Annotated in this window: 38 protein-coding genes and 2 pseudogenes; 10 read left to right on the top strand and 30 right to left on the bottom strand. The window is 70.0% G+C overall.

Features of this window, described 5'->3' with window-relative positions:
• Window positions 1–11: 11 nt before the first annotated feature.
• From A5714_RS12645 to A5714_RS12655, 3 genes are all read left to right on the top strand, one after another.
• Window positions 12–806 carry a SigB/SigF/SigG family RNA polymerase sigma factor gene (locus A5714_RS12645; protein ID WP_068285648.1) on the top strand — a complete coding sequence of 265 codons (795 nt, stop codon included), beginning with the start codon at window positions 12–14 and terminating at the stop codon, window positions 804–806.
• Window positions 807–939: 133 nt separating this feature from the next.
• Window positions 940–1,575 carry a hypothetical protein gene (locus A5714_RS12650; RefSeq protein WP_068285590.1) on the top strand — a complete coding sequence of 212 codons (636 nt, stop codon included), beginning with the start codon at window positions 940–942 and terminating at the stop codon, window positions 1,573–1,575.
• A gap of 28 nt (window positions 1,576–1,603) precedes the next feature.
• Entirely contained in the window at window positions 1,604–2,074 is a 471-nt protein-coding gene (locus A5714_RS12655; RefSeq protein ID WP_068285592.1) for a DUF2231 domain-containing protein, read from the top strand.
• A 54-nt stretch (window positions 2,075–2,128) separates the two neighbouring features.
• Here A5714_RS12655 and A5714_RS12660 read toward each other — a convergent pair whose 3' ends face one another.
• The gene (locus tag A5714_RS12660) at window positions 2,129–2,605 is read right to left on the bottom strand and encodes a nitroreductase family deazaflavin-dependent oxidoreductase (RefSeq protein WP_068285594.1); all 477 of its coding nucleotides are present in this window, start codon (window positions 2,603–2,605) and stop codon (window positions 2,129–2,131) included.
• A 189-nt stretch (window positions 2,606–2,794) separates the two neighbouring features.
• Between A5714_RS12660 and A5714_RS12665 the strand changes: the two genes are divergently transcribed.
• The 3 genes from A5714_RS12665 (at window position 2,795) to A5714_RS12675 (ending at window position 6,215) form a co-directional block, all read left to right on the top strand.
• The gene (locus tag A5714_RS12665; protein ID WP_068285596.1) at window positions 2,795–3,514 is read left to right on the top strand and encodes a TetR family transcriptional regulator; all 720 of its coding nucleotides are present in this window, start codon (window positions 2,795–2,797) and stop codon (window positions 3,512–3,514) included.
• The gene (locus A5714_RS12670) at window positions 3,511–4,734 is read left to right on the top strand and encodes a cytochrome P450 (protein WP_068285598.1); all 1,224 of its coding nucleotides are present in this window, start codon (window positions 3,511–3,513) and stop codon (window positions 4,732–4,734) included. The genes A5714_RS12665 and A5714_RS12670 overlap by 4 nt, the downstream gene beginning before the upstream one ends.
• Before the next feature lie 167 nt (window positions 4,735–4,901).
• A complete protein-coding gene (locus tag A5714_RS12675; RefSeq protein ID WP_082959714.1) occupies window positions 4,902–6,215 on the top strand; it encodes an HNH endonuclease signature motif containing protein in 1,314 nt (437 codons plus the stop codon).
• Between the two features lie 10 nt (window positions 6,216–6,225).
• On the opposite strand, the gene A5714_RS12680 is transcribed toward A5714_RS12675, so the two are convergent.
• The 7 genes from A5714_RS12680 to A5714_RS12710 form a co-directional block, all read right to left on the bottom strand.
• Window positions 6,226–7,518, bottom strand: coding sequence for a hypothetical protein (locus tag A5714_RS12680; RefSeq protein WP_068285602.1), 1,293 nt, complete (start codon window positions 7,516–7,518; stop codon window positions 6,226–6,228).
• Window positions 7,518–8,282: an SDR family NAD(P)-dependent oxidoreductase gene (locus tag A5714_RS12685; protein WP_068285604.1), complete on the bottom strand. Its 765-nt coding sequence runs from the start codon at window positions 8,280–8,282 to the stop codon at window positions 7,518–7,520. The genes A5714_RS12680 and A5714_RS12685 overlap by 1 nt, the downstream gene beginning before the upstream one ends.
• Window positions 8,279–10,657 carry a CaiB/BaiF CoA-transferase family protein gene (locus A5714_RS12690; RefSeq protein WP_068285606.1) on the bottom strand — a complete coding sequence of 793 codons (2,379 nt, stop codon included), beginning with the start codon at window positions 10,655–10,657 and terminating at the stop codon, window positions 8,279–8,281. Before A5714_RS12690 ends, A5714_RS12685 begins: the two co-directional genes overlap by 4 nt.
• A gap of 19 nt (window positions 10,658–10,676) precedes the next feature.
• Window positions 10,677–11,645 (bottom strand): enoyl-CoA hydratase/isomerase family protein, encoded by a 969-nt coding sequence (locus A5714_RS12695; protein ID WP_068285608.1) that lies wholly within the window; start codon window positions 11,643–11,645, stop codon window positions 10,677–10,679.
• 32 nt (window positions 11,646–11,677) lie between these two features.
• Complete coding sequence (locus tag A5714_RS12700) at window positions 11,678–12,526, bottom strand: mycofactocin-coupled SDR family oxidoreductase (protein WP_068285610.1); 849 nt, start codon at window positions 12,524–12,526, stop codon at window positions 11,678–11,680.
• On the bottom strand, window positions 12,526–13,728 hold the full coding sequence (locus A5714_RS12705) for a cytochrome P450 (protein ID WP_068285612.1): 1,203 nt from the start codon (window positions 13,726–13,728) through the stop codon (window positions 12,526–12,528). Before A5714_RS12705 ends, A5714_RS12700 begins: the two co-directional genes overlap by 1 nt.
• 245 nt (window positions 13,729–13,973) lie before the next feature.
• Window positions 13,974–14,660, bottom strand: a complete 687-nt coding sequence (locus A5714_RS12710; RefSeq protein WP_068069286.1) for a TetR/AcrR family transcriptional regulator — start codon at window positions 14,658–14,660, stop codon at window positions 13,974–13,976.
• Between the two features lie 219 nt (window positions 14,661–14,879).
• On the opposite strand from A5714_RS12710, the gene A5714_RS12715 reads away from it, so the two are divergent.
• On the top strand, window positions 14,880–15,440 hold the full coding sequence (locus A5714_RS12715; protein ID WP_068285650.1) for a preprotein translocase subunit SecD: 561 nt from the start codon (window positions 14,880–14,882) through the stop codon (window positions 15,438–15,440).
• A 21-nt stretch (window positions 15,441–15,461) separates the two neighbouring features.
• On the opposite strand, the gene A5714_RS12720 is transcribed toward A5714_RS12715, so the two are convergent.
• On the bottom strand, window positions 15,462–16,685 hold the full coding sequence (locus tag A5714_RS12720) for an FAD-dependent oxidoreductase (RefSeq protein WP_068285614.1): 1,224 nt from the start codon (window positions 16,683–16,685) through the stop codon (window positions 15,462–15,464).
• 31 nt (window positions 16,686–16,716) lie between these two features.
• Complete coding sequence (locus tag A5714_RS12725) at window positions 16,717–18,318, bottom strand: arylsulfatase (protein WP_068069280.1); 1,602 nt, start codon at window positions 18,316–18,318, stop codon at window positions 16,717–16,719.
• Window positions 18,319–18,430: 112 nt separating this feature from the next.
• On the opposite strand from A5714_RS12725, the gene A5714_RS12730 reads away from it, so the two are divergent.
• Window positions 18,431–19,450 (top strand): nitronate monooxygenase, encoded by a 1,020-nt coding sequence (locus A5714_RS12730; protein ID WP_068285617.1) that lies wholly within the window; start codon window positions 18,431–18,433, stop codon window positions 19,448–19,450.
• 5 nt (window positions 19,451–19,455) lie between these two features.
• Here A5714_RS12730 and A5714_RS12735 read toward each other — a convergent pair whose 3' ends face one another.
• From A5714_RS12735 to A5714_RS12770, 10 genes and pseudogenes are all read right to left on the bottom strand, one after another.
• Window positions 19,456–20,268 carry a class I SAM-dependent methyltransferase gene (locus A5714_RS12735; protein ID WP_197513675.1) on the bottom strand — a complete coding sequence of 271 codons (813 nt, stop codon included), beginning with the start codon at window positions 20,266–20,268 and terminating at the stop codon, window positions 19,456–19,458.
• Window positions 20,265–21,533, bottom strand: a complete 1,269-nt coding sequence (locus A5714_RS12740; RefSeq protein WP_068285621.1) for an amidohydrolase family protein — start codon at window positions 21,531–21,533, stop codon at window positions 20,265–20,267. The genes A5714_RS12735 and A5714_RS12740 overlap by 4 nt, the downstream gene beginning before the upstream one ends.
• A 421-nt stretch (window positions 21,534–21,954) precedes the next feature.
• Window positions 21,955–22,728, bottom strand: coding sequence for a class II aldolase/adducin family protein (locus A5714_RS12745; protein WP_068285623.1), 774 nt, complete (start codon window positions 22,726–22,728; stop codon window positions 21,955–21,957).
• Window positions 22,715–24,334, bottom strand: coding sequence for a class I adenylate-forming enzyme family protein (locus tag A5714_RS12750; RefSeq protein ID WP_068285625.1), 1,620 nt, complete (start codon window positions 24,332–24,334; stop codon window positions 22,715–22,717). The genes A5714_RS12745 and A5714_RS12750 overlap by 14 nt, the downstream gene beginning before the upstream one ends.
• Before the next feature lie 86 nt (window positions 24,335–24,420).
• The gene (locus tag A5714_RS26130) at window positions 24,421–24,738 is read right to left on the bottom strand and encodes a hypothetical protein (RefSeq protein WP_156671080.1); all 318 of its coding nucleotides are present in this window, start codon (window positions 24,736–24,738) and stop codon (window positions 24,421–24,423) included.
• A gap of 74 nt (window positions 24,739–24,812) precedes the next feature.
• Entirely contained in the window at window positions 24,813–25,325 is a 513-nt protein-coding gene (locus A5714_RS12755) for a hypothetical protein (RefSeq protein WP_068285627.1), read from the bottom strand.
• Window positions 25,318–26,676, bottom strand: coding sequence for a molybdopterin-dependent oxidoreductase (locus A5714_RS12760; protein WP_156747293.1), 1,359 nt, complete (start codon window positions 26,674–26,676; stop codon window positions 25,318–25,320). Before A5714_RS12760 ends, A5714_RS12755 begins: the two co-directional genes overlap by 8 nt.
• Before the next feature lie 101 nt (window positions 26,677–26,777).
• Window positions 26,778–26,888: pseudogene (locus A5714_RS25370) on the bottom strand (oxidoreductase); the annotation flags it as partial.
• 93 nt (window positions 26,889–26,981) lie between these two features.
• Window positions 26,982–28,394, bottom strand: a complete 1,413-nt coding sequence (locus A5714_RS12765) for an acyl-CoA desaturase (protein ID WP_068069258.1) — start codon at window positions 28,392–28,394, stop codon at window positions 26,982–26,984.
• Window positions 28,395–28,411: 17 nt separating this feature from the next.
• Window positions 28,412–29,509, bottom strand: a complete 1,098-nt coding sequence (locus A5714_RS12770; RefSeq protein ID WP_068285629.1) for a ferredoxin reductase — start codon at window positions 29,507–29,509, stop codon at window positions 28,412–28,414.
• A 275-nt stretch (window positions 29,510–29,784) separates the two neighbouring features.
• On the opposite strand from A5714_RS12770, the gene A5714_RS12775 reads away from it, so the two are divergent.
• Window positions 29,785–30,636, top strand: a complete 852-nt coding sequence (locus A5714_RS12775) for a DMT family transporter (RefSeq protein ID WP_068285631.1) — start codon at window positions 29,785–29,787, stop codon at window positions 30,634–30,636.
• 5 nt (window positions 30,637–30,641) lie between these two features.
• On the opposite strand, the gene fadD1 is transcribed toward A5714_RS12775, so the two are convergent.
• The 9 genes and pseudogenes from fadD1 to A5714_RS12820 form a co-directional block, all read right to left on the bottom strand.
• Complete coding sequence (gene fadD1 / locus A5714_RS12780) at window positions 30,642–32,240, bottom strand: fatty-acid--CoA ligase FadD1 (protein WP_068285633.1); 1,599 nt, start codon at window positions 32,238–32,240, stop codon at window positions 30,642–30,644.
• A gap of 4 nt (window positions 32,241–32,244) precedes the next feature.
• The gene (locus tag A5714_RS12785) at window positions 32,245–33,855 is read right to left on the bottom strand and encodes an NAD(P)/FAD-dependent oxidoreductase (RefSeq protein WP_231975881.1); all 1,611 of its coding nucleotides are present in this window, start codon (window positions 33,853–33,855) and stop codon (window positions 32,245–32,247) included.
• The gene (locus tag A5714_RS12790) at window positions 33,852–34,772 is read right to left on the bottom strand and encodes an alpha/beta hydrolase (protein WP_068285657.1); all 921 of its coding nucleotides are present in this window, start codon (window positions 34,770–34,772) and stop codon (window positions 33,852–33,854) included. The genes A5714_RS12785 and A5714_RS12790 overlap by 4 nt, the downstream gene beginning before the upstream one ends.
• Window positions 34,773–34,840: 68 nt before the next feature.
• A complete protein-coding gene (locus tag A5714_RS12795; protein ID WP_082959716.1) occupies window positions 34,841–35,242 on the bottom strand; it encodes a Zn-ribbon domain-containing OB-fold protein in 402 nt (133 codons plus the stop codon).
• 5 nt (window positions 35,243–35,247) lie between these two features.
• Window positions 35,248–36,450, bottom strand: a complete 1,203-nt coding sequence (locus A5714_RS12800) for a thiolase family protein (protein WP_068285635.1) — start codon at window positions 36,448–36,450, stop codon at window positions 35,248–35,250.
• Window positions 36,447–36,890 (bottom strand): MaoC/PaaZ C-terminal domain-containing protein, encoded by a 444-nt coding sequence (locus tag A5714_RS12805; protein ID WP_068285638.1) that lies wholly within the window; start codon window positions 36,888–36,890, stop codon window positions 36,447–36,449. Before A5714_RS12805 ends, A5714_RS12800 begins: the two co-directional genes overlap by 4 nt.
• A gap of 7 nt (window positions 36,891–36,897) precedes the next feature.
• Window positions 36,898–37,397 (bottom strand): annotated as a pseudogene (locus A5714_RS12810) (MaoC family dehydratase N-terminal domain-containing protein).
• On the bottom strand, window positions 37,394–38,491 hold the full coding sequence (locus tag A5714_RS12815) for an acyl-CoA dehydrogenase family protein (protein WP_068285640.1): 1,098 nt from the start codon (window positions 38,489–38,491) through the stop codon (window positions 37,394–37,396). The pseudogene A5714_RS12810 and the gene A5714_RS12815 overlap by 4 nt, the downstream one beginning before the upstream one ends.
• A gap of 19 nt (window positions 38,492–38,510) precedes the next feature.
• Window positions 38,511–39,689: an acyl-CoA dehydrogenase family protein gene (locus A5714_RS12820; protein WP_068285642.1), complete on the bottom strand. Its 1,179-nt coding sequence runs from the start codon at window positions 39,687–39,689 to the stop codon at window positions 38,511–38,513.
• Between the two features lie 231 nt (window positions 39,690–39,920).
• Between A5714_RS12820 and A5714_RS26630 the strand changes: the two genes are divergently transcribed.
• Window positions 39,921–40,085 (top strand): hypothetical protein, encoded by a 165-nt coding sequence (locus A5714_RS26630; RefSeq protein WP_197502805.1) that lies wholly within the window; start codon window positions 39,921–39,923, stop codon window positions 40,083–40,085.
• Between the two features lie 12 nt (window positions 40,086–40,097).
• On the opposite strand, the gene A5714_RS12830 is transcribed toward A5714_RS26630, so the two are convergent.
• On the bottom strand, window positions 40,098–42,315 hold a 2,218-nt coding region (locus A5714_RS12830), incomplete at its 5' end, for an ATP-binding cassette domain-containing protein (protein WP_068285646.1).

Raw genomic sequence — 42,315 nt, forward strand, 5'->3', positions numbered from 1 at the left:
AGACACCCGAGGTGCGGACCCGGCCCGCCCGATCCCAAAGCAGCCGCGCCGACGACTCCTATGACGACGTTGTCGAGATGTTCATGGCATTGCAGCAGCTTCCTGGGGAGTCCCACGAGTATCGGCGGCAGCGCGAACGCATCGTGGCACGCTGCCTACCGTTGGCCGACCACGTGGCCAGCCACTTCGCCCGCCGCGGCGAAGGTCTCGACGACCTGATCCAGGTGGCACGGCTCGGCCTGATGAATGCGATCAATCGTTTCGATCCGGCCAAGGGACCCAGCTTCATCGGCTTCGCGGTGCCCACCATGATGGGCGAAGTTCGACGGTATTTCCGCGACTACAGCTGGGGCATGCGCGTCCCGCGACGGTTGCGCGAGCTGCACGTGCAGATCAGCCGCACGACGGCGGATCTCTCGCAGCAGCTGGGGCGCGCCCCCACGGCTGCCGAGCTGTCACAGGTGCTCGAAGTGCCGCACGAGGAGATCGTGGAATGCCTCGTGGCGCGCGACGCCTACCGGCTCGATTCGCTGGACGCGCCCATCGGCGCCGACAGTTCGGGCACGCCCCGCCTGGTGGCCGACTCGGTCGGCGGCATCGACCCGCAGATCGATCACATCACCAACCGCGAGGCGCTGCGGGCCCTGATCGGTTCCCTGCCGCGGCGCGAGCGCGAGGTGCTGCGGATGCGGTTCTTCGAATCCATGACGCAGAGCCAGATCGCGGAGCGCATCGGGGTGTCGCAAATGCAGGTCTCGCGCATCCTGGCCAGTACGTTGCGCTGCCTGCGCGACCAATTGGAGTAGTCGCTCGAGTCCGATCCGGACGCTCCCTCGACCTGCCGACGTGGCGCGGCCGGGTACTGTGCGTTGCGAAGCGCGGATCCGGCCCCGTCGCGCCGACGGCGTCGAGGGACGACCGAGAAGGGAGCTCGAGGCGATGAGGATGTCACGGACGGTGACCGCCGGCGTGGCGGCGACGACGGCGCTGGCGGTGTCGTTGGCGGGCTGCTCGAAGCAGTCGTCTTCGACGTCGACGTCGCCCTCGAAGTCGGGAACTGCCACCTCATCGGCCGCGGGCGCGGCGCCGACCTCGGCCGCGCCCGGCGGCGCGGCGGGACAGCCCGGGGACTACACCAAGTTGCTCATCCAGGCGGGCGACATCAGCGCGCCCGTGCCCTTCACCGCCGCTCCGCCGACCAACAACCCCAACGGTCAACCGGGCGTCGCCACCACATTCAAGGACGACGACGGCAGCCACGCCATCAAGGACACCATCCTGGTGTTCACCGACCCGGCGGCCGCGACGGACGCGTTGAACGCCGCGAAGGGCCAGCAGGGCGCAGCGGTGAAGGACCCCTCGTCGCAACCCGCCACCGTCGGAACCGGCGGCACGTCGCTGATGGGTAACTCCCCGGACCACTCGAAGGGCGTGGTGATTCTGCTCTTCACCGAGGGCAAGGCGCTTGTCACCCTCGAATTCGACGGGCCGCCCGACACGTTGGCGCCTCCGGACTTCGTCAACGACGTCGGCCAGAAGCAGGATGCCGTCGTCAAGAAGGGGCTTGGCGGCTAGCGGTACGCTGCGGGCGGCGGGAGACCCCATGGACGTCATCAACGGCATGCCGGCTCACGCCCTGCTGCTGCACTTCGCCCTGGTTCTGGTGCCGTTGACGGCGGCGCTGGAGATCGTGTGCGCTGTATGGCCGGCGGCCCGGCGAGGCCAAACGCTGTGGCTCACGGCGCTGTTCGCCGTCGCGACCTTGGTGCTGACGTTGCTGACCGTCAACGCGGGCCAGTGGTTGTATGACCGCAGCCCGCAGCACAGTCCCATCGTGCGCGAACACGCGTCGTTGGGCAGCACGATGAACTACGTCGCCGCCGCGCTGCTGGCGGTCGCGGTGGCGCTGGTGGCGCTGCGCGTGGTCGAACGACGATCGGACAAGCGCCGGGTTGCCGCCCGCCTCGTGGTGGCGATCCTCGCCCTCGCCGTGGGGATTCCGTCGATGGTGCAGATCTACCGTGTCGGCGACGCGGGCGCGCACGCGGTGTGGGGCGACAACCAGTCGGGTTGAGCGCAGTCGGGTTGAGCGCAGTCGGGTTGAGCGCAGTCGGGTTGAGCGCCAGAATCAGCCGGTCGGCGTGAGCGAGAACACGCGGAATCGCCGTGCCCCCGCCATGTCCTGGGTGAGCTGGTAATTGGGCCACTGCGCAACCACCTTCGCCCACGCTTGGTCGCGCTCCTCGCCGGTGAGCAGGCGCGCCGTCGCGACGAACCGGTGGCCATGCTTGCGCAGCGTGATGCGTTGCGCCGCTTTGATATTCGCCGACCACGACGGGTGCCGCTCGCGGCCCCAGTTGGATCCCACCAGCAGCAGCCGGTCGCCGTCCGGGACGTACTGCACCGTCGCGGTGCGAGCCAGCCCGGTCTTGCGCCCGGATACGGTGATTCGCACGTTGGGCAGGCCGACGACGTCCAGGGCGCCGAAACGCCCGCCCGTGACGAATCGAAGGAAGGACTCGAGCGCTTCGGTGAGCCGCGCGCCTCTGAGCAACAGCCAGCGGTACACGGTCGGGTTGCGAGCCACCCGCTGCAGCGGATTCATGGGCACGACTGTATTGCGCGTGGTGGTGGCCGCGGGCGTCAGGCCGACGAAATCCTGGCGAAATTGCGCCCGCCGCGCACAATTTCGTGGCGATCGCGGGGGCGCGCCCGCGCGTTGGGCGGCCGAGCGCGGCCATCGGCACACCGGTCACCTTAATTAAATAAATTTCTTGATTTAATCCAGGCGACGGTGTTCACTGAGGCGGTGACCGCCCCGCGGATGGCTCGTACCGATCGATCGCTCGGCACGCGGGAGACGATCCTGTCCGCCGCCGAGGTGCTGTTCGCCGAGCGGGGCATGTACGCCGTGTCGAACCGGCAGATCAGTGAAGCGGCCGGGCAGGGCAACAACGCCGCGGCGTGCTACCACTTCGGAACCCGCACCGATCTGCTGCGGGCCATCGAGAGCAAACACCGCGAACCGATCGAGAAGCTGCGCGCGCAGATGCTGGCCACCGTCGTCGACTCGACCGACCTGCGCGACTGGGTCGGGACGCTGGTTCGCCCGCTGACCGATCACCTCGCGGCGCTGGGGACCCCCAGCTGGTATGCGCGCTTCGCCGCCCAAGCCATGGCGGATCCGGCATACCGGCAGGTGGTGACCAGGGACGCGCTGGCGTCACCGTTGCTGGTGCAGACGATCGACGGCATCAACCGCTGCCTGCCCGAGCTGCCCCGGCGGGTGCGCTCGGAGCGGATGGTGATGGTGCGAAACCTGTTGATGCACACGTGTGCCGAACACGAGGGTGCGCTGGCCGAGCACGGGCCGCGATCCCGCTCCGCGTGGCCGGTTGCCGGTGAAGGCCTCATCGACGCCATCGTCGGGCTGTGGCGCGCGCCGGTGCACTTGGGCCCGGCGGGCGCCCCGCCATCGACGACCACAGCGGGCGATCAACGAGGAGCGCGATGACCGACATCTCCACCAGCACGACGATTCCCGAGTTCCCGATGACGCGCGCGCCCGGCTGCCCCTTCGCGCCGCCTCCGGGAGCGTTGCGGCTCAACGCCGATCGACAGCTGAGCCGGGTGCGCATCTGGGATGGCAGCACGCCCTGGCTGATTCACGGTTACGAGGCGATCCGATCCTTGTTCACCGACTCGCGCACCAGCGTCGACGACCGGTTGCCCGGCTACCCGCACTGGAACGAAGGGATGCTGGCGACCGTGCACGCCCGGCCGCGCTCGGTGTTCACGTCGGACGCCGAGGAGCACACCCGGTTCCGCCGAATGTTGTCAAAGCCATTCACGTTCAAGCGCGTCGAGGCGCTACGGCCGGCGGTGCAGCACATCACCGACGACCACATCGACGCGGTGCTGGCCGGGCCGAAGCCGGGTGACCTGGTCAGCGGCTTGGCGTTGCCCGTACCGTCGCTGGTAATCAGCCAGTTGCTCGGCGTGCCGTACGAGGATGCCGACTTCTTCCAGGCTCAGGCCCACCGCGGCATGGGCCGCTACGCCACCGCGGAGGACACCGCGCAGGGCGCCGCCTCGCTGGCCAAGTACCTCGCCAACCTGGTGCGGGCCAAGCGAGACGACCCCTCCGAGGACTTGGTGTCCGACCTCGCCGAGCGGGTCAACGCCGAGGAGATCAGCGTGCGCGAGGCCGCCCAACTGGCCACCGGCGTGCTCATCGCCGGCCACGAGACGACCGCGAACATGATCAGCCTCAGCATCGCCGCGCTGCTCGAGCACCCGGATCAGCTGGCGCTGCTGCGCGACACCGACGATCCCAAGGCCATCGCCGTCGCGGTCGAGGAATTGATGCGCTACCTGAGCATCATTCAGACCGGGCAGCGGCGCATCGCCGTCGAGGACATCGAGGTGGGGGGTGAGACGATCCGCGCCGGCGAGGGCATCATCCTCGACGTTGCCCCGGCCAACTGGGACGTCCGGCAGTTCACCGACCCGGACCGGCTGGACCTGACCCGTGAACAGGGACCGCACGTCGGCTTCGGCTACGGCCGCCACCAGTGCGTGGGCCAGCAATTGGCGCGCATGGAGTTGCAGATCGTGCTGCCCACGCTGCTGCGCCGCGTCCCGACGCTGCGGCTGGCGGTGCCGCTGGTCGACCTTCCGTTCAAGCACGACGCGCTGGCCTACGGCCTGTACGAGCTACCCGTGACATGGTGAGGGCCGACGGGTGCTCGTCGCTTACTCGGTAGAAGCCAAACCACTTGCGCCACACCAGCTTCAGGGGCATCAGCGCGGCATTTCTTGTCGGTGGCCTCCGCTAGCTTCGAGGTGTGAGTCTAGACCGTGAAGCCTTATCGGCGGCGCTCGACACCATCGACGCCGCGATGGTGCAGTTGGTCGACCACGACTCGGACGCCTTGGCCACCCGCGAATACCTGGCGTTGTTGCGGCGCTGCGAGAAAATCCGCCGCCGGCTGCCGGCCATCGAACACCCGCTGATCAACAGCCTGGCCCGCCAAGGCACGCCGGAGGAGCTCGGCGGCACCCTGTCGCACGCGCTCGCCGAGGCGGCGTTGATCAGCCGCGCCGAAGCCTCGCGGCGCATTCGGGAGGCCGCCGACCTGGGCCCGCGGCGCGGCCTGACCGGTGAACCGTTGCCGCCGGCGTTGGCCGCGACGGCCACTCGGCAGCGCGACGGCTCGCTCGGGCCCGCGCAGGTGGCGGTAATCCGCAACTTCTGTCACCGGCTGCCCGGCTGGATCGACGCGCCCACGCGTGACGAGGTCGAACGCAAGCTCGCCACCGAGGGCACCCGATTTCGGCCCGAGCAGTTGGCCGAATTGGCTACCGTCCTGACCGATTGCCTCAATCCCGACGGCAGCTTCACCGACGAGGACCGGGCACGCCGCCGCGGTGTGAACCTGGGCAAGCAGGGTCGCGATGGCATGTCGGAGCTGCGCGGCTGGCTGACCCCGGAGGCGCGCGCCACGCTCGAGGCCGTGCTGGCGAAGCTGGCGACCCCCGGGATGTGCAATCCGGACGACGAGACGCCGTGCGTCAGTGGCACTCCCAGCGAACAGGCAGTCGAGCGGGATGCCCGCAACGTCGGCCAGCGTCAGCACGACGCCGTAAACGCGGCGCTGCGAGCGCTGCTCGCGTCCGGTGAGCTCGGCCGCCACAATGGGCTGCCGACATCGATCGTGGTCAGCACGACGCTGAGCGAATTGGAGGCGGCGGCCGGCCGCGGCCTCACCGGCGGCGGGACCATCCTTCCGATGAGCGACGTGATCCGGTTGGCGCGGCACGCGCGACACTACTTGGCGATCTTCGACAAGGGCAAGGCCCTGGCGCTGTATCACACCAAGCGACTCGCCTCCCCTGCGCAGCGAATCGTGTTGTACGCGAAGGATCGCGGCTGCTCGGCTCCGGGCTGCACCGCGCCCGGTTACTACTGCGAAGTCCACCACGTCACCGACTGGGCCACATGTCACACCACCGACGTCGACGACCTGACCTTCGCCTGCGGACCCCAGCACCGCCTGTTGCGCCCGGGTGGTTGGACCACCCGCAAGAACGCCAACGGCGACACCGAATGGATTCCGCCGCCGCACTTGGACTATGGGCAGCGGCGTATCAACACGTTCCATCACCCGGAGAGGTTGCTCCAAGACGCGGGCAGGGACGAAGACGAGCCTTAGCCGACGAGCCCTAACGGCAGGCGCGTTCTGCCAGAGCGGCGTCGAGCAGATCGCCCACGTCGTAGCGCTCCCACGCACACAACAGGTTTGACAGCATCTGCAGCGGCGCGCGCACGCCCTCGTGCGCCCTGATCCGAGGATCGGTGCGCGAGCGCGGCATCGGGTCGAAGCGCTTGCGCAGCAGTGCGGGCACGTCCAGCAACCAGGCGGTGCCCATCGCGGCTGCGTAGAGCAGCGTGTGACGGCGCAGGCGGCCCGGGTCGAGGCCGGGTCCGCCGCATCGGTGAACCTCCGCGACGAACAGGCCCAGCAGGTCGTCGAAATGCGTTGTCCACAAATCGGTTTCCGCGGCGGACATGGCCCCCCATATCGCCATGCCCATGTTCATCTGGCCGACGCAGCCCCAGTCCAACAGCCCGCAGCGCAACTGGCCGCCCGCGTCGCGCCAGAACCAGGCGTTATCCACGTTGGCATTCCAATGGCACAGCGCGACGTAGTCGTCGTCGGCGGCGAGGCCGTGCAGCAGCGCGTCGGCGTGGCGCACGACGCGCGGCACCTCCTCGCGCAGCCTGGCGATGAAGTTCGGTGCGCCGACCTCACTCGGCAGCAGCCCGGGGTGGTCCTGGGCCAGTTCGGCGACCTGGTCCACCCGCCGCCGCACCGTGTCCGCGGGCATCGGTGCCCGCTGCCCCACCGTCGCCGCCCGCACATCGACGGGAAAGTGCGCCAACAGGTCGGCGGGCAAGCCCCCGGCGCGATGCGCGCCGGCCAGCCTCGCCAGCGCCGTCAGCAGCGCCCGGTAGTGCGCGAGGGCGTCGGGCATCTCGTAATCGAGGCACTTGTGATACTGGCGTTCGATACCGTTCGTGCCGAAAGGGATTCGCTCGGTGATGAGGATGCCGGTGCCGGTATCGCGGTGATAGTCCGCGAACTGCGCGGTGGGCACCGCAATGGGAAACCCCGGCGTGCGGGTCAACACGGCGAACCGGACCTCCGGTTGCATCTGGGCTTTCCCCACGTCCCGCAGGGGGCTGTCCAGGTCGCGCGAGAACTTGACGAATAGCTCGGTGGACAATGATGTTGTGTGGCCACAATATTCGACGTCCAACGCGACCTTGCGGCCCGTGCTGCCGCCGGGGAATTCCTCGAACCCGACGATGCGCGAGACGGCGTCGGCGTCCCCGAGCACCCCGAAGGCCCGGAAGGCGTCGGTGAGGAACGCCGCGCCACCGTCGCGCAGCGTCACGGGATCGGCGGGTATCGGCAGGCCGAACTGGTCGCCGACCACCCAGTGATCCGGCATTACCAGGTCTGCTCGGCGGCCCGCACGAGCATGTGGTTTACCGCGACCCGGCGGTCGCGCGTCACCATGAACAGCACCGCGTCCGCGATGTCCTCCGGACGCAGCTTGACCATCCCGGCGGTCTGCTTGGCGATCGCCTCGCGCGACGATTCCGCCAGGTGATCGAAGATCTCGGTGTCGACGGTTCCGGGACCCACCACGCCGACGCGGACCCGCTTGCCCAACACCTCCTGGCGGAGGCCCTCGCTGAACGCGTTGACGCCGAACTTGGTGAGCGAATAGACCGCCGTGTTCGGGCGGGCGGCCCAGCCGGCGGTGGAACTGATGGTGACCACGTCAGCGACCCCGCGGGGTGAGTCCGCGGCGGCGTCGATCAGGTGGGGCAGCGCGGCTCGGGTCGCGTAAAGGACACCTTGCACGTTCACCGCGATCATGGTGTCCCAGTCCTGCAGCGGCGCCTCCGCCGCGGGGCCGGATCGCATGGTGCCCGCGTTGTTGACCAGCGTGTCCAGGCGGCCCCATTCGGCGACGGTGCGCTGCACCGCGGCGGCCATCTGGTCGGCGTCGGTAACGTCGGCCGGTAATACCAGCGCCGTCCCGCCGGAAGACTCGATCTCGGAACGGAGTTCAGAGAGCCGGTCGGTCCGTCGCGCCACCAGCGCGACCGCAGCCCCCTGCTCGGCCAGCGCCCGCGCCGTCGCCGCGCCGATGCCGCTGCTGGCGCCGGTGACCAGCGCCACGGTGTTCGCCAGAGTTTGCCTCACGTGTTGCCCTCCCCTGCGGCCACCCGGGGCGGTGCCGACTCACCCACTATGCCGTGTAGAAGCCCGTGTAGAACGTAGTCCGTGTGCTCGCCGATGTCGGGGGCGCCGCGCGAGATGCGCGCCGGGTCGCGCGTCATCCGCCAGGACGGCCCCAGGACCGGGCGCTGACCCTCCCGGTGGTCGCTGACGAACCGATACAGTTCGCGGTCCCAAAGCCGTTGATCCGCAATGACATCGAGCGCGGTGGCACTCTTTTCGGCCGGCACGCCCACCGCGCGCAGTTGTGCGGCGAGCCGGTCGGCGTCCTGGGCGGCGGTCAGTCGCGCCAGTTCGGCGTCGAGCGCGTCGGCAGCGCGCCGCCGGTCGGCCCTCGTGGCAAAACGCGGATCGCCGGCCAGCGCCGCAGCGCCAAGTACCGCGCAGAGCCGCCGCCACTCGGCGTCGTCGGCCACGGCGATGGTGATCCAGCAACCGTCGGTGCAGGGGTAGCAGCCGTGCGGGGCCATGTCCGGGTGGCTGTTGCCGCCCGGCTCCATGCGGTTGCCGGTCAGATCCTGTTCCAGCAGGCTGTCGCCGATCATCGAGGACAGGGTCTCCACGGCCGAGACGTCGACGAATTGCCCCGCCCCCGTGCGCTCCCGATGTAGTAACGCGACCACCGCGGCGTACGCGGCGGCGGCGCCCACAGTGGAGTCCCCGTAGCGCATGCTCGCGCCGAGCGGCGGGCCGCCGCGGTACCCGACCAGCGACGCCAACCCCGAAAGCGCGGAAAAGCAGGGCGCGTAACCGGTTTGGTGGCCCAGTGGCCCGTCGTTGCCCCACATCTTGATCGACACCGAGATGATGTCCGATTTGAGCCGGGCCAGCTCCCGGTATCCGAGCCCCTGGCGCTCCATCGCGCCGGGCCGCAGATTGTTGATCACGATGTCGCTGCGGGCGATCAGGCCGTGCAACGCCGCCATGCCCTCGGGGGATTTGATGTCGAGGTCGACGCTGAGTATCTCGGGGTTGATGCTCAGGAAGAACGGCGCGTGGTTGACGTCGGTGCCGCCGTAGGCGCGCATCTCCTCGGGCATGGTCGCTGTCTCGACCTTGATCACCTCGGCGCCCAGCAGCGCCAGCAGCTTGCCCGCGTAGGGGCCCGCCCACACCTTGGTGAGCTCGACGACCCGCACGCCCTGCAGCGGGCCGCCACGCGCCTCGAGCGCGGGCTTGAGTTGCGGCGAGTGCACCGAGGGGGCCGCGTGCGGCACGCCCAGCCGCTGCAGCACGGTCGCGGTGTGCTGACCGAGAGTCGGCGCCGCCGAGTGCAGGCGCGCCGGGGAGGCGCTGAGGGCGTACGGGACGGTGGGGTACGCCGCCTCGCCGAGCACCGGGTGGCACGCGGCGCGGAAGAATCCCCGGTGCCGGTACTGGGGAGACCGGCGCAGGTCGGCGGCGCCGTTGACGGCAACCAGCGGCACGCCCAGCCGCTGGGCCCGTTCGGCGGCGGAGTCTTTGCGCTGCACGGCCACCCAGCGCGCGAACCCCCGCCGGAAGGCCGCGACCTTGCGCGGCGTGACCGCGAATTCCAGCCAGTCATCGTCGAATTCGTCCAACCACGCGGGGTGGTCCAGCAACGCCTTGACGCCAAGCCAGTGCGCGCGGCTGGTCATGTAAAGGTAGACGAATCCGTCGGTACACGCGAAGAAGGACGCGGGCCCCGCCTGGTCGTAGTCGTCGCGGGTGCCCGCGGCCGGGACCTCGCCCGTGACGAACCGGCCCAGGATACAGTCCGCACGCGAGGCCAGGACGGCCTGCTGCGAGACGTCGATCTGCTCGCCGTGACCGCGGTGCATGCGTCCGAACAACGCCGCCGTGATGCACAGCGCGGCGTCCAGCCCGCCCTCGTAGTCGGCAAGGAAGCGACCCGGCCCCTGTAGCGGCGGCAGCGTCGGGTCGGCGTGGCTGGGCGTGTGATAGCCCCAGCCGCTGGCGTGAAAAACGTTGATGCTGCGTGCGTTTCGGTACTCCTCGGGCGCGTCGACCCCGAACGGGGTGATCGTGCAGAAGACCACGTCCGGGTGCGCGCCGGCCAGCGACGACGCTTGATCGTCGATGACCGCGTCCGCCGTCCCGATGAGCTGTTGACGGCGCGGGTCGCCGGCATCGAGTTCGACGGACTGCTTGTTGGTGTTGAGGTAGGCGAACACGACGCTCGCGTCGGGCCCGCGGCCCTCGCCGACGATGGGAGCAAGCGCCCGGGTGGGGCTGCCACACCCGGGCGCCTCGATTTTGATGACCTCGGCGCCGAAGTCGGCCAGCAGCTTTCCGCAGAACTCCCCCGCGACCGAGCCCGCCAGCTCGACGACCCGGAAGCCCGTCAGCGCCGACATGCGCGCTGTCCTGACGCGGTCAGGGCTTCGCGCGCCCCGAGCGGCTCAGGCGCCACTCCGGCGGGAAGTTCAGGTCGTTGTCCTTCACCACGTTGTTGAGGCCCTTTTCGAAGGTGCCGCCGGTGAGGTCGACCTCCTCGGCGTCGTTTTGAATCATCGGCAGCATGCCCTCGACCATGCCGGTCAGCAGGCTGCCGAAGTACTCGCCCTTGTGCTGCTTATAGAGCTCCAGGAAGGTCTTCTGCACCGCGACCGTGTCGGTCGGGCGGGACTTCGAGCACGCCAGCGCGTACTTCTGCGTCTCCGCCTCCAGCTGGTCGCGCGGCACGACGCTGTTGACGAAGCCGCAGTCGTACATTTCCTTCGCGCTGAACGGTCGTCCGGTGAACAACATTTCGGAGAACTTGCGCAGGCCCATCGTCTCGGCCCACCACCACAGCCGCGGTCCCCAGCCCACGTAGCGGAAGGCCGGGTGCCCGAACAGCGCGTCGTCGCTCGCCACCACCAGGTCGGCGTCGCCGGCCTGATAGAAGTGCCACCCGTAGCAGTAACCCTTGGCCTCGATGATGCTGATCTTGCGCAGCTCCTGCAGCGGGCGGTTGCCGGCGCGCGCCTTGGCGTAGAAGTCGGTGACGGTGGACAGGTACCGGTAGGAGCCGCCGGGCGGGTACTTGACGTCGTCGTCGTTGATCGCGAGCTCGTGGTGCAGCGGCAGGCCGGGGTTTTCCAGCATCGGCCGCTGCTCGGGCAGGTCACCCCCGCTGCCGAAATCCTGCCCCTCGCCGCGGATCACGACCACCTTGACTTCGTCGTCCACGTTGCACTTGTGGATCAGGTCGGCGTAGTTCTGCCGCATGCCCAGGCTGGCGGCGTTCTGGGCGTCGGGACGGTCGAACGTGATGTAGGCGATCCGGTTCTTCTTGTCCTTCTCGAACCTGATGTACTGCTCGGCTTCCTTCTTCAACTTCTCGTAGTCGAATTCAGGCATGGGCTTTCTCCACTTCGTTGTGATGAGTTCAGTTATTTGAGCAAGCTGCCCGCGTCGACGGGAAGCGAAACGCCTGTGACATAGCGTGATTCGTCGGAGGCAAGAAACAGTACGGCATTGCTGATGTCGATGGGTTCGACCCACGGCACCGGCAGCGTGTGCATCATCTGGGAGAAGGGCGCGAAGTCGTCGGGCCCGGGGTTGGCAAGGTCTGGGCGGAACAGCCGAAACGTGTTGTCGTTCATGACCATCGTGGTGCTGACCTGCGTGGGCAGCACGGAGTTGACCCGGATCATGTGCTGACCGAGCTCGACGGCGAAGGCCCGCATGAGCCCGATGACGCCGTGCTTGGCGGCCACGTAGTGGCCGGTGTTCTGGTAGGCCTTGCGGCCGCCGACCGAGCTGGTGAGCACGATCGAACCACCGCGTCCGCCCGACAGGATGTACGGAACGCCGGCCTTCACGGTGTGCCACACACCGGTCAGGTTGATGTCGATCATGTCCTGCCAGACGTTCTCGCGAATCTTGTGCAACCTGCGGCCGTCGGTGCCCACGCCCGCATTGGCGACGATGATGTCGAGCCGGCCGAGCTGTTCGACCCCGTCGTCCACCGCGGCCTGCAACGCGTCGTAATCGCGCACGTCGACCTGCGCGGTGACGATGCGCCGGTCCAATCCCTTGACGAGGTCGGCGGTTTCGGCGAGGTCCTCCGGGGTTGAATGCGGGTAGGCCAGGTTCTCGATGGGTCCGCACACGTCGATCGCGATGATGTCGGCGCCTTCTTGGGCCAAGCGCACCGCGTGGCTGCGGCCCTGGCCCCGGGCGGCGCCGGTGATGAAGGCGACCTTGCCGGCGACGCGGCCGTCGACCCCACCGGTCATCAGGGCACCAACGTGGGCAGGGTCTCCCAACCCCGCACCGACGAGGTCGGGCTCAGGGTGGCGTTGGCCAGGTCGAGTTCCCACTCCGGGAAGCGTTTGAGGATTTCCTCCAGCGCGACGCGGCCTTCCAACCGCGCCAGCGCCGAACCGAGACAGAAGTGGGCGCCGACGCTGAAGGTCAAGTGTGGCCGGGCGGCACGATGGATGTTGAATTCGCCTGCGTCGGAGCCGAATTGGCGCTCGTCGCGGCACGCCGCTCCGAGCAGCATCAGCATCACGCTGCCTTGTGGCACCGTTTGGTCGTAGATGGTGACGTCGCGGGTGACGTAACGGGCCATGTGCGGCGCCGGCGGTTCGAAACGGAGCAGCTCCTCGATCGCCTGGGGGATCAGCGCGGGGTTCGCCACGAGGTCGCGGCGCTGGTCCGGGTGCTCGGCGAGAACCTTTCCGGCCCAGCCGATCAAGCGGGTCGTGGTTTCGTTGCCCGCCCCGGCCACCACGTTGAGGTAGACGAGAATCTCTTCGCGCCGCAACCGCCGGGTGTTGCCCGTCTCGTCGACGAATTCGACGTTGAGCAGCTCGGTCATGATGTCATCGGACGGGTTGTCGGCGCGCCAGTCGATGTAGGCCTCGAACTGTTCGCCCACCGACAGGCCGTGCTCGGCGGCGCTCATCGGCCGACCCGGCTCGGTGCGCAGTTGAGCGTTGCCGCGATCCCGGATGTACTCCTGGTCGGCTTCGGGTATCCCCAGCAGCGCGCTGATGACCTTCATCGGCATGATGGCCCCGAGATCGGTGACGAAGTCGAACCGCCCCGAACCCACCAGCGGATCCAGCGATTGCGCGCAGAAGTCGCGGATCATCGGTTCCAGCGCGGCGATCTTGCGGGGGGTGAACATCCGCGACAACAGTTTGCGGTGCACGTCGTGGATCGGCGGGTCTTCGAAGATCAGCATGCCCGACGGGATCTCGAGGTTCGCCTTGATCAGTTCCATGATCACGCCCCGGGCGGAGCTGTAGGTCTGGTGGTCGATGATCCCCTTGTTGACGTCGGCATAACGGCTCAGCGCATAGAAGTCGTATTCGTCGTTGTAGTACAGCGGCGCCTCGTCGCGAAGGCGCTTGAACATCGGATAGGGGTCCGCAATGAGTTCGACGTCGTAGGGATCGAACCGGACGTGGCTGTCGGTGCTCGTTGTCACGAAATATCTCCTCGCGCTGCCGTTTCCGGGCGCCCGCGCTACCTACACCAGGGCTGACGCTGCCAGTGTGGCAGCGCTGGATTCGGTTCGGGCAATTTGTACACTCCGCTTAATTGCGGCGCCCCGCCAATGCGCACCGGCTTCGCAGAAAAGCGGTCGAGAACATGGAGTAACTCTATTCTCGTAGAGAACCATACAGCGGACTGCCATGGCAAGACCCGAGGCACCGCGTGTCGAAACCGCGGTCAGCCGCGACGCGCCGCCCGCGGGCCGGGCCCCGTCGTGGGGCCGGCGGCCCGGGTCAGCCGCCCCTTGTCACGGCTCTTGAGAACCCCGGTCGCGATGGCCGCCAGGGTTGCGTCGAGTTGTTCGGGGCTGTCGATGACGCGGTCGCCGTGCGCAAAGCGTTGCAGCAGCCCGTTGATGAAGGTCAGCGTGACGTTGCTGAGGTCTTCGACCACCGCCGGGTCCAGCTGCGCGCCGTGCGGCATCAGGTGCACCAGGATTTCCTGGTGCAGTTTGGTGAAGGCATCCGTGGCTTGCTGCAGGATCGCGGCCAGCGCCGGGTCGCGGGTGGCCTGCATGGTCAGCTCGTAGCGCGCCCGGGTCCGCAGCAGTTGCGGCCCGTTGCCGGCCTGGATCACCACCTGAGACAGCCGCGAGGGCGCGGGATCGCCGGCGGCCGGATCGGGACTGTCGGCCACCGCCTGCAGCTCCGCAAGGTCGAGTTCGGCGAGCCGTTCGGCGACCGCCCGCAGCAACGCCGATCGGGTACGGAAGTAGAAAGACGTCGTCCCGTCGGGCACGCCGGCGCTGCGGTCGACCTTCAGATGGCTCAGCCCTTTGGCCCCGTCGTCGGCCAATAACTGAATCGCCGCATCGCATAGGTCGCGTCGGCGCTCCGCGGGGTTAGGCTTTCGTCGCTTGTCCACGTTGAATCTCAGACCGAGACACTACTCTATATTCGTAGTGTCGGCAAAGGGCTGCCGCTCGATGAATCCGCACGCCGAACAGAACAGATGACTTCCTCGGAAATGCCGGCAGCGGCGCGGCGAAAGCTTTTTCGCGTGAATACCGACTCCAGGTACCGGCGACCCGCGACGGAAGTTCACAGCGCGCGGGCCCCACGCCGGGGATTTGCCTGCGCCGGCCTGGTCGTCGCGGCGGTCTGCGGTTGCGCGCCCGCGCATCAGCCCCCGCACCCGTCCACGTCCACGTCGCCCAGCCCGCCGACGACGACCCACGCCACGACGGCCGCGACCGCCCCCGCACCGCCGCCGGCGCACATCGCGCCGCTGCCGGTCCGACCCGTCATCAAGTCGCAGCCGACGATCGGCGGCAAATGCCCCGCGACGAACCCGGCCGCCCCGGTGGCGCCCACGGCCGCCCTGACCACCTGCGATCTCGACAAGACCACCGTCTACACGCTCGGCCCCGAAACCTTGCAGCTCGGGCTGATCCACGTCGACCCACCGAAGTCGCTGACCTCCGACTTCTATGAGGTCACGCTGATCCTGGACGCGCCGTCGGCCACCGCGTGGGCGGCCTTCACCGCGGAGCACCTGAAGGACCACGTCGCCTTCATCCGCGACAACCTCGTGGTGGAGGCTCCGATCATCGAGGAGCCGGTCTCCTCGGGGCGGATAGCGCTGACCACCCAGACGGCGCGGGACGCGGACCGGCTGGCGCAGCTTGCCGGCCGCACCGCATGAGATTCCCTGGGCCGCAACCGGTCAGCGGGGCGGCCGGCGGGCGAAGGCCGGCGCATGCTCGGGGCGGACGCCCACCCCGACGAAGTACGCGGGGACCGCGGACAGCCACGGCAGCCGTCGCAGCGCGGTGAACAGGACGGCCGGGGGCACCGGGGCGGATCCGCGGAACAACCGCCTGAGCAGGGCGGCCTGCAGCACCCGCTGCACCGCCTGCGTCACCGCGGCCGGGAAGGCCCGGCGGCGGCGGACGGCCGCCAGATCGCGGTTGGTGACCCGCCCGCGCAGCAGCGGCTCGGCGAGGATCGTGGCCGCGGCGACGGCGTCCTGGATGGCCAGGTTGATGCCGACACCGCCCAGCGGTGACATGGCGTGGGCGGCGTCGCCGATGCACAGCAGGCCGTCGGTGTGCCAGCGGCGCAACCGATTCACGCGGACGTCGAGGTGTTTGACGTCGTCCATGGACTGCAGCGCGGCCACCGAGGCCGGCATGTCGGGCAGCAACGCGGCGAGGTCCCGGCGGAACGCCTCGAGGCCCCGCGCGCGCAGCTCGGCGTCGGTGCCCTTCGGCCCGATGTAGGCGATCTGGTTGTAGTCCTCGCGGGGTATCACTCCCAACGCCTTGCCCCGGCCGAGGCGCGGCAGAAAGGAGTGCTCGGTGGTGCCCTCCCTCGGTAGCTTGAACCACCAGACGTCGAACCCGACCGGGTACTCGCGGGCGCGCAGGCCGGCCTCGCGGCGCACGACCGACCACCGGCCGTCGCACCCCACCGTCAGGTCGGCCCGCAACTCGCCGGGTCCGTCGTCGCCCACATAACGCACGCCGGTCACCCGGTCGCCTTCGCGCAGCAGGCCGGTCACCTCGGTCCGCATCCGTAAGCTGAAAGACGGCTCGGCTCGGGCGGTTTCGGCGAGCAGATTGAGTAGATCCCATTGGGGCACCATCGCGATGTACCGGTGCGGTAGGTGGAGACGCTCGAAGTCCAGATAGGTCACCGAACGCCCACCCGATTCGAAGGTGCCCCTACGCAACGGGCTGTAGGGCAGTGCGGCGAACCGCTCCCCCAGGCCCAGTTCGTCGAGGAGCCGCAGCGTCGTCGGATGCACGGTGTCACCGCGGAAGTCCCGCAGGAAGTCGCCGTGCTTTTCCAGCAGGGTGACAGCGACGCCCGCCCGGGCCAGCAGCAACCCGAGGACCATTCCGGCCGGGCCGCCGCCGACGACCGCGCAGGTGGTTGTCTCGCTCATCAGGCTCCCAGCTTAAGCGGTGGACCGGCCGTTAACGTTCGGCCTCGAACACCGACACCGGCTCCAGCAGCACGCCGGTGTCTTCGACGTACCGGTCCCACAGCTCCAACAGCTCGGCCAGCTTGTCGGGCCGAGCCTCGGCCAGGTCGTGCACCTCGCCACGGTCGGCCGACAGGTCGTAGAGCTGCCAGGCGCCGGTCCCGTGCGGCACGGGCAGGTACAGCGCCTTCCAGTCACCCTGTCGAATAGCGCGGCGCCCGAACAACTCCCAGCCGGTGCCGGTGTCGGCGTCGTGCACCGTGTCGACGCTCCCCGACAGATAGTCCACTAGCGATCGACCGCGCATCGGCGCCACCTCGCGCCCCCGGTAGGACGTGCCGGGGTGCGCGGCGCCGGCCAGTTGCAGGATCGTCGGGGCGATGTCCATGACGGTGCTGAACGCGGTGCCGATCTCTTGCTGCCGGGCGAAACCCGGCCAGGTGACGAAGCCGGTCACCCGGATTCCGCCTTCGGTGGTGAAGGCCTTGTGCAACCGCGACGGCGCCGTGGCGGCTTGGGCCCACCGCGGCCCGTACCAGATGAACGAGGAGGGCTTGCCGAGGTTGTCGAGGCTGTTGTCGCAATGCTTTTCGATCTGAGCGGCGATCTGCGCCCCGCGCAGTGGCATCGCCTCGACGATAGCGCCTTCGGCACCGTTGTCCGACAGGAAGATGACCACGGTGTTGTCGAGCTCGCCGGTCCGTTCCAGGTAGTCGACGACGCGGCCGACGTTGTAGTCCATCCGGTCGACCATGCCGGCGTAGACCTCCATGCTGCGGGCCGACACCGCGCGCTGCTCGTCGGTCATGTCGGCCCATTCCGGGGCGCCGTCCGCGACCACCGGATGCGGCTCGACGTCGGGCGGGCACAGGCCCAGTCGCTTGAGCGCGGCCAACCGTTCGTCGCGCAGCGCGTCCGGGCCCTCGTCGTAGCGGCCCCGGTATTTCGCGATCGACTCCTCCGGCGCCTGCAGTGGCCAGTGCGGCGCCTGGAAGGGCAGGTAGGCGAAGAAGGGGCGGTCGTCGTCGGGGGACCGCTCGTCGAAATACCGCAACAGGGTGTCGGCGTAGGAGTCCGACGAGTAGAAGTCGTCACCGACGGTGACGAAGTGATCGTCCTCGGTGTACAGAGTCGGCACCGGCGAGAAGCCCCGCGCCGCCGAGCCGCCGTAGTGACTGGCGCCGGCGGGCAGCAACGCGAACGAACGCTCGAAACCCCTTGCCCACGGGGAGGTTTCGAGGGTGTGGCCCAGATGCCACTTGCCCGACATCAGCGTCAGGTAGCCGGCGTCGCGCAACAGTTCCGGCAACGCGACGACTCGGTCGTTGAGATAACCCTCGTAGCCCGGCGCGCCGCGGAACGCCGGCCCGGCGACTTCGAGCATCGTGCCGATGCCGGCGATGTGGTGGTCGGTCCCCGTCAACAGCATGGCCCGGGTGGGCGAGCAAGCCGGTGCGGAATGGAAGTCGGTGAACCGCACCCCCGCGTAGGCCAGCCGGTCCAGATTGGGCGTCTGGATCTCGGCGCCGAACGCGCCTAGGTCGGAATACCCGAGGTCATCGGCGACGATCACGAGGAAGTTGGGTCGTTTCACGGTCAAGCATCCTGCCAGGTCCGGGTGCCGGGTGGAATGCTGGCGCGGCGGCGCGCCGTTATGGTCAAGGCGGCGCCGCCCGCGCCGCCTCCAGCGTCGAGAGGACGACCAGATGTTGGCACAGTTCGGCATGTCCATGCCGCTGATCGCCGCCCCGATGTCGGGCGGCCCAACCACGCCCGCGATGGTGTCCGCCGCCCATCGCGCGGGCGGCCTGGGCCTGCTCGCCGCCGGGTACAAGACCGTGGAGGCGGTCGAGACGGAACTCAAAGCCGTTCGCGCCGAGGGAATCCCGTACGGAATCAACGTGTTCGCGCCGAACCCGCTGCCGGTCGACCCTGGTGCGTACCGGGACTACGCCGCGATCATTCAACGCGAGGCCGAGCAGTTCGGCTTGACGCTGCCCGCCGACCCGGTCGAGGACAACGACTTCTTCGACGAGAAGATCGCGCTGTTGCTCGACGACCCGGTGCCGCTGGTGTCGTTCACCTTCGGCATTCCGCCGGGCACGGTGATCGCCTCGCTGCGCCGGGCCGGCAGCGTGGTGGCCCAAACCGTCACCACGGCCGAGGAGGCTGCGCTGGCGCACGAAGCCGGCGCCGACATGCTCGTCGTGCAGGCCGCGACCGCGGGCGGGCACTCGGGGACGCTGTCGCCGCGGACACCGCTCATGCCGGTGCCGATCGCCGAGCTCGTACGGCGCGTGACCGCGGCCGTGCCGTTGCCCGTCCAGGCCGCGGGCGGCCTGGCGACGCCGCAGGCGGTGGCCGAGGTGATCGACGCCGGCGCCAGCGCCGCCGTCGTCGGCACGGTGCTGCTGCGCGCCGACGAGAGCGGCGCCTCCGCAACGCACCAGGCGGCGCTCACCGACCCGGCCCGCACCGAAACGGTGCTGACGCGGGCGTTCACCGGCCGTCCCGCCCGCGGGCTGCGCAACGCGTTCATTGACGCCCACGAGGCGCAGGCCCCGTTCGGGTACCCCGCGCTGCATCACCTGACCAGCCCGCTGCGCAAGGCCGCGGCCGCCGCGGGGCAGCCCGACCTGGTGCACCTGTGGGCGGGCACCGGGTACCGGCACGCCACCGCGGAACCAGCCGCCGACATTTTGCGTAGGTTGGCGTCCGCACTCTGACGGCTCTAGAAGCGAAAACGGTTGAGTACGTCGTAGTGGCGGGCCGTCGCCCACATCGAACGGTAGATCAATCGCACGGGCGCTGACGGGATGCGTTGCCAGCCGGCCAGCGCCGGCGACCGCTGCACCAGGCGTAGCCGCGGGTCCCACGCCTCGATCGCCCGCGCGTCGGCGAGGCCCCATTTGACGATGCCCCGGGTGAAGAGCCTCGACAGTCGCGGGGCCCACGGCGAGAGGGTGTCGAACAGCATTTCCCCGCCGCCGAACCGATCGGCCAGGCGACACAGCAGCCGGCGCACCTGATCCTCGGCGAGGTACATCAACAGGCCCTCGGCGACCACGAGGGTGGGCCGTCCGGTCGGCACCGCGTCCAGCCAGGCCCTGTCGGTCACCGACGAGCCGATCATCCGGTAGCTGTCCGTGTCGTCGTAGAGCCGGCGGCGCAGCGCGACGACGCCCGGCTGGTCGACGTCGAACCACAGGACCGAGGCCGGCACGTCGAGCCGGAAGGCGCGGCTGTCGAGTCCACAGCCCAGGTGCAAGACCACCGCGTCGTGATGACGACCGAGGAAGGCGGCCGACCAGTCGTCGAGTTGTCTGGCCCGCAGGGCGACCAGATACTGATTCGACACCGGCAAGGTCGTGCGCCGGATCCGCGCGAAGTCGTAGTCGATCCGATCCACGGCCGCGGCGGCCGCCGTATCCCCTAAAATGGGCTTTCTCGAACGACTTTCGTATGCTCGCAGGTACAGCGTCACCAGGTTGGTCCACTCCACCGAACCCCACGCAACGGAGCTGAAGTCGACGGTGCCCATCAGAAGGCGTCGGGATCGCGCTGCACGGCGACCGGCACGGGGTGTTGGTAGAGCCGAGAGGCGTTCTCCCACGCAAACTTCCGGATCACGTCGGCCGGCAGGTCACCGATCTGTTCGTGCAGTGACTCTTGGGTATGCGGCCAGGTGGAATCGCAGTGCGGGTAGTCCGACTCGAGCATGATGTTGTCCACGCCGATGCGGTCGCGCTGCACGAACGACGACTTGTCCTCGACCGCGCAGAACCAGAAGTTGCGCGTCAACACCTCGGCGGGCGAGAGGGATTCGCCGAGGCGTTGCCAGGTGCCGTACATGGCGTGGTAGCTGAGCATGTGGTCGAGACGATCGAGAAGTCCTGCCACCCAACCGATTCCGCCCTCTGACAGGCAGATCCTGAGGTCCGGGAATCGGCTGGGCAGCCCGGAGTACAGCCAGTCGACCGCCGCGGAGATCGCGTAGGCGAAGAACAGGACGCCCTGGACGTCGGGCGGTGCGTCTTCGGTCGTGGCCGGGGACGAGCCGGACGACCCGATGTGCAGATTCACCACAGTGCCGGTCTCGGCGCACGCCGCCATCATCGGATCCCAGTGACCGGTGTGGATGCTCGGCAGACCGAGCATCGCGGGGTTTTCGCTGAACGAGACGGCGCGAAAACCGCGTTCGGCGTTCTCGTAGATGAGCCGCGCGCCGATCTCGGGATCGAGCAGCCACGGCAGCTGGCACGGGATAATGCGCTCGGGATAGGGCCCGGCCCACGCCTCGAGGTGCCAGTCGTTCCACGCGCGGACACAGGCCAACGCCAGGTCGCGGTCGTGGGTGACCTGCTGTAGGCGCTGGCCCGCGAATCCAGGCAGGAAGGACGGGAAGTTGAGCGAGGCGTAGACCCCGTTGAGGTCCATGTCCTTGACGCGTTCGTGAATATCCCAGGCGCCCCTGCGCATCTCGTCGAACCGGACCGGTTCGAAGCCGTACTCCGCGACCGGCCGTCCGACCACCGCATTGAAGCCCACGTTGGGCAGTTCATGGCCGTCGTACACCCAGGTCTGGCCGCCGGACTCGGTGTCGACGACGCGCGGGGCGCGGTCGGCGAAGCGCCGCGGCAGGCGCCCGGCAAAGGTGTCCGGGGGTTCGACGATGTGGTCGTCCACCGAGATCACCGTGTAGCGGCGCTGCGCCCGGGGTGGGTCGGGCAGGAAGCTGACCGAGCGGTCCGCACCGGTCTTGGCGGTGGTGAAGTTGAGATTCGCGGCCAGGTCGTCGATGGATTTCATACGTCACTTTCCTCGCCGGGCGGCGCCACTGCCTCGGCCCTCTCTCGGGGCCCCACGCGAAGTGCCCGCCTCACAGCGACAACCGCTCGGGTCGCGCGGAGCGCCGGTCCGGCCTCGGGCGGCCTGGCCGGTGCAGATTCCCCCGCGCCGGTCCGGCCTTGAGTGGCCGGTCCGGCCTTGGCTGGCCGGTCGACCCCGCCCGGTCCGATCGGCCCTGCCTCGGCCAACGCCTGCTTGCGCAACCATCGGCCCTCTCCGGGGGCACGACGCAAAGTGCCCGCCTCACAGCGACGACCGGGGCCGGGTCGCGCGGAGCCGCGTCGTTGTCGCTGTGAGGCGGGCGAAAAGCCAAATGGTCCCGGCCCGGTGTCCGAGCCCGGCAGGCCCGGTGGCCGAGCCCACGCGGCGCGGGACCCAGCGCTCACGTCAGCACCTCGGGGTCGCCCTTGATGGTCATTCTGGCCGCACCCGCCCAGTACACGTCGGCGGCGCGTTCGATCAGGGACCGCTGCACACCGACCAGGTCCGCCCAGTTCATCGGCACCGGCTCCCGGCCGGTCAACAGCACGTCGTAGGCCAGCTTGCAGACCCGTTCGATCGAAGCCGCGCGGTACACGGCCTCGGGCAGGCTGCGGCCCGTGGCGATGACGCCGTGGTTGGCCAGGATCGTCACGTTCGCGCCGCCGATGCGAGCCGCGAGCTCGGCGGCGCGGGCGGGGCTGTCGATCTCGCCGTCGTAGCTGTCGACCAGGCACAGGTCGTCGAGGAACAGGGCACCGGTCTGGTGCACCAGTTCGGGCAGCCTGCCCAGGGCGGCGAGCACACAGACGTAGTACGGATGGTTGTGGATGACGACCCGGGCGTCGTCGCGGACGCGGTGCAACTCGGTGTGGATGTGGATGGCCGGGGTGACGTCCCACCGCCCGCGCACCACCCGGGCTTCGCTGTCCACCTCGCAGATGTCGGAGGCGGTGAGTTCCTGCCACCACAGGCCCCACGGATTGACCAACAGGTGCGACTGGCCGTCGCGCTGCCAGGTGATGTGCCCGGCCATGTTCTCGGCGAACCCGATGGCGGCCAGGTGCCGGAAGGCCACTGCAAGCGCCTGCTCGTTGGACAGCTCGACCCCGATGGGGGGCACCACCGACGGCGCCCACACCTGCAGGCCGCCCCGTCGCACCTCACGAGCGCTCATTACTACCCTCCGCCCTGGACCGAACATCTTCCCGCAGAACGCCTTTGGCGATCTTGCCGCCGGATGACCGGGGCAGTTCGTCGAGCACGACCAGCCGTTCCGGCAGCAGTTCCTTCGAAACACCCAGGGCCAACAGGTGTTCCACGAGACCGGGTAGCTCGAGCCGGCGGCCGTCCAGGAGTTCGGCGTACAGACACACTCTTTCGCCGAAGACCGGGTCGGGCATCGCGACCGCCGCCGCGAGTGCGACGTCGGGATGCGTCATGACGGCGTCTTCCACCTCGGACGCGCTGATGTTCTTGCCGCCCCGCACGATGAAGTCCGAGGTGCGCCCGGTGACGCGCAGGTAGCCCTCGGCGTCGATCTCGCACAGATCGCCCATGCGCATCCACCCATCCCGGGTGAACAACTTGTCGTGGTCGGCGCCGCCGAGATACCCGAGGCTGGTCGCCGGACCGCGGCACGCCGGCTGCCCCCGGCCCGTGTCCGTGACGTCGCGCTCCCCCTCGAAGAGCCGCACCGCCATCTCGGGGACGATCCGCCCGCCGGTGCGCAACCGGCGATCGCGCGGATCGGTCACGGTGGTCGCGCTGAGCATCCCGGTCTCGTTGGAACCGTAGAACTGCAAGATGGTCGAACCGGTAAGCTCTTCGAACTCGGCGGCCGGCCGGTACGGCAGGGCCTCGCCGCCGGTGAGCACCACCCGCAGCGAGCTGAGGTCGAAGTCCCGCGTAGCGGGATCGGCCATCAACATCGTCAATTGGGTGCTCACACAACACAACACGCTCACCTTGTGTTCGGCGATGGCCTCGCACGCGGCGCGCGTGCCGAACCGCTCCAACAGCACGGCGGTGGCACCGAGGTGGATCGGGGTGGTGTGGCTGGTCCAGATGCCGAAGCCGAAGGGCGTGGGGATGACGGGCAGGAACACGTCGTCGGACGTCAACTCGCCGTTGGCGACGGCCTTTTGGTGGAAGTAATACCAACGGTTCTGGGTGTGTACGACGCATTTCGGCAACCCGGTGGTGCCGGAGGTGGAATTGATGAGGAAGACGTCGTCGGGCCCCAACCGCGCCGCGCCGCGCACTGCCGCGGGCCGCGCCTCGACGCTCAGCCGCAACCCCGCGCCGTCGCGGTGCAGCACCAGCGGCCGCGGCCCGTCGTCGCCGGCCGCGGCCGCGGCCGCGTCGCGGCGCGCGGGATCGCTGATCAGCAGCGCGGGCCGCGATCCCCGCAGGATGGCGCCCACTTCGCGGGTGCCGGCCCGCGCGCCGACGCCGACGACCACCGCACCGCACCGCTCGACGGCGACGAACAGCACGTGAATGGCCGCGGCGTCGCCGTGCCATACCGCCACCCGGTCACCGCGGCGGACACCGAGCCCCGCCAATTGCTCCGCCAACGACGTTGCGGCGCGGTCGAATTCGAGCCAGGTCAGCGAGTGGGCGGGATGGTCGACGTACGCGGGGCGCTGCGGAGACAGTTCGGCGTTGCGGTGCACCGCATCGGAGAGCGTCGCGTCACTCCACCACCCCGCGGCGCGGAAGCGGGTGACATCCTCGTCGGAGAAGGCCGGCGAGCCCGCGGTCAGCCCACCGGCGCTCATGCCCACATGATAGGACGCCGGGCGGGCGAAATCGGCGTACTCGCACGCCCGCCCGGAAAAGGCGCGGGAGGTTGGGCTCGGCCCGGCTAGGGGTTCTGCGGATCGGGGGCGGGCGCGCTGCGCGGCGGCTGGCCGGCGTCGTTCGGCGGGTGCGGGCGCGGCTGGTGGCAGTTGCGCGTGCATCCACAGTTCAAGCCGATGATGCAGCCGCCGCCGCCAGCGGGCCGCACGGGCAGCGCGCCGCCCGGGCTCGGGGGCGCCGGCGGCGCGGGCGTCGCTCCCGCCGAAGCGGCGACGAGCGGTCGAGCCGCCACGGCCTCGTCGAGTGACCATCCCCCCGCCAGGACCAGCGCCGCCACGGATGCGGCCACCGCGGCCGCCTTTCGGGTTGTCCGGCTAGTCATGAACTCCATGGTAGGGACTGCTCAGCAGCGTGGCCGCAACCCTGCGGTGAATCGGCGCACATTTAACACAGCCGTCAAAGCCCGGTGCGGCGGGCGGCGAAGGCCGCGGCCGCCACGCGGATTGCGTACATCGCGGCGCTGAGCCCGAACATCGCCGCGGTCAGCAACAACCAGCGACCCAGGAACGGGTCCTGGGTGTGCCCGGTCGCGGCCCGATACGTGCCGGCTCCCTGGCCGATGATGCCGGGCAGGAACACCAGGAGCGTCAGCCCCGCGCCCAGCGCGGGTACCCGCAGGTGGTTCAGCACCGGCACACGGGGCGCAGGGCCGCCCGCCGGCGCGGCACGCGGACGCGGCAGCAGCCGGTCGGCGAGCGCATAGGCAGGGAACAACACCAGATCGTGGGCGACCACGGCCGCGGCGAACCACACCACGATCGACTGCCACCACACGTGCGGGTTCCACAGCGTCGCCGGCTGAACGGTAACCACGACGTAGCCGAGCAACGCCAACCCGCTGAGCGCGGTCAGCAGGTGCAGCGGATGCGCCCCGTAGAGCCGGGCGAAGCGGGTCAGCGGGCTAGGCATCGCCGCCGGCCCGGAAGTCGATCGCCGCCACCCATTTGGTGTTGTGCACCCCCGGCAGCGCCGGCACGATGATGCGGGCGGGGAAGCCGTGATCGGCCGACAGGTCGGCGCCGTTGACCCGCAACGCCAACAACGCGTCCGGGTGCAGCACCTGGTTGCCCTGCAGGGCCGCGCTCGCGAACGCGCCGCCGCGTTCCAACGACGACACGCGCGCGGACCGCGGCGCGGGGACGCCCGCCAGGCGGGCCAGGTCGGCGAGTCGGACGCCGCTCCACGTTTGGGTGGTCGACCAGCCCTCGACGCAGGCGATCGGCAGGACCGCCGCGTGCTGGGGCATCGCGAGCAGCGCGGCACGGTCCAGGACCACCCCGCGGCGGCCCCCGCTGAGGGCGAGGCGCCAACGATCGCCGGTCCACGCGGGGTTGATGCCGGCCGCCGCCGCGGTCCGGTTGATCGGGAAATCATCGGTCGCGTCCCCCCGGCCGCGCCCGCGCGGCAACAGCAACGCGGCCTCGCGGGCGTAACCGCCGAGGGTTTGGCCCGCGGTGATGACCGCGACGAAGACCGCACCCCCGCCCACCAGCGCGAGCGCGCCACGGCGGCTGATCGTTGCGGGTCCGGGGTGCTGCGCCACCAGGCCGTCGGGCTCCCAGGGCTGCGGTCGGGTGTCGCCCGGCCCGGCGCGGAGCACGTCGCGCAGCGCCAGCGACCGCAGCCCGTCCCACATGCGGGGGATCTTGAGCGCGATGTGCACGAGGAACCCGGCGATGAACACCCAGGCACCGAAGTAGTGGGCCGTGTAGAAGCTGAACCCGAAGATGTAGTCGTACTGGATGTTGAGCACCCCGGTGACGATCTCGAACAAGATGCCGCCCACCAGCGTCAGCAGCGAAAGCCGCTCCAGCAGTTGGGCGATGGACCGCACCGGTGGCCAGACGAAGAGCTTGGGCAGCACCGACCACAGCTTGGCCAGCACCACCGGGATCAGGATCAGGCCGAGGCCGACGTGCACGCCCTGGGTCAGGCGGTACAGCCACGCCGGGCGGGTGGGCCAGTCGAACGTCGGCAGCTTGAGCCACCCGACATCGGCGGGGATGGCCTGGCCGAGCCGCGGCCCGTAGGCGATGTAGGAGAGCAACCCGGTGAGGATGACGACGGGCAGCGCCACTAGCAGGGTCGCGCCGAAAACCGAGGTCAGCCACGGCCCGCGCAAGGGGCTGCGGAAGCGCTGCGCCAGTCGGACGCCCGGCGGCGGATGCTGGTCCAGCAGACGCCACAGCCGCGCGGGAAACCCGTAGCCGCCGCAATCGCCCGTCGGCTCGGTGTCGGATTCCCCGGAGCGGTCCATCATCGATGATGATCCACGACGCATCGCGGCAACCGGTTCAGGCCTCGCCATCGGGATCGCCGATGCGCTCGATCAGCCATCCCGATGACCACCGCGTCCGGGTGCTAGCCCTGGACGGTCGGGCGGATGGTGATGTCCCCGATCTCGACGTCGTCGGGTTGCTCGATGGCGAAGGCGATGGCCCGCGCCACGGCCGCCGGCGGCAGCCCGAAGTCGCTCATGTCGCGCCGGATGCGCTCGCGCAGCGCCGCGTCGTCGATGCCGCTCACCCGCAACAGGCTAGTGGCCCCGCCGCGAATGCGTGGGCGTCAGTCCTTGCCGCGCGGCGGTGGCTGCACCTCGACGCCGCCGGAGCCGTGTTCGGGCCCGGCCGCCGGGTGCTCGGCCGGCACTCGGTCGCGGAAGCGGGTGCCCTCGCTGGGGCGTTCCGCGACGGGCTGGGCGCCCGGGCTGCGGTACGGTCCCGGCTTCGGCCGGGGCTTGCCGCCGGGGAACGCCAGCCGAAAGATGCTGCGGTGCACCATGAGCCATTGCTTGCCGAAGCGGCCCGAGTTGTAGGGCAGCTCGTAGCGTTCGCAGATGTCCTTGATCTTGGGGGCGATCTCCGAATAGCGGCTGCTGGGCATGTCGGGGTACAGGTGGTGCTCGACCTGGTATCCGAGATTGCCACTGATGACGTGGAACAGCGGGCTGCCGTCGATGTTCGCGGCGCCGAGCAGCTGCCGCACGTACCAGCCGCCGCGGGTCTCGTCCTCGACCTCCTCCTGGGTGAAGGTGTAGGTCTGGTCCGGGAAGTGGCCGCAGAAGATGATGGCGTGCGCCCAGATGTTGCGGATCAGGTTGGCGACGGCGTCCGCGCCGAGCGTGCGCAGGTAAGTGCTTTCCACGCCGGGCATGGTCTTGTCGAGGAAGTCGGCGACCGTGCGGGCGCGTCCCTTGTTCGACACCCGGCGCAGCCGCCGGGCCAGGCGGGACTCGGCCGGCTGGTCGATGCGGCCGCGCAGGGCCAGCTGGGTGAGGGCGAACGCGCCCGCGCTGATGGCGGGCCAACCCAGGTAGTCCTTATAGATCTGCGCGCGGGCCTTAACGCCGATGCCCCGCAGATCCTTGCGCACCTCCGACCAGGGCTTCTCCCGCTTGCGGATGGCGTCGATGTCCATGTCGTGCACCGCCACGCCCCACTCGAAGAGCAACGTCAGGAGCAGGTTGTAGATCGGCTGGAAGAGGTAGCGCGGCGCCCACTTCTGGGCGGGATCGATCCGCATGATCTCGTAACCGAGGTCCTTATCCTTGCCCAGGATGTTGGTGTAGGTGTGGTGGATGTAGTTGTGCGAGTGCTTCCAGGATTCGGCGGTCGACGCGGTGTCCCAGTCCCACACCGAGGAGTGGATGTCCGGGTCGTTCATCCAATCCCACTGGCCGTGCATGACGTTGTGGCCGATCTCCATGTTCTCCAGGATCTTCGCCATGCCGAGGCAGGCGGTGCCCAGCGCCCACGCGGTCTTGGACCGCGACGCCAGGAGCAACACCCGACCCACGACCACGATTTGGCGTTGGGTGGAGATGACGGTCTTGATGTAGCGGCGATCCCGCTCGCCGAGGTCGGCGAACACCTCGTCGTGGATCGCGTCCAGCTCCTTGCCCAGCTTCTCGATTTCTTGCTCGGTGAGGCGGGACAGTGGGCTGTCGCCCCGCGTCGACTTCTTCACGGCGCTGGTCATGTGCCGCTCCTTTCCTTCTACAGTTCGAGTTCGACGTCGCCTTCGGCGGTGTTGATGCAGATGCGGACGTCCTGTCCGGTCGGTTCGGTCACGTCGCCCGAACGCAGGTCCCGCAGCCTGCCGGACTTCAGGGTGCCGACACAGGTATGGCAGATGCCGATCCGGCAGCCGTAGGCGAGATTGAGACCCGCGTTCTCACCGGCCTCCAAAATCGACGTGCCGCCGTCGCATTCGACCTTTTTGTCGCTGTCGAGGAAGTTCACCTCGCCGCCCTCGCCGGCGTTGGCGTCGCCGCCGATCTTGGGCTGGAAGCGCTCGAAATGCAGGCGGTCGCGGTCGCCGTTATGCTCCCAGTGTTCGATCAGCGCGTCGAGCATCTCCTCCGGTCCGGAGCAGAACGCCTCCCGCTCCCGCCAGTCGGGGCACACCTCGTCGAGGTTCTCCGGCTTCAGTCGGCCCCGGTCGGAGGTCAACCGCAAGTCGAAGCGCAGCCCGTCGTGGCGGGCGTCCAGTTCCTCGAGGGCCTGCAGGAACATCACCTGCTCGCGGGTCCGCGCCGAGTGGATGACCACCACGTCGCGCATCTCGCCGCGGTGATCCAGGCTGCGCAGCATGCTGATGATCGGCGTGATGCCGCTACCGGCGCTGATGAACAGCATTTTCGCCGGCACCGGCTCGGGCAGCGTGAACACGCCCTCGATCTCGCTGAGCCGCACCAGGTCGCCGGGCTGGATGCGCTGCACGAGGTACGGCGATACCACACCGTTGTCGACCTTCTTGGGCGTCACGCTGATCAGGCCGTCCGCGGGCTCGGGGTCCGAGGTCAGCGAATAGGCGCGCCAGTGGTAGACGCCATCGATGACGACACCGAGGCGCACGTACTGACCCGGCTTGTGGCCCGGCCACTCATATCCGGGCCGGATCAGGACGCTGGCCGCGTCCGAACCCTGCGGCTCGACCCGCTCGACCTTTCCGCGCAGCTCCTTGGTGGTCCACAGCGGGTTGATCATCTCCAGGTAGTCGTCCGGCTCGAGCGGGCTGAACAACCGCCGCACCGCCCGCAGAAATAGCCGTCGCCCCCACGGGACATGCGGCTCTGCTCCCCGTTCCGCCATGCAGTCAGAGTACACAGATGTACACCGAAACTAAACACAATAGCGAATTTTGTTGTTGTTCAATGCTATTCGAGTCGCTATTGACGCAGCAAAGAAGCCCTATGCGTTCACTAGGCACGAGTGCAACGGGGCTGGGGCCGAATGTGGGCAAGATCGTACGCGGGCGTAACTGTGACGTAGCCCGCAGGGGCGGTGCCCAAACGTATGTTCAGCGGTTTCTCAGCCGAGAACCGGGCGGGGCACGCACGGCCGATCCGGCGCCTAGGGTTTGCACTGTGTTGATCGGCTTCCTCTTGGCCCTCGGCTGTTCGATCTGTTACGGCGCCGCGTCGGTGCTGCAGGCGGCGGCGACCCGTTCGGTCGAGGCCGGCAGTCGGTCGGGCGTCGACGCGGTCCTGCTGTTGCGAGCGGCCCGGCAATGGCGCTACCTCGTGGGCGTGGGCCTCGACGGTGCGGGCTTCGTCCTGCAGGTCGCCGCGCTGCGGCTGGTGCCGATCTACGTGGTGGCGGCCGCGCTGGCCGCGTCGATCGCCGTCACCGGCATCGTCTCGGCGTGGGTGCTGTCGGCGCGGCTGTCGCGCGCCGAATGGACGGCCGTGGCCGTCGTCTGCGCGAGCCTGGTCGTGCTGGCCGTGGCGGCCGGTCCCGGACACTTCCGGCACGCGCCGGCCGGCCTGGGTTGGGCGCTGCTGGGTGTGGTGGCCGTCCTCTTCGTCGGCGGGGCCGTCGCGGGTCGGCTGCCCGACCGGCCCCGCGCGCTGGCGCTGGGATTGGCCTCCGGCAGCGGCTTCGGGGTCATCGAGGTCGGGGTGCGCCTGATCGATGCGCTCGATCCCACCAAAGCCTCCTTCTACGCCAACCCCGCCCTGTATGCCGCCGCCGCGGGTGGGGCCGCGGGCTTCCTGCTGCTCACCTCGGCCCTGCACCGCGGCTCGGTGACGACGGCCGTCGCCGGCATGGTGGTGGGCGAGACGCTGGCTCCGGCATTCGTCGGGGTGGTGTGGCTCGGCGACCGGGCCCGCGACGGCCTGGGCTGGCTGGTGATCGTCGGCTTCACCGTGGCGGTGGCGGCGACGCTGGTGCTGGCGCGGTTCGGCGAGGCGCCGCAGCCCGCCGAGGCGGGCTGACGCGGTCAGGGTGTCGCCGCGACGGCGCCGTCGGGCACCACGGCGTACGCGGTGGCCCGCGGCGCGCGACTCCACAGCACGCCGCCCTGCGCGGTGACGCCCGCGGCGATCAGCGCGCGCTTGAGGATCTTGTTGGTGGCGGTGGTCGGCAGCTGGGAATTGATCCGCACGTAGCGCGGCCACGCCTTGGGCGACAGATCGGGTTGGGCGTGCAAGAAGCGCTCGAGGTCGGCCGGCTGCAGCGCGGCGCCGTCCCGCAACACCAGGGCCGCCATCACCTGGTCCCCCACCCGCTCGTCGCGGACCGCGTAGACGGCGACCTGCGCGATCGCCGGCAGCCGTTCCAGGACGCGCTCCACCGGCGCCGCCGCCAGGTTCTCGCCGTCGACCCGCATCCAGTCGGCGGTACGCCCGGCGAGGTAGACCCAGCCGTCGGCGTCACGGTAGGCCAGATCGCCGGACCAGTACATTCCGTGGCGAAGGCGTTCGGCGGTGGCGGCCGGGTCGTTGTAGTAGCCGACGAACGGGCCCGCCCCCTGGGTGTTCACCAACTCCCCCACCGCGTCGTCGGCGTTGATCAGCGCCCCGTGTTCGTCAAACCGGGCGACGGGGCATTCCCGCAGCGTTGCCGAGTTATACACGCTCACACCGGGATACGGCCTGCCGATGGAGCCGGGCGGCGTGCCGTCCTCACGGACCACGATGACCGCGAACTCGCTGGAGCCGAAGCTGTCCACCACGCGGCAGCCGAAACGCCGTGCGAATTCGGCGATGTCGCGGTCGTTGGCCTCGTTGCCGAAGGCCACTCGCAGCGTGTTGTCGGCGTCGTCGGGCCGCGCGGGCGTGGCCAGGATGAGCGCGAGGGGCTTGCCGACGTAATTGACATAGGTCACGCCGTAGCGGCGCACGTCGTCGAGGAAGCGGTTCGGCGAGAAGCGCGCCGGCACCATGGTGGCTCCGCTGCCGATCGCCACCGCCCACCCGGCGGCGACGCCGTTGGAATGGAACAGCGGCATCGCGAGGTAGCAGACGTCGGCCGCGGTGACGTCGTACTGGTAGATCAGGCTGGCGCCGCACATGATCGCCATCGCGTGCGCGAGCCGCACCACCTTGGGATCGCCGCTCGTTCCGGAGGTGAAGATCATCATGAAGGTGTCGCCGCCGACGACCTCGCGGTGCGCAAGCAACGCCGGCGCGCTCGCCACCGCCCGGGCATAACCCGGCCCGGCGACGTCGAGCACCTCGATGCCGTCGAGCGCCAGCCCGTCCAGCAGGGCGCGGTGCTCGGCATCCACCAGCAACAGCTGGCAGTCCGAGCGGCGGATGTCGGCCAACAGCCCCGCCCCGCGCCGCGTGGTGTTCAGGCCGCACAGCACGTAACCGCCGAGCGCGGCCGCGGCCATGGACCGCAGCATCGCCGGGCAATTGGGCAGCAGGGCCCCGACGTGCAGGGGCCGGCCGGGGTCGGCCAGGGCGATCAACGCGGCGGCCTCCGCCGCCGCCTCGTCGAGGTGCTCGCGCCACGTCCACACCCGGTCGCCGAAGGCCAGCGCCGCGGTGTCGTCGTCGCGGCGCTGCCGCAACAGCTGTTGAACCGTCTCCACGTCGTCACCGATCCGTCGCGGTGGTCAGGACCAGCCCGGCGTACCGGTGGCGTACGACGTCGTCGCAGTGCCGCCGGTAGGTGCCGAACCCGCCGGCGTAGGGCATGAAAACCCGCTTTTTGCCCTCGATGTTGGCGCCGAGGTACCAGGACGAGGCGGCCTTGGTGAACAGCGTCCGCTCGCCGGCCGCCGCGACGTGCTCGGTCCACGCATCGGCCGCGTCCCGGCGCGGTTCCACCTCGCCGACCCCCAGGCGACGGGCGGTCTCGATGACACCCATCACCCAGTCGACCTGAATCTCGGCGTGCAGCACCATGTTTGACAGCACCGAGGGGCTGCCGGGGCCGCTGATGGTGAACAGGTTCGGCAGGCCGGGCACCATCAAGCCGAGGAACGTCAGCGGGCCGTTGGCCCAGATGTCGCGCAGCCGGTCGCCCCGCGGACCGACGGGGTCGATGCGGGTCAGCGCCCCGGTCATCGCGTCGAACCCGGTGGCGAAGATGAGCGCGTCGCACGGATAGGTTGCGGCGCTGGTGCGCACCCCGTCGGCGGTGACCGCCTCGATGGGCTCGCGGCGCAGGTTGACCAGCCGCACGTTCGCCCGGTTGAACGTGGCGTAGTAGCCGCTGTCGGTGCAGATGCGTTTCGCCCCGATCGGGTGGTCGACGGGGGTGAGATCGGCGGCGACGGCCGGGTCGGCGACGATCTCACGGATCCGCTCCTCGGCGAACTCCCGGGCGACGTCGTTGGCCGCCAGGTCGCTGTTCTGGTCGGGGAAGGTCTTGCCGAACAGGACCCCGCCCTCGCGCCAGCGCCGCCACAACGCCTCCAGCCGCTCCTGCGGTTCGGTGTCGAGCGCATTGCGGTGATACGTGCCGTGGGGCGTGCCGGCCGCCGCGTACGCCGACACCCGCCGCCGCTCGGGATAGCGCTCCCGGATCTCCTGCTGCTCCTCCGGTGACCACGGCCGGTTGGGCATCGGGACGGTGTAGTTGGCCGACCGCTGGAATACCACGAGCCGCTCCGCCCGGGCGGCCAGGATGGGCGCGATCTGGATGCCCGACGACCCCGTGCCGATCAGCCCCACCCGTTTGCCGCGCAGGTCCGGGTCCTCGCGCGGCCAGTCGGCGGTGAAGTAGACGTCTCCCGCGAAGTCGTCGAGGCCGGCGATGCCGGGACGGTTGACCGCCGACAGGCACCCCGTCGCGCACACCAGGAAGTCCGCGCCGTAAACCTGGCCCGCGGCGGTGCGGACCCGCCAGCGTCCCCGCTCGAAGGCGGCGGCCACGACGTCGACGCCGAACCGGTAATGGCGGCGCAGGTCGAACCGGTCGGCCACGTGGCAAAGGTAGGCCAGGATCTCCGGTTGCGCGGCGAAACGTTCGCTCCAGGTCCAGCTCTGCTGCAGCGTCTCATCGAAAGAGTAGGAGTAGTCCACGCTTTCGACGTCACAGCGGGCGCCCGGATACCGGTTCCAGTACCAGGTGCCACCCACCTCGGGGGCCGCGTCGACGCCGATCACCCGCAGCCCGGCCGACGCCGCCCGGTGCACGGCGTACAGGCCCGCGAAGCCGGCGCCGATGACGAGGACGTCGCTTTCCGGTGTCTCGGTCACGGCGCCACCTTTCGGGATCCCAGCAGCTCGGCGATGTCTGCGCAGACCAGGTCGCGCGCCGAGGCCGCGGGCGGGAAGGACGGAATCGTCATGAAGCCGTGGAAGAGTCCCGGGAAGTCGCGGTGCACGACGGCGACGCCGGCCTCGCGCAGCCGGCGCGCGTAGTCGCAGCCCTCGCTGTGCAGCGGGTCCAGCCCGGCGGTGACGATCACCGCGGGCGGCAGCTGTGCGTGCGACTCCGCCCGGGCGGGCGCGACCAGGTAGGGCGGGTCGAAAGCGGGTTCCGGGCCCAGGTATTGGCGCCAATACCACTGCATGGCGGCGCGGGTATTGAAGTACCCGGTGCCGCAACGGCGATAGCTGTCGGTCTCGAAGGAGGGATCGATGACCGGGTACAGCAGCAGCTGCGCGGCCGGCCTGGCGACGTCGCGCTCGCGGCACAAGATCGCGGTGACGGCGGCCAGGTTGCCCCCGGCGCTGTCACCGGCCACGGCGACCCGCGCCGGATCCACGCCCAGTTCGCCGCCGTGACCGACCACCCAACAGAACGCCGAGAACGCGTCGAGCGCGGCCGCCGGAGCCCGGTGTTCGGGGGCGAAGCGGTAGCCGACCGACACCACGACGGCCTGGCTGCCGCGGGCCAGCGCGCGGCAGAAGCCGTCGTGGGATTCGATGTCGCAGAACACGAATCCGCCGCCATGGCAGAACACGATCGCGGGCCGCTGACCGGGCGCGCCGTGCGGCTGGTAGATCCGCACCGGGATCTCACCGGCGGCACCGGGAACCAGACGGTCCACGGTGCTGTGCACGTCGTCGACGTTGCCGGCCGGGGCGTGCCGTTCGGCCACCGCGGCGCGGGCGGCCGCGCCCGACATGTCCTCGACGCGCGGGAAGCCGTCGTTCAGGCGGCGCAGCATCGCCTGCACGGCGCCGCCGATCGGGTCGTCGGCGTCGTCCGGGCCCTGCGCCCGCTGCGGCGGGTCGCTCATGCCGGCCGATACCTCAGTAGCGTGATCCCTTCTCCGGGCAGATCGTAGAACACCGGCTCGACGCGCATGCCGATTGCGACCGCGTCGGGGTCCGCGTCGACGAGCTCGGTGCTGAATTTCGGGCCAGCGTCCCACCGCACCACCGCCGGCAGTTGCGGCACCGCGTCGGCCCACGGCGGCCCGGTGGGCCGGCGGGCGACCGTGTAGGTGTACAGCGTTGCGGCGCCGTCGATTTCGCGCCACTGGAGATCGTCGGCCAGGGTACCGGGGGCCAGGGTGCGTGGGTAGAACACGTAGCGCCCCAGCGACGGCGAGAACTGGACCAGGATGCGGCGCTGGGTCAGGCCGTCCCAGAAGGGCCGGGACACGGGCGTGGGTTGGGGTACGGGCAGGTTCACCTCGGTCAGTCCCCCCGCATCAGCAGCGCGACCTGCTCGCTCATGATGCCCCCGGTGCCGCTGACGAACGCGATGTGGCAGTCCGGGACCTGGGCGGCGGCGGCGCGACCCATCACCTGGCGGGCGCCGTCGACCACGTGATGCATGCCGCCGGCCATGCCGGCCTGCCCGAACGACAGCTGCCCGCCCGCGGTGTTGACCGGGAAGTCGCCGCGATGGGTCAGGTCGTGGTCGGTGACCCACGACATGCCAGCGCCCTTGGCGCAGAAGCCGGCGTCCTCCAGGCTCATCAAGACGGTGATGGTGTAGCAGTCGTAGAGGGAGGCGACGTCGACGTCGGCGCGCCCCAGCCCGGCCATGGCGAACGCCCGCTCGGCGGCCCGCGCTATCGGGGTGCGCAGCAGGTCGTCGGCGTAGGTGGGTGTCTTGAACGCGAGGTGTTCGCCGAAGCCGGTGATCCAGACCGGGCGGTGCCGGGCGCGGCGGGCGAGGTCGGCGTTGGCGATCAGCACCCCGGCTCCCCCGTGCACCCGCAGCACGGTCTCCAGCAGGTGGATGGGGTCGGCGATCATCGGGCTGGCCAGCACGTCGGCCACCGTGAGCGGCGTGCCGTGGAACACCGCGCCTGGGTGCGCGCCCGCGTTGGTGCGCTGGTCGACGGCGATCTTGGCGAGGGCGGCCGGGTCGTAGCCGAACTCCGCCGCGTAGCGCTGGGCGATCTGCGCGTAGGGCGCGTTCTGGCCGACGTTGCCGTACGGGATCTCGAACTCGGCCTGCGGTGAGCCATACGTATTCGACGACGCCCCAAACCAATTGGGCGGGGGTGGCGGTGACGTCGACGGCTGCGGCAGGGCCGCCGACCCGGGCACGACGGCCAGCGCCGCGTCGCAGGCGCCGAGTTCGACGGCGGCGGCGGCGCGCCACACCATGCCCGCCGCAGTCGCCCCGCCGAGGTCCACCCGCTCGCCGAAATCCATTGGCATTCCTAGGTATTCGCAGAGCGTCGCGGGCGCGAACAGCGCCGACTCGGCGATGCCGTGGGTGAGCAGGCCGTTGACGCAACCGGGGTCGACGCCGGCGTCCTCGATGACCATCTTCGCCAGCAGCGCGTACTGGTCGAGGGTGAACGACGGGGCCCCGGCCGGCCGCTTCGCCGCCGGGAGCTCGGCGATGCCGACGATCGCGGCTTCGCCGCGCAGGCCGGTCATGCCGGCGCCCCGCGGCGCGGCAGCTCGACGGTCGCCGTTCCCGGCATCAGCACGGTCTGCGCGCGGCGGCCCGCGATGTCGAGGTCCACCAGGCCGGCACCGCCGTCGGCGAGACGCTTGCCGGTGATCTCGCCGCCGAAGCTCAGCGCCTGGCCGGGGTGGGCGATGGCCCGGTTCTGCACCGAGAAGGACACCAGCCGCCCGCGGCCGCCGATCCAGTCCCCGATCGCGCGGGCCAACAGCGCCGCCTGCAGCGGCCCGTGCACCAGCACATCGTCGTACCCTTCGACCTCGCGAGCCCACTGCTTGTCGTAGTGGATTCGGTGGCCGTTGTAGGTGGCGGCGCTGAAGAAGAACAACTGCGTCTCGTCGGCGGTGACCGTGAGGGTTGGGATGGTCTGCCCGATCCTCACGTCGTCGTAGTACACCTGATCGGTCATGGCGGTCCTAGGGGCGCGCGATCATCGACGTGGCCGCCTCGGCGAGCAGCTCACCATGCTGGTTGCGGTAGGCCGTGTGCCAGGTCACCAGCACGAAAGCGCCTGAGCGGCCTTGCTTTTCAACGATCGAGGCGATGGTGCGCACCATGTCGACCGCGTCACCGTCGTAGGCCGGCAGGTGGAAGGTGAAACTCTCCCCGCCGGCCATCCGTTTGGGGGCGCGCGGGAACGCCAGGCCGCCCGAGATCGCCCCGGAGGAACCGTCGGGTCGCAGCGCCGTCAGGGGGGTTCGCTCAGGACGGCGTACTGCAGGAACAACGGCGGGCAGACGATGTCGCGGAATCCGTTGGCCCGGGCGTAGTCCGGGTCGAACCACAACGGGTTGTCGTCGCCGACGGCCGCCGCCCAGCGCTGCCAGTCGCGCCGCTGCACCTCGCCGGTCGCCGTTGCGGCGACCGTGCCGACGCGCGACGCGGATTCGGGGTCGATCAAGGTCTTGTCGGTCACCGGCGCTCCAGTTCGGCCATGCTGTCCTCGAGCCAGCCCGCGGCGACGTCGGCCCCGCCGCCGAGCGTCGAGCCGAGCCGCACCCGTTCGCTCCACAGGTGCAAGTCGGTTTCGGTGACGTAACCCATGCCGCCGTGCAACTGGTGGGCGTCGCGGGTAATCAGCCGCGCGGCCGTGGCCGCGTGCATGCGCGCGATCGCGGTCTCGCGGGTCGCGGTGCGCCCCTTCGCGATCCAGAAGACCGCGCTGTGGGCGGCCAGTCGCGCGGCTGCGAGGGCGATGTGCATGTTGGCGATCAGGTGCTGGGCGGCCTGGAAGGACGCGATGGGCCGGCCGAATTGGTGGCGCAGCGAGGTGTATTCGACGGTGCGCTCGAGCACCGCCTGCGCGGCGCCCACCAGGTCGAGTGAGCCCAGCGCCACCGCCGCGTTGGCCACCCGCCGCAGCGCCGGGGCACCGGACAGCGGCGGCCCCGCTCGGACGTCGTCGAAGCGCAGGGTGAACGCCCGGTGCGCGCCGGCCATGGCGAGCGGCTCGGCGGTGAGGCCCGGTGCCGGCACGTCGACGACGAACACCCGCGTGCGGTCACCGTCCGCGGCGGACACCACCACGACGTCGGCGACGTCGGCGTCGGCGACGTAGTCCGCGGTCCCGGTCAGCCGCCCGCCTTGCGCGACGCGCAGCGGCGGCGTGACGTCGGCCGCGTCGCGGGGGTTGGCCAGCGCGGTGGTGGCGCGGGTGGCTCCCGACGTCAAGGCGGGCAGCCACGCCTCCTTGTCGGCCGGGGAGCCCAGCGTGTCGATCGCCAGCGCGGCCTGCACGCTGGCGTGCACCGTGGTGGGGCACAGCGCGCGGCCGGCCTCGGTGTAGAAGGCGGCGAGGTCGGCCAGCGAGCCGCCCGACCCGCCGTACTCCTCGGCGATCCCCAGCCCGAACACGCCGGCGTCGGCGAGCACCTTCCACAACGCCGGTGAGCGCCGGTCGGCGCCCGGTTCGTGCAGGCCGCGCACCGCGCTCACCGGGTTCTCGGCCGCGAGTAGGGCGCGCAGCGACGCGGCGAACTGACGCTGTTCGGCCGTGGGGATCGCTTTCATCGGCGGCGCGGGTATCCCGTCAGCGTCCGTAGGAGGGCAGGCCGTGCCCCCGTTGGGCGACGATGTCGCGCAGCACCTCGTTGGTGCCCCCGCCGAAGCGCATCAGGGGCGCCGCCCGGTAGAGCCGCTCGAAGGTGCCGGCGAGCGGCGCGGCCGGGTTGCGGTGCGCCAACAGCCCGTCGGGCCCGAGCAGGTCGAGCGCCAACTCCGCGATGCGCTGGCGCAACTCGCTGGTGAATATTTTCTCGACGCTGACCTCGACGGTGGGGATGACGCCGTCGTCCAGGATCGACGCGGCCTCGTAGCCCATCAAGGTGGCGACCGCCACGTCGGCCTCGGCCTGCGCGAGCCGGCGGCGCAGCGACGGGCTGTCGGCCGGCACCGTCCGATCCCGGCGCGGCGTGCCCGCCAGCCGGCGCAGCTCGTCGACGGCGCGGCGCAGGTCCCCCGGGTTGGTAAGCGCGCCGCGCTCGAGGTCCAGCGCCCCGGTGATGTACGTCCAGCCGCGGTTGACGTCACCGATCAGGTTGGTGACGGGCACCCGCACGTTGTCGAAGTGCACCTCGTTGGTGCGGTAACCCGACCAGGCGTACAGCGGACGGATCTGCACGCCGGGGCTGTCGATCGGCACGATGACGACCGAGAGGCCGCGGTGCCGGACGGCGTCGGGATCGGTGCGCACGCACAGCCATTCGTGGGTGGCGCGGTGCGCGCCGCTGTTCCAGGTCTTGGTGCCGTTGATGACCCAGTGGTCACCGTCGCGGGTGGCGCTGGTGCGCAGGCTGGCCAAGTCGGTACCCGCGTCCGGCTCGGAATAGCCGACCGCGCAGACCATCTCGCCCCGGGCGATCAGCGGCAGCCAGTCGCTCTTGTTGCGTTCGGTGCCGTGCCGCATGATCATCGGCGCCACCGAGGTCACCGTGAGGTCCGGCCCGGGCACGCCCCAGTACTCGAACTCGCTCATCAGCAGGTGCAGGTGGACCGCGCCCAGCCCCAGTCCCCCGTATTGGCGCGGCCAGTTCAGGCCGAACCACCCTTTGGCGCCGATCGCGCGCCGAAAGCGCGCCACCTCCCCGCCCGGGTATTCCAGGTCGTGCTCGGCCAGTTCGGCGCGCAGCTCGGCGGTGACGTGCTCGTGCAGGAACTCGCGGACCTCGCCCAGCCAGGCGCGTTGCTCGTCGTTGAGCTCAAAGTCCATCCGGGCCTCACCTTTCACGGGGCAGCGTCAGCGTAACGCCGCGGCGAGATCGCGCCCGGGATTTCGCGGCATCGCGCCGGGTGGCCGGCAGCGCGCACTGTAAAGGCGCTGTCAAACTCCCGTTAAAACGCCTCGGCGGTCTCGCAGTCCGGGGTGGGGGCTGCGAAGATGCTCCAATCGGCCGGTCGACGCGGACAGGCGTTGCGCCCCGTCCAGCCAGAGGGAGAGACCATGCCCACTGTTGAGATGCGACTCCGTGAAGAGCTCCGCGGCTACGCCGTCGAGCTGCGGCAGCTGGCCTACACCCTGCCCCTCGGCGTCGGCGAGCACGACCTGCTGCAGCTGTCCGACCGGATGCGGGCGGCGGCCGACCAGGTGCTGCGCAAGGGGGCCTGACGCACGCGGCGCTCAGCCGCCTTTCAGCCGGATCCTCCAGCGCACGAAGCCGAGGTAGCCGGCGCTGATCAGCGCCAGCATGCCGATGTCGAACCACCAGGCCCCCGGCGTGTGATGCCAGTGCGAGTCTTTCGGCGTCAACGGGCCGGGCACCAGCTTGATGAGATCGGCGGTGGAGGCCGAGGCCGCGAACCCCCACCGTGCCGGGGTTACCCACGACATCTGGTCGAGTCCGACGCGGTTCGTTACGGGGATCATCCCGCCCGAGAACACCAGCTGCGACATGACGGCGACCACGAGCAGCGGCATGATCTGCTCGTTGGACTTCGCGATCGCCGACAGGGCGAGGCCGAGCATCGCCGAGGCGACGCAGGTCAGCGCGATGTCGGCGAACAGCTCGAGCGCCGGCTTGCCCAGGGCCACGGCGCCCTGGGTCGGCGCGCCCTTGCCGATGACCGTGATGACGGTGACGATCGCCGACTGGACGATCGCGAACACGGTGTACACGCAGACCTTCGCCAGCAGGTACGCGGAGGTGGACAGCCCGACCGCCTGCTCGCGCAGGAAGATGGCGCGCTCGCCGATCAGGTCTCGGATGGTCAGCGCGGTGCCCATGAACACGGCGCCGACGTTGAGCAGCACCAGGATCTGGCCGGGCTCGTTGGGCGCCGCGCCCATCGGGTTGGGGATGCCGAACCCGACATCGCCGGGCACCGACATCGACAGCGATCCCATGATGAACGGCAGCACCGCGAGGAAGACGAAGTAGCCGCGGTCGGAGACGATCAGCCGCATCTGCCGGCGGGCGATCGTGGAGAACTGCCGGAACAGGCTGGTGTGCGACGGGTCGCCCAGCTCGGCCGGTTTCTCCGCGGGCGGCGGGGGCGGCGGCGGCCCGGTCCGCGCCAGGTAGCGCGCCTGCGCGCCGTCGGGGTCGTTGGCGACGCCGCTGAAGATGTCCGCCCAGTTGGTGGTGCCCATGGCGGCGCCGATCTGGCTGGGCGGCCCGCAGAACGCGGTCTTGCCGCCCGGCGCCAGCAGCAGCACCTGGTCGCAGACGTCGAGGTAGGTCAGCGAGTGGGTGACCACCAGCACCACGCGCCCGGCGTCGGCGAGCTGGCGCAGCATGGTCATCACCTGCCGGTCCAGCGCCGGGTCCAGGCCCGAGGTCGGCTCGTCGAGGATCAGCAGCGACGGGCCGGTGAGCAGCTCCAACGCCACCGAGGCCCGCTTCCGCTGCCCGCCGGACAGCTTGTCGACCCGGGTGTGCAGGTGCTTGGTCATCTCGAGTTCCTCGAGCACCCGCGCGACCACCTGCGCCCGGTCCTCCTTCGTGGTGTCGGGCGGCAGGCGCAGCTCCGCGGCGTACATCAGCGCCTGCTGGACGGTCAGCTGACCGTGCACCACGTCGTCCTGCGGGACCATCCCGATGCGGCTGCGCAACGAGGCGTACTCGGCGTGGATGTTGTGGCCCTCGAAGGACACCGTGCCGGTGGTCGGGTGGGTGTAGCCGGCGACCAGCCGCGCGAAGGTCGACTTGCCGGCGCCCGACGGGCCGATGACCGCCGTGAGCGTGCCGGGCTGCGCGGTCAGCGAGATGTTGTCCAGCAGCGTCTTGGTGGTCTCGATCGTCCATGTCACGCCGCGCACGTCGAGGCCGCCGGTGCGGGTGGCGGTGGCGGCCTGGTCGCGGCGGGCCAGGGTGCCGCCGTGGAAGACGAGGTCGATGTTGCCGATCGTGACGACGTCGCCGTCGTGCAACAGGGCGGAGTCGACGCGGGAGCCGTTGACGAAGGTGCCGTTGATGCTGCGGTTGTCGTGGATCTCGGTGCCGTTGGGACCGGGGATCAGCGTGGCGTGGTGGCGCGAGGCGAGCACCTCGGGGATGACGATGTCGTTGTCGTTGGCGCGGCCGATGGTGATGGCGCCGGGCGTCGATTCCAGCGCCTTGCCGGGCCGCAGGATCTTCATCATCGACGTCGCGAGCACCGACGAGTCGCCCCCGATGCGGCCCGTCTGCAGCACCGCGGGCTCGGCGGTGGTGGGGGGCGCCGCCGCGCTCGCCGAGGCCGTCGAGCGGTAGATCTGCGGCGCGTGCTGGGGCCCGCTGGGCGGCGCGTGCTGCGCCCCCGTGGGCGGGGCGGCGGGCGGGCCGCCGGTCGGGTACCGGGGCTGCGCTTCATGATCAAAGCCGAGATGCAGCAGGTGAAGGTGGTCAACTTCCTGATGC

Origin of the sequence: Mycobacterium sp. E2462 (assembly GCF_001672685.1) — a bacterium.
Classification (GTDB): domain Bacteria; phylum Actinomycetota; class Actinomycetes; order Mycobacteriales; family Mycobacteriaceae; genus Mycobacterium.

Bases quoted from the DNA above. Each gene is read 5' to 3' on its own strand.
- A5714_RS12650 (WP_068285590.1), top strand. From the start codon at position 940: ATGAGGATGTCACGGACGGTGACCGCCGGCGTGGCGGCGACGACGGCG.
- A5714_RS12655 (WP_068285592.1), top strand. From the start codon at position 1,604: ATGGACGTCATCAACGGCATGCCGGCTCACGCCCTGCTGCTGCACTTC.
- A5714_RS12660 (WP_068285594.1), bottom strand. From the start codon at position 2,605: ATGAATCCGCTGCAGCGGGTGGCTCGCAACCCGACCGTGTACCGCTGG.
- A5714_RS12670 (WP_068285598.1), top strand. From the start codon at position 3,511: ATGACCGACATCTCCACCAGCACGACGATTCCCGAGTTCCCGATGACG.
- A5714_RS12675 (WP_082959714.1), top strand. From the start codon at position 4,902: ATGGTGCAGTTGGTCGACCACGACTCGGACGCCTTGGCCACCCGCGAA.
- A5714_RS12680 (WP_068285602.1), bottom strand. From the start codon at position 7,518: ATGCCGGATCACTGGGTGGTCGGCGACCAGTTCGGCCTGCCGATACCC.
- A5714_RS12690 (WP_068285606.1), bottom strand. From the start codon at position 10,657: ATGTCGGCGCTGACGGGCTTCCGGGTCGTCGAGCTGGCGGGCTCGGTC.
- A5714_RS12695 (WP_068285608.1), bottom strand. From the start codon at position 11,645: ATGCCTGAATTCGACTACGAGAAGTTGAAGAAGGAAGCCGAGCAGTAC.
- A5714_RS12700 (WP_068285610.1), bottom strand. From the start codon at position 12,526: ATGACCGGTGGGGTCGACGGCCGCGTCGCCGGCAAGGTCGCCTTCATC.
- A5714_RS12720 (WP_068285614.1), bottom strand. From the start codon at position 16,685: ATGAGCGAGACAACCACCTGCGCGGTCGTCGGCGGCGGCCCGGCCGGA.
- A5714_RS12730 (WP_068285617.1), top strand. From the start codon at position 18,431: ATGTTGGCACAGTTCGGCATGTCCATGCCGCTGATCGCCGCCCCGATG.
- A5714_RS12740 (WP_068285621.1), bottom strand. From the start codon at position 21,533: ATGAAATCCATCGACGACCTGGCCGCGAATCTCAACTTCACCACCGCC.
- A5714_RS12745 (WP_068285623.1), bottom strand. From the start codon at position 22,728: ATGAGCGCTCGTGAGGTGCGACGGGGCGGCCTGCAGGTGTGGGCGCCG.
- A5714_RS12750 (WP_068285625.1), bottom strand. From the start codon at position 24,334: ATGAGCGCCGGTGGGCTGACCGCGGGCTCGCCGGCCTTCTCCGACGAG.
- A5714_RS26130 (WP_156671080.1), bottom strand. From the start codon at position 24,738: ATGACTAGCCGGACAACCCGAAAGGCGGCCGCGGTGGCCGCATCCGTG.
- A5714_RS12755 (WP_068285627.1), bottom strand. From the start codon at position 25,325: ATGCCTAGCCCGCTGACCCGCTTCGCCCGGCTCTACGGGGCGCATCCG.
- A5714_RS12760 (WP_156747293.1), bottom strand. From the start codon at position 26,676: ATGATGGACCGCTCCGGGGAATCCGACACCGAGCCGACGGGCGATTGC.
- A5714_RS12765 (WP_068069258.1), bottom strand. From the start codon at position 28,394: ATGACCAGCGCCGTGAAGAAGTCGACGCGGGGCGACAGCCCACTGTCC.
- A5714_RS12770 (WP_068285629.1), bottom strand. From the start codon at position 29,509: ATGGCGGAACGGGGAGCAGAGCCGCATGTCCCGTGGGGGCGACGGCTA.
- A5714_RS12790 (WP_068285657.1), bottom strand. From the start codon at position 34,772: ATGCTGCGCCGCCTGAACGACGGCTTCCCGCGCGTCGAGGACATGTCG.
- A5714_RS12800 (WP_068285635.1), bottom strand. From the start codon at position 36,450: ATGACCGGCCTGCGCGGCGAAGCCGCGATCGTCGGCATCGCCGAGCTC.
- A5714_RS12805 (WP_068285638.1), bottom strand. From the start codon at position 36,890: ATGACCGATCAGGTGTACTACGACGACGTGAGGATCGGGCAGACCATC.
- A5714_RS12815 (WP_068285640.1), bottom strand. From the start codon at position 38,491: ATGAAAGCGATCCCCACGGCCGAACAGCGTCAGTTCGCCGCGTCGCTG.
- A5714_RS12820 (WP_068285642.1), bottom strand. From the start codon at position 39,689: ATGGACTTTGAGCTCAACGACGAGCAACGCGCCTGGCTGGGCGAGGTC.
- A5714_RS26630 (WP_197502805.1), top strand. From the start codon at position 39,921: ATGCCCACTGTTGAGATGCGACTCCGTGAAGAGCTCCGCGGCTACGCC.